The sequence below is a fragment of the Bradyrhizobium embrapense genome, from assembly GCF_001189235.2.
Taxonomy (GTDB): domain Bacteria; phylum Pseudomonadota; class Alphaproteobacteria; order Rhizobiales; family Xanthobacteraceae; genus Bradyrhizobium; species Bradyrhizobium embrapense.
The window spans coordinates 1359365-1416534 of sequence record NZ_LFIP02000002.1 but is presented as its reverse complement, the minus strand read 5'-3'; the positions used below and the strand labels follow the sequence as shown (position 1 = coordinate 1416534).

Here is a 57170-nt window from a genome sequence, read left to right as displayed (position 1 = left end):
GACGCGTGCGCCGAACGGCTGGATCAGGAATTTCAGCAGCCATGCCACCGGGCGGTTCGGCAGATTGGCAAGGATTTCCGCAAAGCGGTTCTCGATGGTCTTGAAGCCGGATGCCATGCACCATTCGAGCGCAGGCAGATCCTCCTTCTGCCGGCCCTCATCCTGCCAGCGTTTCAGCGCGGCGGAGAGCAGATACAGTTCGGAGAGGATGTCGCCGAACCGCGCCGAGAGCATCTCCTTGCGCTTCAACGCGCCGCCGAGCGTGAGCAGCGCCATGTCGGCGCACAGCGCGAATGCCGACGAATAGCGCGAGAGCTGGCGATAGAACTCCGTTGCATCGCCGGCATCCGGCGCCGGCGCAAACAAACCGCCGGTCCAGCTGCGGCCCCAGGCGCGGAACATGGTCGCAAAGCTGTGGCCGACATGCTTCCAGAACGCGGTGTCGAACGCAGTGAGCCCCTTGTCGCGATCGGTCTCGCTGAGCGCATTCATCTCCTGCAACAGATAGGGATGCGCACGGATCGCGCCCTGGCCGAACACGATCAGGTTGCGGGTCAGGATGTTGGCGCCCTCGACCGTGATGCCGACCGGCACCGAACGGTAGAGCCCGCCGAGATAATTCTGCGGCCCGTCGATCACGGCCTTGCCGCCATGGATATCCATGGCGTCGTCGATCGCGATCCGCATCCGCTCGGTGGCGTGCAGCTTCATGATGCCGGAGATCACCGCGGGGTGATGCCCCTCGTTCAGCGCGGCGCAAGTCAGGCGCCGCGCGGCGTCGAGCAGATAGGCGGTGCCGGCGATGCGCGCGAGCGGCTCCTCGATGCCCTCGAACTTGGAAATAGAGATCCCGAACTGTTCGCGGATGCGGGCATAGGCGCCGGTGGTGCGCGCGGCATAGGCGGCGCCTGCGGCCGATAGCGAGGGCAGCGAGATGCCGCGGCCGGCGGCGAGCGCCGTCATCAGCATCTTCCAGCCCTGGCCGAGCCGCTCCTTACCGCCGATGATGTAGTCGAGCGGGATGAAGACGTCCTTGCCCCAGTTCGGACCGTTCTGGAACACCTGCATCGCCGGCAGATGGCGGTGGCCGATCGAGACGCCGGGCAGATGGGTCGGGATCAGCGCTACCGTGATGCCGAGCTCATCCTCGTTGCCGACCAAATGATCGGGATCATAGGCCTTGAAGGCTAGGCCGAGCAGCGTCGCGACAGGTCCGAGCGTGATGTAACGCTTGTGCCAGTTGAGCTTGAGCCCGATCACCTCGCGGCCTTCGAAATTGCCCTTGCAGACGATGCCGCTGTCGATCATCGAGGCGGCATCGGAGCCGGCCTCGGGGCTGGTCAGGCCGAAGCAGGGAATGTCCTGGCCGGAGGCGAGGCGCGGCAGCCATTTGTCCTGCTGCTCCCTCGTGCCGAAGCGCATCAGCAGTTCGCCCGGTCCGAGCGAGTTCGGCACCATCACGGTGACGGCCGCGGTCAGCGAGCGCGAGGAGATCTTGCGCACCACTTCGGAATGCGCATAGGGCGTGAAGCCGAGGCCGCCGAACTCCTTCGGGATGATCATGCCGAAGAATTTCTTCGCCTTGATGAAGGCCCACACCTCGGGCGGCAGATCGCGCCATTCCCAATTGATCTTCCACTCGTCGAGCTTCGCGCAGAGCTCGTCGACCGGGCCGTGCAGGAAGGCGTTCTCCTCGTCGGTCAATTTGGCCGGCGCGAATGCCAACAATTTCGACCAGTCCGGATTGCCGGTGAAGAGATCGGCGTCCCACCAGACGTCGCCGGCCTCCAGCGCCTCGCGCTCGGTGTCCGACATGGTCGGCAGCACGCCACGCGCCCAGGAGAAGATCGGTTTTGTCACATAGTCGCGGCGGAAGCTCATGGTGGGACCCTCATGCAACGGCAGCGTGGATGGGTGATCTTACCGAAAAGTGCCGTTCACCGGTGAACACTTCGCTGTTCAAATAAAGCGAAATTGACGCGGCCGAGCCGCCGTTTGTTAACGGCAGGCAGCGCGTCCGGTTCCGAAAGCTGAGCTGCGACAATCAGGTAGCGGGGATTGCGCCGGCGGCTCGTGCCGGCGCCGCCTTTCACGGCTAGGCCGGTCCCGCACCCTGGGTCGCTGTATAGACCGCGTAGAGCGACTGGCTTGCGGCCATGAACAGGCGGTTGCGCTTGGGGCCGCCGAAGGTGATGTTGCCGCAGACCTCGGGCAGCCGGATGCGGCCGAGCAGCTTGCCTTCCGGCGACCAGCACGTCACGCCGTTGTAGCCGACCGCGCGGCCGGCATTGCTCGAGCACCAGACGTTGCCATTGACGTCGCAGCGGATGCCGTCCGGCCCGCACTTCACGCCGTCGATCGTGAAATCGCTGAACCGCTTGCCGTTGGAGACCTTGTTGTCGGCGCCGACATCGAACACGAACACGTCACCCTTGCCGCCGGGGCCGGTATCGCCCGGTCCCTTGCCGGTCGAGACGACGTAGAGCTTCTTGTAATCGGGCGAGAAGCAGATGCCGTTCGGATCCGGCACCTGGTCCTCGGTCACGACGACATCGACACGGCCGGAGGGATCGATGCGATAGCAATTGGTCGGCAGCTCCCGCTTGGCGGCGACGAAGCCCGCCGGCTGGCCGATCCGCGGATTGAGCTTGCCGGCGGCGTTGCTCGCTCCACCGGCCGCGTCCGGCTCGCCCTCATAGAGCTGGCCGCCATAGGGCGGATCGGTGAACCAGTAGCTGCCGTCGGGATGCGCGACGACGTCGTTCGGCGAGTTCAGCCGCTTGCCTTGATAATTATCGGCGAGCACGGTCGCGGTGCCGTCATTCTCGTAGCGCGTCACCCGGCGGGTGAGGTGTTCGCAGGACAGCTGGCGGCCCTGGAAGTCGAACGAATTGCCGTTCGAGTAGTTCGATGGCATGCGGAAGACGCTGATATGGCCGTCATCCTCCGACCAGCGCATCTGCCGGTTGTTCGGGATGTCGCTCCACAGGAGATAGCGGCCCTGCGAGCTCCAGGCCGGGCCTTCCGCCCAGAGCAGGCCGGTATAGAGCCGCTTGATCGAGGTGTTGGGCTGGGCCAGATCGTTGAAGGACGGATCGACCGCGATGACGTCGGGGTCCCAGAAATAGGTGGTCGGCGCCCCGCGCGGACTGAAGTCGCGCGGCGGGCTGGTGATCGTGGTCGGCGGCCCGACCGGCGCCGGCGCGTTCTGGGCCAGCGCCTTGCCGGCTCCCGCGGCGGTCGCGGCCGCGGCAACCGCCAGTCCCTGGACAAGTGTTCGTCGTGAAACGTCCGGATCGCGCCGCTCTTCTGTTGGATTGCTCCGCTCTTGGCGTGTCATCGCATCCTCCCACTGTTGGCCGGCCGTTGATCCGGCCTGGCGCGCGGGAGGTTAGACTGCTCGCTCGGAGGTTGCGAGTGACGGTTTTTCATCACTCCGCGCGGGAATTTCACATTGTCGTGGTTCCGCTTCCGTCATTGCGAGGAGCAAAGCGATGAAGCAATCCATCTATCCTACGTGTGGAGGGATGGATTGCTTCGCGGAGCCTGTCATCGGGCGCGCGTTCGCGCGACCCGTTGGCTCGCAATGCCGGCTACACGGACCGCTTCAATCCGGCCGGATCATCTCGAACATGTTTTCCGGCTTGATCTCGAAATAGTCCCCTCTCCGGCCGGCGCGGACGATCGGGTGGGCGAGACCGGTCTGGTAAACGCCGTCCTTGATGAAGGCCTTGTCGATATGGACGGCGACCACCTCGCCGAGCGTCAGCCAGGCCTCGGCCTTCCTGCCGTCGGCGCCCTGCAGCTGGATGATCTGGCTCACCTTGCATTCGAACGACACCGGGCTTTCGGCGACCCGCGGCACGTTGACGAGTTTGCCGGCGATCGGTGTCACGCCGGCGAGCTTGAACTCGTCGACATCGCGCGCGACATGCGCCGCGGTCGCGTTCATGTGCTTCGCCAGATCCATCGTCGCCAGATTCCAGACGAACTCGCCGGTCTCCTGGATGTTGGCGACGCTGTCCTTCCAGTTGGTGGAGGAGAAGCCGATGATCGGCGGGGTGTAGCAGAAGGCGTTGAAGAAGCTGTAGGGCGCGAGGTTGACGTTGCCGCCCTTGTCGCGCGAGGAGATCCAGCCGATCGGCCGCGGCGCCACGATGGCGTTGAACGGGTCGTGCTTCAGGCCGTGGCCGTTCTTCGGCTCGTAGAAATGCAGGTCTTTTTCGGTCACGGAGCGCCCCTCTTGCCGTAGCCCGGATGGAGCGCAGCGCAATCCGGGACAGTGTCACAAGCGGAAATGACCCCGGATTGCGCTGCGCTCCATCCGGGCTACAAACTCGCTTTGCCTGCTATACGGAAAGAGTCAACTGACGAAAGCGTCAGTGCCGGCGCTCAATGGGCGCGCGCGCGCGGCGACAGGCCGGCGATCACGAAATCGATCATCTGGTCGATGGTCGGGCCCGGCTTGGTGGCGCATTGGGCGATCATTTGCGGGTGGAAGAACCGCATCATCGCCGTGCCAGCGCACAGCGCGGCGACCTCGAGGTCCTGGACTTCGAATTCGCCGGAGGCCACACCCTGCGCGATCACCGCGCCGATGGTCTGGCCGATCAGCTCCATATGGGCGACACAGACCTCCCAGTCCTCCTGCATCGCGATCTCGACCATCTCGTGCAGCTTGGAATCGCCGACATAGCGCTCGGTGTTCATCCGATTGATGGTCGTCATCATCTGGCGCAAGCGGGTCGCCGCCGGCCCCTCCGATCGGGCGATGCGCTGCGCCTCGATCTCGACCTCGCCCATCAGGCTGCGCGCCACGCCCTCGTGGATCGACTTCTTCGAATCGAAGAAGCGGTACACGTTGGCGGGGCTCATCCGCAGCTCTTTGGCGATGTCGGCGACCGTGGTCTTCTGGTAGCCGATCTGTCGGAACAAGCGCTCGGCCACCACGAGGATGCGCTCGCGGGTGTCGGTTTCGCTATGTTCCGTGATCAGTGTCATGTTGGCCTGCTCAATGTTCAATTATTCAGCGGCTTCAGCAAGCGGAAATGCGCGTTGCGCATCGCCGGCATGCTGCGGCGCAGTATTGATTTGCTCGGCGCCGCTCTCCTCGAGGGTCTTGCGGAACCAGAGGGCGTAAAGGCCCGGCAGATACAGCAAGGTCAGGAAAGTCGCAACAAACAAACCACCCATAATGGTGATCGCCATCGGGCCCCAGAACGCCGAGCGCGACAGCGGGATCATGGCCAGGATCGCGGCGAGCGCGGTCAGCACCACCGGCCGGGCGCGCCGGACGGTGGCCTCGACGATCGCCTCGCGCCGGGTCAGGCCGGACGCCACGTCGCTCTCGATCTGATCGACCAGGATCACCGTGTTGCGCATGATCATGCCGGCGAGCGCGATCAGGCCGAGCAGCGCCACGAAGCCGAACGGCTGGTTGGCGACGTTGAGCCCGAGCGAGGCACCGACGATGCCGAGCGGCGCGGTCAGGAACACCAGGGTCAGGCGCGAGAAGCTCTGCAGCTGGATCATCAGCAGCGTCAGCATCACCATCACCATCACAGGGAAGAGGATGAAGATCGACGCATTGCCCTTGGCCGATTCCTCGAACGCCCCGCCCGGCTCGATCCGGTAGGCCGGCTCGAGATGGGCCTGGATGTCCTTCAGCTTCGGCGCGATCTGGTTGGTGACATCGGGCGCCTGCACGCCGTCGACGACGTCGGAGCGCACGGTGATAGCCATGTCGCGGTTGCGCCGCCACAGGATCGGCTCCTCATGGGCATACTCGATCTTGGCGATCTGCTGGAGGGGCACCGCCACGCCGTTGCGCGTGGTGATGGTGAGATCGCCGACCCGGCTGAGATCGAGCCGCTCGGACGGCACCGCGCGGGCGACGACGCCAACCTTCTCGATGCCGTCACGGATCGTGGTGACCGGCGCGCCCGAGATCAGCATCGCCAGCGCCTGCGAGACGTCCTGCGGGGTCAGGCCGAGCGCGCGCGCCCGGTCCTGGTCGACCGCGAGCTTCAGGTAAGGCGACTGCTCGTTCCAGTCGAGCTGGACGTCCTTGACGTTCTTGTTCTGGCGCATGACGTCGCGGACCTGATAGGCGATGTCGCGCACCTTGTTGGCATCGGGCCCGATCACGCGGAACTGGACCGGGAAGCCGACCGGCGGACCGAAATTGAAGCGGTCGACCCGGACCCGCGCCTCGTTCAGCGCGCCGTCGGCGGCGGCCTGCTCGATCTTGGCCTTGACGCGCTCGCGCGCCTCGACGTTCTTGGCGAGGATCACGATCTCGGCGAACGCCTCGTTCGGCAGCTGCGGGTTGAGGCCGAGCCAGAAGCGCGGCGAGCCCTGCCCGACATAGGCGGTGTAGGTCTGGATGTCCTCGTCGTCCTTCAACAGCCCTTCGGCCTGCTTCACCGCCTTTTCGGTCACGTTGAAGGCCGTGCCCTCCGGCAGACGGAGCTGCAGGAACAGCTCGGGCCGCTCGGACAGCGGGAAGAACTGCTGCTGGACGTGACCGAAGCCCACGATCGCGGCGACGAACACGCCGACGGTCGCCGCCACCACCTTGATGCGGTGATCGACACACCACTGCACGACGCTGCGCAAGGCCCGATACATCCGCGTCTCGTAGATTGCGTGCGGATCGTGGTTCTGGTGCACCTTGATGTTCGGCAGCAGCTTGACGCCGATATAGGGCGTGAAGATCACCGCGACGAACCAGGAGGCGACCAGCGCGATCGCCACGATCCAGAAGATGCCGCCGGCATATTCGCCGACCGCCGAATTGGCAAAGCCGATGGGGAGGAAGCCAGCGGCCGTGACCAGCGTCCCCGTGAGCATCGGAAACGCAGTAGATTCCCAGGCAAAGGACGCCGCCTTCATGCGGTCCCAGCCCTGTTCCATCTTCACCACCATCATCTCGACTGCGATGATGGCGTCGTCGACCAGCAGGCCGAGCGCAATGATCAGCGCGCCGAGCGTGATGCGGTGCAGATCGAGCGACATCGCGTTCATCACGATGAAGACGATGCCGAGCACCAGCGGCACCGACAGCGCCACCACGATGCCGGTGCGCCAGCCGAGTGCGACAAAGGAGACGAACAGCACGATCGCGAGCGCCTCGACGAAGGAGTGCACGAACTCGCCCACGGCGTGCTCGACCACCTTGGGCTGGTCGGCGATCTGCTTGACGTCGATGCCCTGCGGCACCGCCTTCATGAATTCGGCGGTCGCCTGCTGGACCTCCTTGCCGAGCTCGAGGATGTTGGCGCCCTTGGCGGTGACGACGCCGATGCCGAGCGCGGGCTTGCCTTCCTGACGCACCTTGAAGCTCGGCGGATCGACATAGCCGTGGCTGACGGTTGCGATATCGCCGAGCCGGAACACTCGGCCGTTGCTTTCGACCGGCGTTTCGGCAACCGCCTTGACGCCGTCAAGCGCGCCGGTGACGCGCAGCGGCACGCGCTGCGATGACGTCTCGACCGTCCCGGCTGGCGTGACATTGTTCTGCTTGGCGAGCGAATCGAACAGCGCTTGCGGTGTGATGCCGAGCGTTGCCAGCTTGGCATGCGAGAACTCGACGAAGATGCGCTCGTCCTGGATGCCGTAAAGATCGATCTTGGTGACCCCGGGCACCTTCAGCAGGCGCTGGCGAAAACCTTCCGCGACTTTCTTGAGCTGCGCGTAATCGGCGCCGTCGCCGGTCATCATATAGAGGATCGAATCGACGTCGGAGAATTCGTCGTTGACCACAGGACCGAGGATGCCGGAGGGCAGCTCGCCCTGCACGTCGACCAGTTTCTTGCGGATCAGATAGAAGAGATAGGGCACGTCCTTCGGCGAGGTCGAATCCTTGAAGGAGACCTGCATCGCCGTGAAGCCCGGCTTGGAATAGGTCTGCACCTTGTCGAAGAACGGCAGCTCCTGCAGCTTCTTCTCGATGGGATCGGCGACCTGCATCTGCATTTCCTGCGAGGTCGCGCCCGGCCACATCACCGAGACGTTCACCACCTTGACGGTGAAGAACGGGTCCTCGGCGCGGCCGAGCTTCTCGTAGGAGAAGAAGCCGGCGGCGCCGAGGATGATCATCAGGAACAGCACCAGCGTCGGATGGCTGACCGCCCAGGCCGAAAGGTTGAAGCGCTTCATCGAACTCTCCAGGTCCAAATCGTCTCGACTTCAATCGTCATTGCGAGCGAAGCGAAGCAATCCACACTTGTTTTGCGGCGAGATGGATTGCTTCGCTTCGCTCGCAATGACGGACGGTTAATCAGAACGACAGCGACGACACGACCCGGACCTTCTGGCTCGGATCGAGTTTCTGCACGCCGAGGGCGACCACCTTGGCGCCATCGTCGACGCCGCCGGAGATGACGACGTTGTTGCTCTCATAGGCCTTCACCTTGACCGGCTTCAACGCGATGTCGCCCTTGTCGTCGACGATGTAGAGCGAGGGATCGCCGCCCTGGCTGTACAGCGCCGACAGCGGCAGTTTCGCCACGCGCTCGGTCGCCTTGTCGGCCAGGGTCAGCGTTGCGGTCATGCCGAGCGAGACGGCCTCGTCGGCGTCGGGCAGCGAGAATTTTGCGAGATAGGTGCGGGTGGCGGGATCGGCCTGCGGCGCAACCTCGCGCAGCTTCGCGGCATAGGTTTTCTTGGCATCCGACCACAGCGTCACCGTGGCAACGCCCGACCTGGCACGAGCAAGAAGCGTCTCGGGGATCGCGACGACAGCTTCCTTCTCGCCAAGTCGGGCGACACGGATCGAGGCCTGGCCCGCGGCAACCACCTGGCCGGGCTCGATCATGGTCGCTGTGACGACACCCCTCGTGTCGGCCACCAGCGTTGCATAAGAGAGCGAATTCCTGGTCAGTTCGACCGAGCGCTCGGCGCGGTTCAGCCGCGCGCGCGCCTCGTCGCCGGCCGCCTTGGCGGAATCGAGCGCCGCGTCGGTGGTCCAGCCCTTGGCCTTCAGATCCTTGGCGCGCTGCTCGGCAGCCGCGGCCTGCGCCAGCACGCCGGTGGCGGCGCGGAACTCGGCCTCGGCCTGCTCGGCCTGCAGCTTCAGATCGACCTCGTCGAGGGTGGCCAAGGGCTGGTCGACGTCGACTGTCTGTCCGACCTCGACCAGCCGCTTGGCCACCTTGCCGGCGACCCGAAAGCCCATATCGGCTTCGATACGGGGCCTGATGGTGCCGACAAAGCTGCGCTCAGGTGTTTCGGCTTCGTAATGGACGGTCGCCACCAGAACGGGGCGTCCGGGATCGGCGTTTTCGGCTGCTTTTTCATTGCAGCCGGTCAGCGCGAATACCGCGAAAGCCAGCGTTGCTCCGGTCAAGAGCCTGTAATAGCTCGACAAAACGGAACGAACGAACATCTGAAATCTCCATCAGGCTGACGATTGATGAAGAGTATCGATTTATCACTGATGAATGTCAATATTCGTCAGTAGTAACCAATTCGTGAGAACGGCTGCATTTGGGGAGCTGGCGAGCGGAATTCGCGATGCGCAACGGGTCGCGCGAATGCGCCCCCGTGGCTTCGCGCAATCCGGGACTGTGCATGGGGTTGTTTTTGATTTTTTTGTCTAGTGCGTAGCCGTAGCCCGGATGAAGCGCAGCGAAATCCGGGGCTCATGCCAGTGGCGAGAGCGTCCCGGATCAAGCTTCGCTTCATCCGGGCTACGCAGCTGTCACGACGCCAGCTACTTCGCGCCCGCGAACTCGGTCTTGGTTTCGTGGCTGCCGAGGAACACCAGGAGGCCGGCCGCGAGCGGCAGCAGCGACAGCACCAAAAGGCCGGTCGACGTGCTGCCGGTCGCCTCCTTCACCCAGCCGWTCAGATAGGGCCCGCCGAAACCGGCGAGGTTGCCGATCGAGTTGATCAGCGCGATCGCGCCGGCGGCGGCAGTGCCTGACAGCCAGGCGGTCGGCAGCGTCCAGAACACCGCGAAGGTGCAGAACACGCCGATCGCGGCAACGGTCAGCACGACCATCGTCGTGGTCGGATCGGTGATGTAGCTCGAGACCGCGAGCGCCAGCGCCGTGAGCAGAAGCGGCGCGCCGACATGAAACACGCGCTCCCGCGTGGCGTCGGAACGGCGCGCCCACAGGATCATCGCGACGGTGCCGACGGCATAGGGGATCGCGGTGACGAAGCCGGTCTGCGCGTTGGTCAGACCGAACGCCTTGACGATCTGCGGCAGCCAGAACTGCATGCCGTAGAGGGAGGCGACGAAGCCGAAATAAATCGCGCTGAGCGCCAGCACTTTCGGCGAAGACAGCGCCTCGAACAGCGTGAAGTGCTTGGCCGCCTGCTTGGCCGCGACCTCGGCATCGAGCCTCGCCTTCAGCCACGCCTTCTGCTCGGCCGAGAGCCAATCGGCCTTCTCCGGCCGGTCGGTGAGATAGAACCAGGTGACGATGCCGAGCAGCACCGAGGGGACGCCCTCGATGATGAACAGCCACTGCCAGCCCTTCAGCCCCATCACGCCGTCCAGCCCGAGCAGAAGGCCTGAAATAGGCGCGCCGATCGCCGTCGAGACCGGAACGGCGATCGCGAAGGCGGCGAGGAAGCGCGCGCGATACTCGGCTGGATACCAGTAGGTGAGATAGAGAATGATGCCGGGGAAGAAGCCGGCCTCGGCGACGCCGAGGAAGAAGCGCAGCGCGTAGAAGCTGTGTTCGTCATAGACCGCCGCCATCAGGGCCGAGAGAATTCCCCAGCTCACCATGATGCGGGCGATCCACTTGCTGGCGCCGAACTTCTCGAGCGCCAGGTTGCTCGGCACCTCGAACAGGAAATAGCCGATGAAGAAGATGCCGGCGCCAAACGAGAACACAAGCGGCGAGAACTTCAGCTCCGTGTTCATGGTGAGCGCGGCGAAGCTGAGATTGACGCGGTCGAGATAGGAGAAGAAATAGGCCAGGATCAGGAACGGGATCAGCCGCCAGGAAATCGCGCGGATCGTGGACGTCTCGATCTCGCTGCGGGCGCCGCGCTCGGGCGCAACGGTTGCGATCTGGCTCATCAGTTCCCCCCAAAGCTATTGCTTGCCTCGAGGATTATTGGGTGGCCCCGCATAGGGCAATGGTAAAAACTCACAGCGCACAGCACAAACCGGAGCCGGGGCGTTCTCCATTCGTCATTGCGAGCCAACGGGTCGCAATGACGAATGGAGAAAGCCAATCCTACTCCGCCAGTTGGAAGCGTTCGAAGCGGTCGAGTTCCTCCTCGATCCTGCGCTTCAGCTCCTTGCGCCCCGCCTGCTTCTTGCGATTGCCGACCCAGCTCCATTTCTGCATCAGCAGCTTCCGTTTCTGCCGGTCGGTCTTCAGGTCGATGGCGGCAACGATATCGTCACCGACCAGCACCGGCAACGCGAAATAGCCGAACTGGCGCTTCTCCTTCGGCACATAGGCCTCGAACCGATGGCCGTAGCCGAAAAACAGCTCGGTGCGCTTGCGCTGGATGACCAGGGGGTCGAACGGCGACAGGATATGAACCAAAGCTGGATCGCCCTCACCGGTCTCCTCCAGCACCTCGGGCCGCGCCCAATGCTCCTGCTTGCCGGCGCCATCGAGCGCGATCCGCACCAGCTCCTTGCGTCGCACCCTCGCCTCGATCAGGCCGCGCACCGCCTTCTTGCTCGGCGCGTCGAGATGGCAGATCGAGTCCAGGCTGACGATACCCTGCGAGCGCAGCGCGCGGTCGAGCAGATAGGCTGTTCTGGCCGAGGCCGGTGCGGGCTTCGGCGGCCTGTCCCAGCCGAAATGCCGGGTCATCAGCTCGTAGGTTTTCAGCATGCCGGCGCGCTCGCTGATCGTGACCACACCGCCATAGAAGGCGAGTTGCAGCGCCCGCTTGGAAGGTTTGCGGCTCTGCCAGAGATGCTCCTTCTCGGTCAGCACATCGTCGTCGATATCGCGGATGGTCAGCGGACCGGCCCGCAGCAGCCGCATGATCTTGCGCGTATCCGATGGCGTCACCGACGAGAACCATTTATGGCCCTCGCGCTTGTGCGCCCTCATCGCCGGCAGGAAGATGTTGATGTCCTTGGACGGCACGTAGGACAGCGCGTGCGTCCAGTACTCGAACACGCTCTTGTCCTGGCTCTGCGCCTGCTTGAGGTCGGCGCGGCGATAGTCCGGAATCCGGGTGAACAGGATGTGGTGGTGGCAGCGCTCGATCACGTTGATGGTGTCGATCTGTACGTAGCCGAGATGATCGACGGCGGCCGCCACGGCTGATGCCCCGTCCCCGAACGGTGCCGTTGTATCGAGCCGTTGCGCACGCAGCCAGATATGGCGGGCGGCGGTATTGGCCAGGGAAAAGGGTTCGGCGGCGCGGGGCATTGCCCGAGCAATGTAGTGAGATTCGCACGGCTGTGGAGGGTATGGGGTTCCACCCAGGTCCCGAATCATCCGTGATCTGGATCACATTCCGGATTTTGAACCCGTCCTAGGTTCCCGGCATCAAAACGATAGCAGCCGGATTGGCTGGCCCGACATTTAAGGACGAAAACCATGACCCGCTCGTTTTCCCTGTCTCTCTTGACGATCGGCGCTGCGCTGTCGATGACGGCGGGCGTCGCACTGGCCGGCAGCGACACCGTTCCGGCCGCCCAGATCCTCAATGCGTTGAAGCCGAAGTCAGCCACCCGCGGCCTCTCCGCCGGCACACAGGTCGACCCGGCCGCCTCGGCCAAGGAAGCAAGCTTCCTCAACACCGTTCGCAACCGGCAGACCCGCTCGCTGTCGCTGGGCGAACGCCAGGAGATCGCCGACATCGCCGCCAACAAGCCGAAGATCGATCTGGAGATCCACTTCGACTACAACTCGGCCGAGATCGCCAAGGGCTCGACCCAGGCGGTGCAGGAGCTCGGCAAGGCGCTGTCGGATGCCAGCATGAAGGGCTCGACCTTCGTCGTCGCCGGCCACACCGATGCGATCGGCAGCGAGGCCTATAACCAGGATCTTTCCGAGCGCCGCGCCGACACCATCAAAACCTATCTGGTCGAGCATTACGGCCTGAACGGCTCCGATCTCGTGACCGTCGGCTACGGCAAGACCCGGCCGAAGGACCCGAACGCGCCGATGGACCCGACCAACCGCCGCGTGCAGGTCGTCAACATGGATACCAAGACAGCGCAGCAGTAACCTCCCGTGGCCTGGAGCTTCGGTTCCGATCGCAACAAAATCGAGGCTCCGCCTTTTTTCAGAGAGATTCAAATCCAGTTCTGGAACAGCATCAGCCGATTGAAGGTCGCCATCGACGTCCCGACGGCGGCAACCGTGATCGGCAGCATCGCGATGAAGCCCGCGCATCCGACCGCCACGAAGGTCCACAACAGCCAGCGCGGCGCACCCTGCCGCGTCAAGGCGTAGACCAGCACGAAGCTCGCGGTGGTCGCGGCCGGCAGGTAGTAATAAATGAAGCCGAGCGTGCGCGGCAGCAGCGCCCAGGCGAGATACGGGCCGAGATAGAACGCCAGCACGAGAAACGCCTCGCGGCTGCGGGTCACGATCCAGTCGCGCAGCGCGATGATCAGCGCGATCAGCGCCGGCCACAATACCAGCGGATTGCCGAGAAACACGATCGCGGCGAAGGCGTCATCGCCGGTCTTCTCGAACAGGTACCAGACCGGACGCACCAGGAACGGCCAGGACGGCCATGCGCTCATATAGGTGTGGCCGGCGATCGCGGTCGTGGTGTTGTCGGCAAAGATGCGGCGCTGCGCCTCGATGAGATCGGTGAAGGAGAAGCCGTACAGCGGCACGAAGCTCGCGAGATAGATGGCCGACGGGAGCAGCACGAAACATCCGATGAAGTGGGGAAGACGGAAGTCCGGCCATAGGTCCGGCCGATACCAGTCCTCCGCATTGGCGTCGGCAAAGCGCGCGCGCCAGCCCTGCATCAGACGGATCACCGCAACGATCGCGATGCAGGTCGCGAGCACGAACAGCCCGCTCCATTTGCAGGCACAGGCAAACCCGGCGAAAACCCCTGACAGTGCGAAGGCAAGTCGCGGCCGCTTCTGTCCGAAGCCGTGGATGAAGGCCGCGATCGCAAACAGACAGAAGGCGAGCGCGAAAATATCCAGCATCGCGATCCGCGATTGCACGAACAGCATCTGGTTGCAGAAGGCGAGCAGCACGGCCGCGACGGCACGTTCCTGCGAGGCGAACAGCGCAAGCGCGCCGAGATAGACGGCGACCAGCGCGAGCGCGCCGAACAGCGCCGCGGGATAGCGCCATCCGAGCGGCTCATCACCGAATGCCTTGATCGACAGCGCGATGATCTCCTTGGCGAGCGGCGGATGCATCGGGTTGAGGATCGGCCCCTCGATCACCGGCAACAGCATCTGGCGCGCTGCCGGCACGTAATGCACCTCATCGAAATAGAGCTTGTTGGGTGTGGTGATCCCGAGCAGCAGAACGACATGGGCGACGATGAAGATGATGGCCGCGACGATCGCCGTGCATGTGGCGGGACGCCGCAGAACAGAAGGAGATTTTGATGCGATGATCAAAGGACGAGCACCCTGCGAGGGGAGCCGGTGTGAGCGAAGTGTGAGCTACGACGGCCGCGAGTGTGATGTGTGTGACGAGTGTGATCAGATCTCACGTTGATGTCCGCAGCCGCGCGCATTCTTGAATCCATCGCCCCCAACCATCTGGCGCAACTCGACACGGCTTGTGACAATTATACAATATCAGCCGCGTCCGCGATCCGGTACGATGAGAAGGTAGGTCGATCGGTATTGCAAATGAATTCGCGCCACAGCTTTTTCTCCGTGCTTGCACTCGGTCTCGCGATCGCACTGACGGCTCATCCCGTTCGGGCGCAAACGCGCGTCGGCGAAGCGGCGATGGTGAAGAACGAGGTCGTCCGCGTCGCGGCCGCGACCACACCGATCAATGTCGGCGACGCACTACTGCGCGACGAGACGGTGCGCACCGGCCTCGAGAGCGCAGCGCGGCTGGTGATGGCCGACAGCACCAACCTGTCGCTCGGACCGAATGCTTCGCTCAAGCTCGATCGCACCGTGTTCGACGACGAGCATCATTATCGCGATGTTGCTATCCGCCTGACCTCGGGAGCGTTCCGCTTCGTCACCGGCCATTCGGAGAAGGCCGCTTACACGATCACCACGCCGCTTGCGACCATCGGCGTTCGCGGCACGGTGCTCGACATCCTGTCGCAACGCGGCAAGACCACCGTGGTATTGCAGGAAGGCGCATCGACGGTGTGCACGTCAAATCGGCAATGCATCGACCTGACGCAGCCCGGCGACACCGCGATCATCACCTCGAGCGGCGGCCGCACCACGATCCAGAAGACCAACAACCCGCCCTGGACCTTCGCCGCGACCTGCACCCAGGCCGCAGGCCTGTGCACCGTCACCCAGTTCGCAGACGCGTCACCGCTGACGCCGCCGGTCGACGACCCGACCGGCATGTTGTGCGGGCGGTGAGCATGCTGCGGCATATTCATCATTTGGTCCTGTCGGCGGCGCTGACAATGGCGCTGTCGCTCGCGATGCTCCATGCACTGGCTGCGCCCGCCGAGGCGCAGTCTCCGACGCCGAACTGCACTTCGAATCTCGATAACAACCTGTCGATATCGCCGAACTGCACGTCGACCCCTACGCCTACGCCGACACCGACACCCACTGCCACACCGTCGCCGACGCCGACGCCGACCCCTACGCCCACGCCGACACCAACGCCCAGCCCATCGCCGACGCCGATCACCGGCGCGCCGTCGAGTGGCAGTTCGATCAACAACCTCGCCGACCAGCGCTTCAACCAGATGATCACCAACCGCGTGCTCGGATCGGTGCTGCTCGGCGTCAACGAGCAGGTCAATTGCGACGACTGCATCAGCGCGTTCGGCTCGGCCGGCTCGTTCTCGGCCGGCATCCACGGCCGCAAGACCATCACGCCGAATCTGTCGCTGCTCGCCGGCATCGCCTACACCCAATATGGCGAAGGCGGCTACAACGTCACCAGCGCGCCGATCGGCGCCTTCGCGCTGCGCTACGACTTCGTCGACTGGGGCTCGTCGCGCCCGTTCTTCGACATCGGCACCATTCTCTCGCCGTCGGAGAAAGTGCGCTACACCCGCAGCTACGCGACCAGCCTCGGCCCGGTGTCGGTCACCGGCGAGACCTCGAGCGAGAATTACGGCGTGTACGGGCGCGCGGGCTGGATCAGCCGGCTCTCGGCGCGCGACGAGGTCGCGGCTTCGATCGAGGTCTGGCAGCTGTGGCAGCGGGTCAAGGGCTACAGCGATCCTGCCGTTGCCTTCAATCCGTTCGACGCCACCATCGCCGACGGCACCGATCGCACGAGCCTGGTCAAGATCGGCGGCCAATGGACACATCTGTTCGGATCGAGCATCGAAACCAACATCAATGGCGGCTGGGTGCAATCCTTCGCTACCCATTCCGGCATCGTCGCCACCGTCACCGGCGATGGCACCATCGTGCCGACGATCGGCAACCAGGGCTGGTTCGAGTATGGCGGCCGCGTCGGCTTCCGCATCACCAAGGGCTGGATCGCCGACCTGTTCGTGAACGGCACCGCCGGGCCGCAACCGGTCGGCAACACGCTTCACGGCGGCGTGGGCTTGCGGATCAGTTATTAGGACGGGGCCGCCGCTGGTCCGGACCCGCACCGTCGAGCAATCGGATCAGCGAGGCCGACCTACGTTCAATCGTTGTCCCAATAGCCGTCCGAGTAGCCTTCCCGGTACCCCGATCGATAGCCGTAGTAACCGCCCGGATATTCGTCGCCGTATTCGTAGACGTGACGATGGTAGTGCACGACGGGGGGCGGCGAATAATAGTCCCTCTCGTAGACATAGGCCGGAGCCGCACCGGCAGCCATGGTGGAGCCCAACAGGGCGCCGAGGGCCAGGCCGCCGACGATCCCGACGGCAACCGCATCTCCCCGCCGGCCGCGTGCCGTGGCTTCGCTCGACGCAAGACATCCCACAGCGACCACCGCCATGGCGGCAAAAACCGCTACTCGTTTCATTGACGCATATCCTATTCGCGTTCGATAACCGCGCCCGCCCCTCGGCAGCGATCGACAAAGCCCCTCTAGAACGTGACGAGCTCCTTGAGCTCGCTCCTGACGTATCGCGGCACTACACGTCGGGCCACGAAATCATTCCAATCCTTGAACTTCGACTTTGCTCTCGCCTCCGTGATCGCAGTGACGCCGCGCACGCTGAGGTGCGGAAGCTTCACCAGTTCGCTGACAGGCGCGGTGTTGAGGTTGATCTTGTCGGCGCGACTGATCGGCGCGCGTGTTGCGGGGGCCTGGTGAGTTGAGCCGGTCATCGATGGAGATGTCTGCGCGACCGCGGTGGCGCCGATGATGCCGCAAACGCCGAGGCTGATGCAAACCAACCTGATAAGCATGGACCGCTATCCTTCGTGATATGACGCCCTTGACCCCGCCGCCGATAAAGCGGCGGCCGATTACCGCAAGATTACGCGCGCGATCGGTACGGCCGCGTTGCGGATGAGCTTGATCAGCGCATCAAGACGAAGAGCTTTGCTGCTCCATGATGCACCAGCATGTTGGCTCCCGGATCGTTCGTCTGCGGCGCATTTCCCGGCGGCTGATTTTCCGGCACCGCGACATCCGGCTCAGCGCGAGGCGGCGAATCCGCTTGCGGAGAGACATGTCCTCCGCCCTGACCGGCATCGTTGACGAGACTTGACGGCGCATCGTCCGGCTCACGACGGGGCGCGACCAGGAAAGCAACGAGGTTCCGCTTGACGCCCGGAATTCCAAACAGGCTCGATTGAACGGAAAATTCGCGTTTGACATAATCTCCGGCGTGGGCCGCCATTCGCCCGGTCCATTCAAGGCAATCGTCCTGGTCGTCAAAACAGAGCGCCGCCCAGCCGCGCTCCGGTGTTACCTCGCGTGGCAATGCCAATGAATATTGGTAGGCGAAAGGGTCGCCATAATGCGGGTGATCGGAGCTGTAGAAGGCCACCGCGACCCCAAGGCTATCGTTGCCGCCGACGATCGACAGCGGCGTACCCATCTGCTCGTGCCACAGCTGGGTGAGTTTGTCTGCAGCCTGGTGATAGACGTTTCGCCCTTCATCGTAGCCGTAGCTGTTGCGGTAGAGCGCATGGGCCGGGGCTGCCAGCACGGTGGCGACGATTGCTATTCCGGCAACCAGCAGCGCGGCATTGACCGTATAGAACCGCTCGATCGGGTAACGCGTGCTGCACACGACGGGCACAACAAGCAGGAACAATCCCTGAAGCGCCCAGAGCGACGGCAAGTCGGTGCCGAGCAAGATGGACGTGATGAAAGGAAGAGCGATCGTGCCGATCGCGACATGGCCGAGCAGCTTCAGGTTGGGATTTGCCGCCGCGAGATCCCGGGGAAGGCGCTTGATGCGATACCCTGTTATCATCATCCACGTTACGGCCGAGACACTCGTCGCCGCAGCAAGACCCAACAGGAAATTGACGGCATCCCGCAGCGACGAAGGGAAACCGGCGCCCACATGCGTCGCGGCATAGTGGACGGGTTCCGCGCCCGTCGTGGCCAGCCAGTGCAGATGCGGAGACAGCGCAATCAGCCCGACAGCTGTGGAGATCCAGGGCGAGCTGGACGCGAAATAGGCTCGTCGCAAGGGATGGATGATTGCGGCCAACGCGAAGCTGGCGATCAGAAAGATGGAATAGTACTTGCCCAGCATTGCAAGCGCTGCCGCGACACCCGCGGCAATCGCCCAGAGCGGCGCCCTCGTTTCAAAGGCACGCAGGAAGCAGTAGGTTGCAAGCGGCCAGACCGCGAGCAACACGGCGTTGGCGTTGAAGCGCTGCGCGTGAAACTGGTATGCCGGGGTCAGCATCAGCAGGAACAGCACGATCAGGCGCTTGTGCCCGGTCACAAACCTTCTTGCGATGCGATCGACGAACCACAGGGCCAACGCCGCATTCGTCATCGCCATCAGCTGCAGCGACCAGTCGGAGAGTGGAAAGACCAAGGTCCACGCGCCGGTCGTCCACCCCATCAATGGCGGGTGCTTGGGATAGCCCCATGCGAAGTGCCTCCCATAGGTCCAGGTCTCCAGCAGGTCCGGATGCAGACCGGCGCCGTGATAGGCGACTGACAGATACACCGTCCAGATGCCGACGAAGCAAACCAGCAGCAACGGCACCGACCATCCCGCCTCGACTCCATCCAGCCATCGATTGAACGGACGACGCCAAGACGCCGGGCTGCGATCCGACCGCTTGGCCATCGCTGAGAACGCAAAATCGACCGGCATATGTTCGGAAGCCTGGGGACGGAGATCGGAAAGCGCGATGCGAGCCGCGTTGTCCGACATGCTTTTCACAGCGACCATTACGATAGCCTGACGCAGGTCCGTTTCACGGCTCCGTCGACGTATCCTCGCAAGCGCCGACGCGCCGTCATTCGCCGGTCATGTTGATCGACGCCCCTGGCGCTGAAATCGCTGAGCGGGAATGCCATGCGAAAGCTCGCTCACGGTCATGACGCCGATCGGCTCCGAAGCGCTGGTGTGCGTGGCGTTCGCGCCGGTTACGGCGCGGCAGTAACGCCGGGGCTCATTGGCGGCTCGGCGATCGCCGCTGCCTTCGAGCACGGCTGATCGAACCACAAGGAAAAGGCCAATCACGTCAATGTATTCGCGTGGACACCGCAGTTTTCCTACCGGCCGTAATCTTATTGTAATCCGTCTGTAATGGTAGAAACAATGGCTTACAATTGGGAGAACGCGGTGCGAGTTCTGGTCGTGGAGGATGATCCTCAGCTTGGGCCATGGCTGCGGGATACGTTGGCCACGGCCTTCGGCGCATCCGACATGGTCACGACGCTCGAGGAGGGGCGCGCCGCAGTCGCCGTGCGTAGCTTCGAACTCGTGGTGATCGACCGTGGACTGCCGGATGGCGACGGTCTGGCGTTGCTGCGCGACCTGAAGCAGCAGAAGCCGAGCCCCGCGACGATCGTGCTGACGGCGCTCGATGACCCCCTTGATATTGCTCGCGCCCTCGACGACGGGGCGGACGACTACGTGGCCAAGCCATTCGAACCGATTGAGCTGATTGCGCGAGCCAAGGCGGTGCTGCGACGTCTGTTTCTGGATAGAGGGGCGATCGTGCGCATCGGCAATCTGAGCTACGACGTGCTCAATCGCGAAGTCTGCGTCGATCACGCCCCCATTGTTGTCCCGCGGCGTGAGCTGGCGATTCTGGAAGCGATGGTCCGGCGCATCGGGCGCGTCGTCCTGCGCGAGACCCTTGAAGTTGCCGCTTACAGCTTTGATGACGAGATTCAATCGAACGCGATCGAGGCACACGTTTCGCGGCTGCGCCGGCGCCTCCGCGCGGCCAACTGCAAGGTCGTCATCAAACCGGTCCGTGGCCTCGGATATCTGTTGAGCGGCGAATGATGATCTTGAAGTGGCAAAGGCTCAAGCGCGTCCATCGCTCGATCGCGGTGCTGTCCGCGACGCTGATCGGCGCCGTGACGACCATCATGCTGCTCTGCGCGGCAGCGCTGCTGATCCGATTTGGCGGCGACGATGACGGCACCTGGGCCGCCGCCGACGTCGCCGATGCCTTGAAGGAAGCCGTCATCCGCAACGAGACCGGGCAACTGGCGCTCAAGCGGACCTCGAGGCTGGACGAGATCATCCGCGAATTCCCGACATTCTGGTATGTCGTGTCCGACAAGAGTGGAGAGGTCAGCTACGGCCCGGTCCCGAAATGGCGTCCGCAAAAGACCCAGACGTCGCGTGACGGGACGAGCTTCCTCGCCTACGCGTTTGACGGCGAGACCACCAATCTGAAGAAGATGGCGGCTGTCAGAAATACGCCTGTGGGCGAGGTGTGGATCGAAACCGGTGGCGTGGCCTATACGGCAGCGCAACTGACGACCGGCATGCTGACCGATGCGACGATCGTCGCGCTTCCCATCATCCTCGTCCTGGCGGCGACGGCGTTTACCGCGATGGTCTTCGTGCCGACGTTGATTGCACGTCCCGTCCGGGCCGTCGCTGCGGCCGCCGAGATGATCGATGGGGTTTCGGATGGTCGCCGACTGCCGGAACAGGATGCGCCGGCCGAGCTCCTGCCTCTCGTCGCGGCCTTCAACCGCGCGCTATCCCGAATAGACGTTGCTTCAAAAGCGCAGCGAAATTTCCTGTCGAACGCGGCACACGAGTTGCGTACGCCCTTGACCAATGCGCGCACCATCCTCGAGCAGGTCGAAGACGGTCCGCTGCGTGCCAGGCTGATCGCCGAGAACCAGAAGCTGTCGTCGATCGTCACCATGCTGCTCCAGCTGGCGCGCATCTCCGCGGAGCCTGCCGAGCTGATCGAAACGGACCTTGCGGCGCTTGCGCGCAGGGTTGCGGCCGAACACGTGCCGATGGCATTGAAGAACGGCAGCGATGTCGAGTTTACCGAGCCTCGTCACCCGGTCTGGGTGCGTGGCTCGGAAGCCGCGATCGCCGTCGCGCTCTCGAACCTGATCCGAAACGCCGTGACCCATGGCGGCGCGGGCGGCTCCGTCCTGATCGAAGTCGGAGCGCCAGCGCGGTTGAGCGTCATTGACCACGGATCGGGACTGCAACTCGGTCAGCCCGAATTGCTGCTGGAGCCTTTCAAGCGCGGAAGCACCCGCGCGGAAGGAACGGGACTGGGGCTTTCGATCGTGTCCCAGGTGATGACCACACACGGTGGCACCGTTGCCCTCTGCGAGACGCCCGGCGGCGGCACCACGGTCGAACTGAACTTTCCGGTCCCTGGCTGCCGGCAAGGCGACCTGCCTCCAGCCAGAAATGCCGTCCAAGCCATGACCGAAGTCCGGCCGGACGGCATTTCCATCGCCTGAAGTGCTGTCTCAACGCATCGTGCGGCGGCTCAGGCAGTGGCCGCGGCAGCCTGCGCCTTCGCAGCGGCCTCGAGGTCCATCCACATCACTTCCCAGATGTGCCCATCCGGATCCTCGAAGCTGCGGCCATACATGAAGCCGAAATCCTGCTTCGGCGACGGATCGGCCGTGCCGCCCGCCCCCTTCGCCTTGGTCACGTAGCCGTCGACGGCGTCGCGGTTGTCGGCGGAGAGGCAGACCAGCACTTCGCTCGTGGTCTTGGCGTCGGCGATTGTCTTCGACGTGAACTGCCTGAACTTGTCGTGAGTCAGCAGCATGACGAAGATGGTGTCGGAGATCACCATGCAGGACGCAGTCTCGTCGGAGAATTGCGGATTCCTGGTCGCGCCGATCGCCTCATAGAACGCGGTGGCATGGGCGAGATTGCTGACCGGCAGGTTGACGAAGATCATCTTGGGATTGGCCACGCGAAGAACTCCTGTTGGCGGGTTGTGCCCCGAGGACGAACCGAATAGCCGGATCCCGACATCGCCGCGCAGATTTTTATTGCGGCGTCCTGCCGCAGGCTTCAGGTCACGATCGGCGTTGGCATGGTCAGAAACGCCCGCGTCACATGCCAGAACAGCTCGCGATTGGTCGCCAGCGCGACCGAATGGGCGGTGCCGGGCAGGATGATGAACTGCCGGTCGCCATTCGGCAGCTTGTTGAAGAACTCCTCGAGATCGGGGACTGCTGCGATCCCGTCATATTCACCGCGGACCAGCAGCACCGGCGCCAGCACCTTCTCCGGATGCACCACCGGCAGATTGGCGGTCATGTCGAGATAGGTGCCGGTCGGGACCTGGTCGCCGAACTGCATCTCGACGTCGGCCAACGCTTCCATCACGGCGGGGTCGGACGTGCCCGGCCGGTCGCGGGTCGCGATCGAGCGGATCATGTCGCGGTCGCGTTTGCGCATGTTGTGGCTGCGATAATACGCCAGTTGCTCGGCGCGCTTCGCCAGTGTCGGCGAGCCCTCGCCCTTGTACGTGAAGGCGGCGAACACCAGGCGATCGATCCGCTCGGGCGCGGCCATCGCGAAGGCGCCCGCGCGCAGCGCGCCGGAGGATTCTCCGACGAAGTGATATCTGGCCTGCCCGGTCTCGCGCGCGATCACCTCCACCGCCGCCTTCAGGTCCTCGACCCCGCTCGCGATATCGGCATTACCAGAGGTGCGGCCCGACTTGCCGTAGTTCTCGTGGTCCATGGTCCAGCAATCGAAGCCGTAGCGCGCAAAGACGTTGAGCAGCGAATACTCGCCCTTGCCGGGCACGGTGAGGTCGAATGCCCTCGATGTCACCGACGAGCCGTGGACGAAGAACACCACGGGCCGCGCCGGCTCGCCCGGTTTGGGCGCGCCGATCCGCTTGCGAAACATCCACAGCGGAATGTCACCCTTCTTCGCCCAGTATTCGTTGCTCCATATTTCTCCCTCGGCTGGAACTGCGTTCGCGGCCTGCGCCGGTGCTGCGCCGAGCACACCGGCTGCCGTCGCAACGCCGATGCCGGTGATGATGGTGCGCCGCGAATGATCTGCTGGCATCATGGTTCGCTCCCTTCCGGATTTCTTCGTCCGACCCGGTGCGATCGAGCATAGCAGCGCGCAGGACCGGTTGTGCGAAGCCGGCATATCGCGGCCACAGCTGCGACGCACGATTTTGTGAACACGGTTTCAGGCAATCGGCGCGGACGACGGACGGACTTGGTCCTAGTCTCCGCCGCGGTTCGACCGGAAAAATCCGGCGAGAGCGGGAGCGAAGAATGAGCAGCAATCTCACCGACGAAGAACTTGCCGCCTTGATGCCCTCCGAACTGTGCCAGTACCAGACGCCGATCCCGACCCAGCTCGTCTCCAGCGACGAATTCTATCCCGACCCGCAGAACGAACGTCAGCGCGAGGTCGAGGCACGCCTGCTGGCGATGGCCGACGATCTCGGCGGCAAGCAGGGCCTCGATCGCCGAAAATTCTTCCAGACCGCGGCCGGCATGGCCGCCTCGTTCGTCGCAATGAACCAGGTCTACGGAAATCTGTTCGACGTCACGCCGGCGGAAGCCGCAACGCCGGCAATGGCGCAAGAACGCGCCAACGGCCTGAAAGACCAGTTCATCATGGATATGCACACGCATTTCCTGCGCGACGACACCCGCATCATGGGTTTTGTGGAAATGCGCAAGGCGGTCGGCAAGGCCGGCTGGAACAAGGAGCTCAACGATCACGAGCAGACCATCGAGGATCTGAAGTTCAACAACTACAAGAAGGAGATGTTTCTCGATTCCGACACCAAGATCGCGCTGATCTCCTCGGCGCCGTCGGACATCGAGCAGGACTGGTTCCTGACCAACGAGCAGATGGCGGCCGCGCGCAAGCAGATCAACGACGAGGCCGGCTCGCGCCGCGTGTTCTGTCACGCGATCTTCACGCCGGGCCAGCCGGGCTGGCTCGACAAGCTCGACGCCGCGTTGGCGCTCGGGCCGGAGTCCTGCAAGGGCTACACGATCGGCGACAACACCCACAAGGAAATCAGCCGCTACCCCTGGCGGCTGGATGACGAGAAGGTCGCCTACAAGGGCTATGAGAAGATGGTCAAGGCGGGCATCAAGAATGTCTGCGTCCACAAGGGACTGTTTCCGCCCGGTATCGAGAAGCAATATCCGAACCTGCGCGGCTTCGCCGACGTTGCCGATGTCGGCCAGGCGGCCAAGGACTGGCCGCAGCTCAACTTCGTGATCTACCACTCGGCCTACCGCCATGTCGGCGGCGATCCCAAGGTCGCGCTGGCCGAATTCGAACGCACCGGCCGCATCGCCTGGACTTCCGACCTCGCCGACATCCCGGCGCAGTACGGCGTCAGCAACGTCTACGGCGACGTCGGGCAACTGTTCGCGACCACGCTGGTCGCCGAACCCAATGTCTGCGCCGCGCTGATGGGCACCCTGATCAAGGGCCTCGGCGTCGACCACGTCTGCTGGGGCACCGACGCGTTGTGGACCGGCGCGCCGCAATGGCAGATCGAGGGCCTGCGGCGGCTGGAGATCCCCGAGATGATGCAGAAGAAATTCGGCTACGCGCCGCTCGGGCCTGCCGACGGACCGGTCAAGACGGCGATCTTCGGCGACAACAATGCCCGCCTCTACAACATCCAGCCGAAGCGCGCGATGCGCGACATCAAGGGCGACCGCTTCGCAATGATGAAGGCGCGGTATGAGAAGGCCGGCGTCGAGCCGTCGAACACGCGCTACGGCTATGTGGTGCCGACCGGCGCGATCGATCACCGGGTGTTTGCGTAGGGTCTCACCACCAGCCACTCCGGGGCGACGCGCAGCGTCGAGCCCGGAATCCATTTCGCCGCAGGCCGTGTGGTGGAATGGATTCCGGGCTCTCGCTTCGCGAGCCCCGGAATGACTGCGTCACTTCCCCGTAAACCTCGGCTTGCGCTTCTCGCTGAAGGCCTTTACGCCCTCCTTGAGATCCTCGCTGTCCTTGACTTCATCGAGCAACCGCCGCACGTCGGCTACGGTTTCCAACGGTCCCTTCGGCATCGCTTCGCGGGCGAGCTTCTTCAACGCGCGAACCACCAGCGGTGCATTGCCGGCGATCTTCGCGGCCATCTCCTGCGCCAGCGCGAGGTGCTGACCCTTCGGTGCGACCTTGTTGACGAAGCCGATCTGGAAGGCGCGCTCCGCCGACATTTCCTCGCCGACCAGCAGAAACTCCATCGCGATCTTGTGCGGCATCCGCGCCATCACCGACGAGACACCGCCCGCGGTGGTGCCGATCTTTCCCTCCGGATAGATGAAGCGCGTTGTCTCGGACGCGACGCACAGATCGGCCATCTGCACCAGAACGAAGGCGCCGCCCACGACCCAGCCAGAGGTCGCTGCTATCACCGGCTTGTCGAGCTCGACGCCGAGGCCGGGCACCGCGTGCCACATGTTGACGGGAAGGTCGGCCACGTCGGCGCCGACCGAGAAATACTTCTCCTCCGCGGAGGCAAGTACCGCGACACGATCCTCGCTGTCGCGGAAGCGCAGCCAGGCATCACGCAACTCCGTGCACAACGCGTTGTTGAGCGCATTGTGCTTCTCGCTTCGGTTCATCGTGATGGTCGCGACGTGGTCGGCGCTCTCGTAGCGAACGAGCGTCATGCTGACCTCCTCCCTGCATTGTCATTCCGGGCCGACGCGCAGCGTCGAACCCGGAGTCCATTCATCCGTCAACGCTGCGGCTCGATAGATTCCGGGCTCTCGCTTCGCGAGCCCTCAGGTGCGCAATTGCGCACCGGGGAATGACCAGACTCCATCATTTCTTCTCGTCGGGATGCCGGTGCACCGGATCGACCCAGAGCACGTTCTCCGGCTTCTCGACCGGCTCGATATCGAGATTGATCGCGACCGCCTCGCCGTCGGAGCGCACCAGCACGCATTCCAGCACCTCGTCGGGACTGGCGTTGATCTCCTGATGCGGCACATAAGGCGGCACGAAGATGAAATCGCCGGGACCAGCTTCGGCGGTGAATTGCAGCTTCTCGCCCCAACGCATCCGCGCCTTGCCCTTCACGACATAGATGATGCTTTCGAGATGACCGTGATGATGCGCGCCGGTCTTGGCGTCCGGCTTGATGCTGACGGTGCCTGCCCACAATTTCTGCGCGCCGACCCGGGCGAAGTTAATCGCGGCCTTGCGGTCCATGCCGGCGGTCGACGGCACATTCGGATCGAGCTGGTTACCCGGAATCACCCGGACGCCGTCGTGCTTCCAGCGCTCGTCGTCGTGATGATGATGGTCGTGGGAATGGGTGTGATCGTGGGAACCGCTCATCGTACTTGCTTTCGTTGGTCGAGTTTGCGTGCGTGGAACGCTACCGAAAAGCATGCGCGCAGGCGAGCGGAAAATCGGAACGTTGCCAAATCGGAACATCGCCATGTGCCGGCGCGTTGTCTCAGCATATTCCGAAGGAGTAATTTCATGAGTGGCACAACCGACAAGATCCAGGGCACCGCCAACGAGGCGATCGGCAGGTTCAAGCGGCATCTTGGCAAGGTCACCGGCTCTCCAGCGATGCAGGGCAGAGGCGCGATTCTGCAGGCCAAGGGCAAGGGACAGAAGGCACTCGGCGGCATCAAGAGGATCGTCGGCAGGGTGACCGCAGCGGCTCGCTGGCCTCGCTGAACGAGAGATGACTTGGCCGCCCATCGAGCCGGCCGCTCGATCATGAGCGATGCCGGTCAGCCGCGCGGACGCGGATGTGCCAGCACATCCGGATGTGCCAGCACATCCGGATTGACAACATTGGTCGGCGTACCGACCGCGTAAGCCAAAATCTGATCGAAGATATCGGTGAACTGGATCTCGTATTCGTCGCGCGAGACGTAGCCGAGATGCGGCGTGCAGACCACATTGTCCATGTTGAGCAACGGGTCCGTGGTGTCGCGCAGCGGCTCCTTCTCGTAGACGTCGATCGCGGCCATGCCGGGCCGGCCGACGTTGAGCGCGTTGACCAGCGCGCCCGGCTCGATCAGCGGCGCACGGCTGGTATTGACGATCAGCGCGGTCGGCTTCATCCGCGCGAGATCCTCCGCCTTGACGATGCCGCGCGTCGCGTCGACTAGCCGCATATGCAGCGACAGCACGTCGCAGCGCGCAAAGAAGTCCGCCTTGCTAGCGGCGGTCTCGTAGCCGTCAGCGCGTGCCTTCGCCAGCGCCGGCTCGCGCGCCCAGACCAGCACGTTCATGCCGAACGCCCTGCCGTAGCCCGCGACCACGGCGCCGATACGGCCGTAGCCGTAGATGCCGAGCGTCTTGCCGCGCAACGTATGGCCGACGCCGCTCTGCCATTTGCCCGCCTTCAACGCCGCCATCTGTTGCGGGATCGCGCGCATCGCGGCGAGGATCAGGCCCCAGGTGAACTCGGCGGTGGCGTAGGACGGCGTATCCGCGTGCTGACTCGACGACACGATGATCCCGAGCCGCGTGCAGGCATCGATGTCGATATGCGGATAGACGCTGCGCTGGCTGATCAGCTTCAACTTCGGCAGCCGTTCCAGCAGCGGGGTGCGGATCTGGGTGCGCTCGCGGATCAGCACCAGCGCCTCGGTGTCGCGCAGCCGTTCGGCGAGCGCATCGACGTCCTGGACATGGTCATTCCAGATCGTGACGTCGTAGCCGTCGAGCTTGCGGAAGCAATCGAGGGTGCGCAGCGTGTCGAAATAATCGTCGAGGATCGAGATCTTCATCGCTGCGCCCCTCTTGTCGTGGGCCGACTAACTGACGGCCAGTGGCTTACTTTACACCCAGCAGCTCGACATCGAACATCAGCGTGGCGTTCGGCGGGATCACGCCGCCGGCGCCGCGCGCGCCATAGCCGAGGTTCGGCGGGATGATCAGCGTGCGCTTGCCGCCGACCTTCATGGTGGCGACGCCCTCGTCCCACCCCTTGATCACGCGACCCTGGCCGATCGGAAACTCGAACGGCTCATTGCGGTCGACGGAGGAGTCGAATTTCTTGCCCTTCTGGCCGTTCTCGTAGAGCCAGCCGGTGTAGTGCATGACGCAGGTCTGGCCGGTCTTCGGCGAGGCGCCGGTGCCGACCTGGCTGTCGATGATCTGGAGGCCTGAAGCTGTGGTCATGGGCTTTCCTGCAGTTTGAGCCATTGCCGTCTCGCCGGCAACGGACGTGGAGACTGCCGCCGCAAGGCCGGCAAACGCAGTCTTGATGATCGCTCGTCGTGAAGATTGCATCCTGGACGTCCTTCCCTGATTGATATCGATCGCGATCAGTAGCCGAGCGCGCAGCCGTCCTTGCGCGGATCGGAGCCGCCGGTCAGCGTGCCCTTGTCCCAATCGATCCAGATCCCCTGCCCGCCGCCGAGCGGCGCGACCACGCTGGTGGTCTTGTGGCCGATCTTCTTCAGGCCCTCGACGATCTCCGCCGGCACGGAGTCCTCGAGCTGGTAGACGCCCTCGTAATGCAGGCCGCGCGGCATGTCGATCGCTTCCTGGATATCGCAACCATAGTCGAGCATGTTGGTCAGCACGTGAGTCTGGCCGACCGGCTGATACTGCCCGCCCATCACGCCATACGGCATCACGGCACGGCCGTTCCGGGTGGCCAGCGCCGGGATGATGGTGTGCAGCGGGCGCTTGCCCGGCGCGATGCAGTTCGGATGGCCGGGCTGGATGCGGAAGCCGCCGGCGCGGTTCTGCAGCAATACGCCGGTCTTGTTGGAGACGATCGCCGAGCCGAACGAGTGCGCGATCGAGTTGATGAAGGAGCAGACGTTGCGGTCCTTGTCGACCACCGTGATGTAGACGGTCGAGGGGTTCATCGGCGGGGCGACGTTCGGCAGTTCGAGCAGCCGGTCCGTCCGGATGTTCCTGATGTGCTCGTCGGCGAACTCCTTGGAGAGGATGCCGGCGACGTCGACATGGGCGTGCTGGGGATCGGCGATATGCTGCTCGCGCATCATATAGGCGATGCGCGCCGCCTCGGCCTCGAGGTGGAAGCGCTCGACGCTGAGCGGCTTGAACTTGGTCAGGTCGAAGCGCGAGAGGATGTTGAGCATCACCAGCATGGTGATGCCGGGGCCGTTCGGCGGGCACTGCCAGACGTCGTAGCCCTTGTACATCGTGCCGATCGGCGCAGTCGTCTCGGTCGAGTGCGCGGCAAAGTCCTCCAGCGTGTGCAGGCCGCCGATGCCGCGCAGCGTGTCGACCATGTCGGCGGCGATCTCGCCGCTATAGAAGGCATCGCGGCCCTTTTGCGCGATGGCGCGCAGCGTCTTGCCGAGCTCGGGCTGGCGGATCACGTCGCCGGCAACCGCAGGCTTGCCGTGCGGCAGCAGATAGCGCTCGGTGTTGGTGCCATTCTTCAGCTTCTCGAAACCGTTCTTCCAGTCGAAGGCGATGCGCGGCGCGACCACGTAACCCTCTTCGGCGGCCCTGATTGCCGGCTGCAGCAGCCGGTCGAAGCCGAACTTGCCGTGATCCCGGAGGATCACGTCCCAGGCATCGACCGCGCCGGGGACGCTGACGGCATGCGCCGAGGTGAGCGGCACCGAATGGATCTTGCGTTCGAGATACCACTCGGCGGTGGCTGCCATCGGCGCCCGGCCACTGCCGTTATATGCCGTGATCTTGCCCTCGCCCTTCGGCTGGATCAGCGCGAAGCAGTCGCCGCCTATGCCGGTCGATTGTGGCTCGATGACGCCGAGCAGCGCGCAGGCCGCAACCGCAGCGTCGGCGGCCGTCCCGCCCTCGCGCATCACCTCGATGGCGACCAGGGCTGCCTCCGGATGCGACGTCGCGACCATCGCGTTCTGGGCGTGGACCGTGGAACGGCCGGCGAAGTGGAAATTCCTCATAACGGAGAGCTCGCTTGATCGTGATGGTCTGATGCTGCTGCGTGCGTGGACGCGACGTACATGGCATATTCATCCCCGGCAGGGCAATGCATGGTATGCCAGAGGAATTATCCCGATAATGCATGGCTTTGCGGGGTTTCGCCGATCTGCCCGGCCTGATAAACCCCGGCCATGCCCCTCAAGGTCGCCGCCTTCTACCAGTTCGCCGCACTGCCCGACTTCCGCGCATTGCGCGAGCCACTGCGCACGCTCTGCGCCAACCTTGATCTCAAGGGCAGCGTGCTGCTCGCGCATGAGGGCATCAACGGCACCATCGCCGGCAGCGACGAAGCCGTCGATGGCTTCGTCGCTGAGCTCAGGCACGGATCGCTGTTCGGCGGCCGCCTCGACAATCTCGAGCTGAAATTCTCCGAAGCCGCGCAGATGCCGTTTCAGCGGCTCAAGGTGCGGCTGAAGAAGGAGATCGTGACGCTCGGCGACACCACGGTCGATCCGACGCGGCAGGTCGGGACCTATGTCGACGCCGCGGACTGGAACGAACTCATCGCCTCGCCCGACATCATGGTGCTCGACACCCGCAACGCGTTCGAGGTCGCGATGGGCAGTTTCGAAGGCGCGGTCGATCCCAAGATCGCGAGCTTCGGGCAATTCAAGGAATTTGCCGCACGGCAGCTCGATCCCGCGAAGCACCGCCGGATTGCGATGTTCTGCACCGGCGGCATCCGCTGCGAGAAGGCCAGCGCCTATCTGCTCGCGCAAGGCTTCAGCGAGGTCTATCACCTCAAGGGCGGCATCCTGAAATATCTCGAGGAAACCCCGCGGCAGGATAGCCGCTGGCGCGGCGACTGCTTTGTGTTCGACGAACGGGTCGCGCTCGGTCACGGCCTGCGTGAACGTGGCCGCGAGGACGCCGTGCATGAATGACGCGGCAAAGCTGAGCGAGCGGATCGATGCGCTGGAGGTCCGCCTGACCTACCAGGACGAGGCCATCGAGACGCTGAACCAGACCATCACGGCGCAATGGAAGCAGATCGACGCACTGACGCGGCAGCTCGCCGAGCTGCGCGACCGGCTTCAGGAAGCCGAACGCCAGGCGCCGGGCCCCGCCAACGAGCGCCCACCGCACTACTGATCGGTGCCGCCCGGCGCGGCACCGGATTACATGTTGCTCACCTGGCGCATCGGCTTCGCGCCGCTGAAGAACAGGCTGGACAGGCGCTGCACCATCGCCGTCGCGCGGCTTCCCTCGAGGCCCGGGCGAACACACAGCAGGCGCTTCTGCATCGGAAGCTCCGGAAGATAGTAGTCCTTCGCCGAAATCAGCGAGGACGGGATCATCCGCTCGGGGCACGCCGTCAGGCCGTATCCGGCCCGTGCTGCGTCAAGTCGCAATTGGTAGTTCGGGCTCCTGAACACGATCTTGTAAGAGATGTTGTGCTTGGCGAGCGTCCGGATCATCCAGTCGTCACCCGGCCACGCCAGTATCGGAATCGGGGCGCCCGGCCGCAGCACAAAATCGCGTGATCGTACCCACACCGAGCGCTCGTCGGCCTCGGCGGCGATCGTCACTTCATCTTCGTTCTCCAGCGAAGGGTTGCTGTAGACGAAGGCGATGTCGATGTAGCCGTCGATCAATCCCCTGATGACGATCGGCGACATGTCGGCGTGAACCAGCACGTCAGCGAGTGCGTCGGCCGGATGCAACTTGAGGAACTCCTCGGCCAGCAAGGCGCTTATTCCGAGCCGCAACGGCTGCGGTCCTTCATGATTGCCGCCGAGCCGAAGCAGTTGATCGTTCGCTTCGAGGATTCGCCTTGCCTGCTGCACGGCAACCTTGCCGAGTTCGGTCGTGGTGGTGCCGTTGGCAGTCCTGACGAAGAGCGCCCCGCCGACCAGGCTCTGCAGTCGCTTCACCTGCGAACTGATCGCCGGCTGACTGAGGCCGAGGCGCTCGCCGGCCTTCGATAGACTTCCGGTCTCTGCGATCGCAACGACCGTGCGAACGATCTCCGTAGGAATATTCAAATGCTGACGTGGCCTGTGCATCGCGAGCCCTCCAGTTTCAGCACGGGGCGCAACTACGTTCTCCATTATGCGATTCAGCTATACTAACATTTGGTTGCACTTTCCTTTAGGTTCAATTTGCCGCGATAGTGCAATAACTGCTCGGTATATGTATTGTTACGTGCATTTCCGCGTAGTGCTACGGTATCAGACGACTGCATCTGCATACGCGCGCAGCACTTCAACACCGTCAGACCCCGGGTTTCTGCGGACACGTCATCAAAGATTCTGATCGCCCCATAACGCATCGAGCACCCAATCAGTTTGAACGCTCCTATTCATCTGAATTGACGTCACTGATTCGCGGAAGCGTTTTCATAGTTTTCCTTAATCAAAGCCTCGCAACGTGGCGCCCTGGCCTGCGTTTCGAGGTGTGCAATGACCCGGTTCCTTCGCTGTCGAAGCGGCGCTTCTGCTGTTGAATTTGCGCTAATGCTGCCGCTGTTTCTCGCCTTCATTTTCGGCATCATCGTATTCGGTTCCTATCTCGCGATGGTGCATGGCGTCCAGCAACTCGCCGCCGAAGCGGCGCGGTCGTCGATCGCCGGAATGACCGACACTGAACGCAACAGCCTCGCGACGAGCTACGTCACCGCCAACGCATCGACCTACCCGCTGCTGGTGGCCAGCAATCTCACCGTCAGTGCCGCGCCGTCCCCCGCGAATGCCAACGTCTACGTCGTGACGGTCAACTACAACGCGGCCGGCAACTTCATCTACAAGCTGCCTTTCGTCCCCGCTCCGGCGAGCACCATCGTCCGTTCCGCGGCGATTCAGTACGGGGGATTCTAGCATGAGCGGCATCCTCATGCTGGTGCGGCGCTTCGGCGCCGACGAACGAGGGAACTTCGCGATGATCTCGGCCGGCCTGATGACGCTCCTGATCGGGTGCGCCGGCCTTGCCATCGATCTCGGCACGATCTTCGCCGACCGGCGCAAGACCCAGAGCACCGCGGACCTCGCCGCGATCGTCGCCGCCGCCAACCTGAGCAACCCGGTCAACGCTGCCACCGCGACGGTGACGCAGAACAACTATCCGGCCAGCGCGCTGGTCAAGGTCGAGACAGGGACCTACACCGCAGACAAGACCATCGCGCCGCAATCCCGTTTCGTGACCCCCGCGGTGGGCATTCCGAACGCTGCGCGCGTCACGCTGACGACCAAGACCCCGCTCTATTTCGCACGTTACATCACAGGCGCGAGCAGCTTCAACATCACGACCACCGCCACCGCGACGTCGACCGAAATGGCCACGTTCGCGATCGGATCGCGCCTGCTCTCGGTCAACGGCGGGGCGCTCAACGCGCTGCTCGGCGCCATGCTCGGCACCACGCTGTCGCTCTCGGTGATGGACTATAATGCGCTGATCAGCGCCAAGATCGACGCGCTGGACTTCCTGTCGGCGCTCGCAACCCGGGTCAACCTGACCGGCGTCACCTATAGCGACCTCCTGAGCAGCAACATCAAGGTCGGCGACATCATGGCGGCGGCGTTGAACACACAGCAGATCACCAACGGCGCGAACGCAGCAACGACCGCGCTGTCGACGATCTCCCAGGCTCTCACCGGCTCCTCAGCCAAGATTTCGCCGGGCACCCTGATCGATCTCGGCCCGTTCGCCAACCTGACGGTAGGGCAGAAACCCAAGGTCGGCGCCAGCGTCTCGGTGTTCGACCTCATCAACACGGTGGCGCAGATCGCCAATGGCAGCAATCAGATCGCCACCTCGATCAATCTCGGCCTGCCCGGCATCGCCAACGTGTCCGTGATCGCAACGATCGGCGAGCGTCCGGTCGGCTCGAGCTGGATCGCGATGGGCACCCAGGGTGTGAGCGTCCACACCGCGCAGACCAGGATCCTGGCGACGATCAACGTGCTCGGCTCCGGCAGCGTTTCCGCGATCAACCTCCCGGTCTATGTCGAGGTCGCCTCGGGCACCGCGACGCTCAACGCGGTGTCGTGCGGCCATCCGAACATCAACACCTCGCAGGTCACGATCGGCGTGACGCCGGGGATCGTCGATGCCTGGATCGGCAACGTCACGGTTGCCGACATGACCAACTTCACGACCAAGCCCAATCCACCGCCGGCGATGCTGGTCAATCTCGGCCTCATCACCGTCACCGGCCTTGCCCATGCCGGCATGGGCAACACCACGCCGACCAACGTCAATTTCAGCTACAGCGACATCCAGTCGGGCACGAAGAAGACGGTGACGACGACGAACTTCCTCACCTCGCTCACGTCAACCCTGCTCGGCGACCTCTCGCTCACCATCAATGTCGGCCCGCTCGGGCTTCCGATTCCAGGACTGGGCGCGCTCGTCATGGGTATCCTCAATGCCGTGACGAGCCCGATCGATCAGGTGCTGGCGACGCTGCTCTCGACGCTCGGCATCGGGCTCGGCCAGGTCGACGTCTGGGTGCTGGGCATTCGTTGCGACGGCGCGGTGCTGGTGAACTAGGGCATTCTCCGGGGAACGATCGCGAGCGGGCATCACATCGGGATAGGAGACTGCCGTGAGCGCAACAATAAAAAGATACAAGATCGACAGCCAGCGAACCGTCCTGATGAAGCGCGGAACGATCTTCTTCCGCAACACCAGCGTCGGATGCCTTGTGCTCAACATCTCGACCGGCGGCGCGGGGCTGGCGGTGGAAAGCGACGTCGCGCTTCCGTTCGCGTTCGATCTCAAGATCGAGAGCGAACCGATCCGGCGGCACTGCATTCAGGTCTGGCGGCTGGAGCGCCGGCTCGGCGTGACCTTCGAATTCGACCGGGTGCAGCGGCCAGAAGGCGGCCCGGTCTAGCCTTCCGTCACGATATCCGGGCGGCTTCGCTGATCGAGGCCGCCCGCAAGCGTGTCAAGCGTGCAGCGTCAGCCACAAGCTCACGGCAATTGCAGCCACGACGATCCCGCTCCATACCACCGGCGCGGCGCGCTTCGAGCTACCGCTGCGCGGCGAGTCGTTCTTCGCATGATTGAACTCATTTCGCATCGTGGTTAGCAACCGCTGGGAAATACCAGCTAATTGTCCCGATTGCCGTCGTGCTTCGTCGGTGCGGGCTGCGTGACGCTGACCGGGTCGGAGGCTGGGAAGGTATCCTCCAGTCCTTCCTTCAGCCGGGAGTGCGCCTTGCGGTCGGCAGCCTGCGCCTCGTGCGGCTTCTCGGCATGCTTGTCATGCGCGGCTGGATCGAATTTTTCGGCCATGTCGTCCCTCCATCTCCTGGACAACGCGCCCACGCAAAGGAGGGTTCCAGAACCGCCTTGGCGCATTGCGCCGCAGCGTGTATCAGGGGCCAAATCTTGACCGTGACCAGGAACTTTCGCGTGCCCCAGGACCCCATCAAGCAGCCGCTCATCGACCTCCTGTCGGGCCACCGCCAGGCCGTGCCGCCGCTCTGGATGATGCGGCAGGCCGGCCGCTATCTGCCGGAATATCGCGAACTGCGCGCCAAGGCCGGCGGCTTCCTCGACCTCTGCTTCACGCCCGAATTCGCCACCGAGATCACGCTGCAGCCGATCCGCCGGTTCAACTTCGACGCCGCGATCATCTTCTCCGACATCCTGGTGATCCCCTACGCGCTCGGCCGTTCGGTGCGCTTCGAGGCCGGCGAAGGGCCGCGGCTCGATCCGCTGGCAACGCCCGGCGAGATCGCGACGCTGGAGACAAAGGCCAATTTCGACCAGCTCGAGCCGGTCTTTGAAACCGTGCGCCGCGTCCGGCGCGAGCTTGCGCCCGAGATCGCGCTGATCGGCTTCTGCGGCGCGCCGTGGACGGTTGCGACCTACATGGTGGCCGGACAGGGCACGCCGGACCAGGCGCCGGCGCGGATGCTCGCCTACCGCCATCCGGACGCGTTCGCTGGGATCATCGACGTCCTGGTCGAGAATTCGATCCATTATCTCGTCGGCCAGCTCAAGGCCGGCGCCGACTGCCTGCAGATCTTCGACACCTGGGCCGGCGTGCTGCCGCCCCGCGAGTTCGCCCGCTGGTCGATCGAGCCGACGAAGCGCATCGTTGCGGGGGTGCGCGAGCAGGTCCCCGGTGCCCGGATCATCGGCTTTCCGCGCGGCGCGGCCGGTATGCTGCCGGCCTATGTCGAGCAGACCGGCGTCGATGCCGTGTCGATCGATTGGGCCACCGAGCCGTCGATGATCCGCGAGCGGGTGCAGAGCCGCGTCGCCGTGCAGGGCAATCTCGATCCGCTGGCCCTGATTGCCGGCGGCGCCGCGCTCGACCGCGCGGTGGACGATGTGCTGGAGAATTTCGGCCGCGGCCGGCTGATCTTCAACCTCGGCCACGGCATCCTGCAGGAGACGCCGATCGCCCATGTCGAGCAGATGGTCGCACGGGTGCGCGCGTATAAGGGCTGAGGCCTGCTACCTTGCATCCTCCAGGATCATGTCCGACGCCTTCTCGGCGATCATGATCGTCGGCGCGTTGGTGTTGCCCGACATCAGGTCCGGCATCACGGACGCATCGACCACGCGCAGCCGCTCGACACCGCGCACCTTGAGCCTGTTGTCGACGACCGCGAGCGCATCGTTGCCCATCCGGCAGGTCGAGGTCGGATGATAGACCGTGCTGCCGGTGCGGCGGCAGAAATCGAGCAGGTCGTCGTCGCTGACCACCTTGGCGCCGGGATCGACCTCGCCGACCGAGTATGACTTCAGCGCCGGCGCGGCCAGGATCTTGCGCAGGATGCGGATGCCGTCGATGAAGGCGCGGCGATCGGTTTCGGTCGCCAGATAGTTGATGCGGATTTCCGGCGGCACGCTGGGGTCCGCGCTGCGGATCTTCAGCGAGCCGCGGCTCTCCGGACGCAGCTGGCAGACGGACGCGGTGAAGCCCGAGAATGGATGCAGCTTCTCGCCCATCTTGTCGGTCGAGAAGGGCAGGAAGTGGATCTGGATGTCGGGTGATGCCAGCCGCGGGCTGGTCTTGAAGAACGCCCCCGAGGTGCCGGCCGCAATCGTGAGTGGCCCCTTGCGCAGCGCCGCGTAGCGCAGACCCGCCATGACGCGGCGCACCGGATGGTTGACGACGTCGTTCAGCGTGACGGTCTGGGCGCAGCGCGTGACGATGCGCACCTGCATATGATCCTGCAAATCGTTGCCGACGCCGGGCGCATCGAGCAGAACCTCGATGCCATGCTGCTTCAGCAGATCGGCGGGGCCGACGCCGGAAAGCTGCAGCAATTGCGGCGAATTGTACGCGCCGCTCGACACCAGCACCTCCTTGCGCGCCTTGGCCGTGCGCAACTGCCCGTTCTGCCGGTACGCGACGCCGCTGGCGCGCTTGCCGTCGAACAGGATGCGCTGCGCCAGCGCCGAGGTCTCGACATGCAGATTGCCGCGCGTCAGCGCCGGCCGCAGATAGCACCGCGCCGTCGAAGCGCGCCGGCCGCGCCGCGTCGTGGTCTGGAAGAAGCCCGCGCCCTCCTGGGTCGCGCCGTTGAAATCCGGATTGGTCGGGATGCCGACCTCGGCCGCGGCATGCACGAAGGCTTCCGACAGCGGATCGCGATGCCGCCAGTCCGATACCGGCAGCGGACCGCCGGTGCCGTGGTATTTGTCGCCGCCGCGCTGCTGATCCTCGGCCTTCCTGAAATAGGGCAAGACGTCGTCATAACCCCAGCCGGCATTGCCGCGCTGCCGCCAGCGGTCATAATCCTCGTGCTGACCACGCACATAGAGCAGGCCGTTGATCGAGCTGGAGCCGCCGAGCACTTTTCCGCGCGGCTGGAACACCTGCCGTCCGTTCAGGCCGGGCTCAGGCTCGGTCTGGTACATCCAGTTGACGGATTTTTCCTTGAACAGCTTGCCGTAGCCGAGCGGGACATGGATCCAGATGTTGGTGTCCTTCGGCCCGGCTTCGAGCAGCAGCACCGAATGCTTGCCGTCGCCGCTGAGGCGGTTGGCGAGCACGCAGCCGGCCGAGCCCGCGCCGACGATGACGTAATCATACTCGGCGGCGTCGTTGGTCGACGCGCCATGATTGTTGTTGTTCATTGGTTTCCCCCGGCCATGCGGCGCGGCCGGCAGGGTTGCGCCCCTGCCCAGCATTGGGAACAGACCTAGCGAGCGTGGCAGATACGGTCAAGAAAGTTAGGGCGATCCGGAGCGGTACCGCCGGACCTTCGAGCGCGGGATCGGCGCGCCGCAGACCATCAACGCGACGGGCGCGTTCAGCTCTCGGTTTTCTGCCGCCGCGTAGCGGTGCGCTGCTGGGTCCGGCGCGGCGGCCTGGTCGTTGCCTGATCCACGCGGGAGCCGGACGGCAGGCCGTATTTCGCCGACGCCGCCTCCAGCGAGGTCTCCTCATCGGGCACATGGAGGGTGGAGAGAAAATCCGCACCGGCCCGCATCACGTGCTCGGCGGCAAGCGTGGCGGCGGCGCGCTCGTCGCCGGCGATGATGGCGCGCAGGATCGCGGCGTGTTCGTCCCAGGTGCGCGCCTGGCGCACCGGATCGGTCGGCGAGAACAGCATCGCCGTGCGTTCGCGCAGCCGCTTGAGCAGATCGGCGAGCACGCGGTTGCGGCCGGCCTCCGCTAGTTCATGGTGGAATTGCTGATTGAGATCCGGCAACAGCTCGTAGCGCCGTGCCGCGACCGCCTCGTTGCCCTGCTTCAGCACCGCCGCGATCCGCTTGATGATGCTCTCTTCGCGGCGGCGCGCGGCGAGGCGCGCGTTTTGTCCCTCGAGCAGCGCGCGCACCTCGATCGTCTCGCGCGCTTCCTCGTCGCTCATCGTGATGACGGAGGCACCGCGCCGCGCGGTCACCTCGACGAGCCCCTCCGATTCCAGCACCCGGATCGCCTCGCGCACGGGATTGCGGGAAACGCCGAGCTCGTCGGCGAGGCGGCCCTCGACCAGCCGCTCGCCGGGCTTCAGCCGCCGGCTCAGGATCGCCTGCCGCAGCTCCTCGATGACCTTGCCGTGGAGGGAGAGGTAGTCGTCGCCGAGACGTTTGGAGCTTCCGAGCTTGCCTGCCATGAACCGACCTGTCCGGCCGCGCTTCGCTCAATGCATGGACACCGGAGGTCCAGCGAGCTGCCAGAGTCCTGGCCGAATGACCGCTGCCCGGTATTTAGACCGCCGGCGGCATGCCATCAAGCTGCGCTCATTCGCCGTCAACAGCTACGGGTCGCGCCGCCGGCACGGCGGCTTTCGGCACCCACGACACGCTCACGCTGCCGGTGAGAAAGGTCTGGCACGCCATGCGGTAGCCGGCGGCGAACTGCTCCTCGGTGAGGTGCTTGCGCTCCTTCGGCTTGATCGCATCGGTGTTCTCGATGCCCTTCTCGATCAGGCATTTGCAGGTTCCGCACAGGCCACCGCCGCACTTGAACGGAATGCCGCCCTGCTCGCGCAGCGACACGCGCAGCAGATTGCTGTTCTCGGCGGCAGTGACGGTTTTCCCGCCATTGGTCAGAAACGTGACTTCGATCATCCTGCGATCCGCTCAGCGCTTGCGCAGCTTGGTGTCCATGTGACCGAACGTGACGAGATGCTCGAGCTCGTTCAGCGCCCGCTCGGGCGTCTCGAACTTCTCGAGGAATTTCGAGGGCACCTCGTTCACGACCTGTGGCGACCAGGCCTCGTCGATCACCCTGACCTTGGTCTCCTCGAGCAGTTCGGCAATCACGAACGTCGCTTTCCTGATGCCGTAGAACAGGTAGTCATAGGCCGCGAGCGGCCGTAGGCCCCCGGCGATCTCGGTACGAAACTGCCCCGGCTTGCTCGTCAGTATCACGTACATCGGTCACGTCCTCCCAACGGCGGCGCCGGCCGGCGCGACGACGTCGGCCAGCGGGGCTGCCTCCTGCGACAGTTCAATGTCATGCGTGAGCCAGAGCTGGCAGGCGAGGCGATATCCCTGCTCGATCCTGGCACCGAGGCGCTTCTTTTCCTTCCAGTTCGGCTCCGGCAAATGCTCGCCGCCCTTGATGACCAACGACGCGCACTTCCCGCACTTCCCCATCCCGCAGCCGTAAAGGAAGTTGGGATAGGGAAACTGGCGGATGCCGGCGCGGACGACGAGATTGGTGTTGTCCTTGACCTCGCCGACAAAGGTCTCGCCGTTGCGGTGAAAGATGACGTTGGGCATCGCGCCGCTGCTCCCTGCGGCTCAGGCCTGCAACAGCACGCGCTCTTCGGCGGAGACGCCGCTGGCAAGATCGAGCTCCGCCAGCGGAATGTCGCTTGCGACATAGTCGTGGTACAGCGCAGTGGTGTAGAGCAGCCGCATCTGCGCGCCGATCTCGCAGATCTTGAGGCAACGCTGCTGCAGCTCGACCGTATTGGCGTGCTCGAGCACGATCTGGTAGCCGCGCTCGCCGTGAATCTCGTCCGACACGATGTGAAGGTCGAAGAACTCGACTTCCTCGTCGGTGAATTTGTACTTTTCGCGCAGGGTCGGCGTCTGCTTGCGATAGATTGAAGGCACCTGCGACTCCAGGCCGACCACGAGGCCGGCCACCGCGACGATCGGGTCCTCGCGCATCGCGACCGAATAACACCAGCTCTGCAGCCCGCGCGTCGTCGGCGTCATGTTGTCGGGGTTCTTGACGCGTGCCGCGGTGGTGCCGCAGGCCTCGGCAAAACGGATCAGCAGGTCGGTGTGGCGGTCGCCGCCGATCTCCTCCTCATACATGTTGGCGAGCAGGAAGTCCTTGGCTTCCTGATACTGCTCCGGCATCCGCGCATAGATGTAGCCGAGGTAGTCGGCGAACGGACCGACATAGTGGTAGTGGTTCTCGGCCCAGCGCGCGAGATGCGCGCGGCTGAGCTTGCCGCTGGCCCAGGCGACGCTGAACGGGGCCTTGTTGGCGCTCTTTCCCTTGATGGCATTTTCGAGGGCCGCTCGAAATTCCACGTGATCCATCAGCTTCTGCATCGTGGTGCTCCTGTGCCGTGAAGAAATCGCCGTCCACCAACGGGCCATTGGGCGCATTCTGATCGGCTATTCCGGTATACTGTATACTAAACTAACGACTGTCAACACCGAAACCCGGGTTCTCCTCCGTTCATCCCACCTGGCGGCAGCCGTACTTTATCGCCTCAATTTAGGGCATATTCCGCACAAAATATGATCGGAAGTGCTTTCACCCCTCTGCGAGGCACAGAGCGATGGCTCGCAATTTGCGCTTGCTATCGCGGCATACAGTATACATTATTCGCCGCATCAGAGGGGGAAGCAACAACCATGCAGCACGCTCCGATCGTTGCGGCACATTGGGTCTATCTGCTCGGCGTCGCCGTCATCGTTCTCACCATGGTCTGGCGCGCCAACGTCGTGGTGCCGTCGGTGATCGCGACGCTGCTGGTGGCGTTTGCCTGGACGCACAGCCCGGTCGCAGCGCTAGCCAGCGTGTTCAATGCGAGCTTCACGGCCGCCAAGGAGCTGTTCAACATCTTCCTGGTGATCGCGTTGATGACGGCGCTTTTAAACGCGCTCAAGGTGCTGCGCTCGGACATCCGCATGGTCGAGCCGTTCCGCGCCGTGATGAAGACCGGACACACCGCCTATTTCGTGCTTGCCGCCATCACCTATGTGATCTCGCTGTTCTTCTGGCCGACGCCGGCCGTGCCGCTGGTCTCCGCGGTGCTGCTGCCCGCAGCGATTGCGGCCGGCCTGTCGCCGCTCGGCGGCGCCATCGCGATCGCGATCGCCGGACAAGGCATGGCGCTGTCGTCGGACTATGTGATCGGCGTCGCGCCCGGAATCAGCGCCAAGGCGGCCGGCGCCGCGGTCAGCGCCGCTACCGTCGCGGACCGCGCACTGGTGCTGTCCCTCATCACCGGCGGCATCGCGTTGACCCTCGCCTATCTTTCGATCCGCAAGTCGATCGCCAAGGCCGACGAGATGCTGCTGGAGCGCTGGCAGGCGCAGTCGAGCAACGGAGAATTGGCGCGGCTGGAGCAGGAGGGCACGTTCGACAAGGCGGAGATCGCGCGCGGCACCGCCGGCTGCCAGCCGCCGCTTGCGACCCAGGCGCAGATCGACAAGGCGCTCGCCGGGGTGCCGACGCGCCGCGAAGGCTGGTCGAAATTCTTTGCGGTCGCGACCCCGCTCGCCTTTCTCTGCGTCATCGCGGTGATGGTGCTGGCCAAGCTCGGCATCGGCCACGACCTCAAGGGCGGCGATGCTGCGGCCCTCGTCGGCGGCGTCGCCGCGATCCTGATGATCTGCGCATCCTTCATCACCGATGATCTGCGCAAATTCCTCGACACCAGCGCCGACCACGTCACCGAAGGCTTCGTCTTCGCATTCAAGGCAATGGGATCCGTGCTGCCGATCGCGGGCTTCTTCTTTCTCGGAGCCGAGCCCGGCCTGTCCGCGCCGATCCTCGGCGTGCCCGCGGCGCAGGCGCCGAGCCTGCTGTTCGAACTGATCCAGACCGCACAGGCTTGGATACCGGGCAACGAGTTCTTCGTCGCCTTCGGCATCCTGATATCAGGCATGATCACCGGCATCGACGGCTCGGGCTTTGCCGGCCTGCCGCTGACCGGCTCATTGTCGGGTGCGCTGGCCCCGTCGGTCGGGATGCAGCCCGCGACGCTCGCCGCGATCGGGCAGATGGGCGCGGTGTGGACCGGCGGCGGCACCCTGGTGGCCTGGTCGTCGCTGATCGCAGTAGCCGGCTTCGCGCGCGTTCCCGTGTTCCAGATCGTGCGGACCGCGATGGTCCCCGTGTTGACCGGGCTCGCGGTCTCGACCGTCTGCGCGGTCCTGATCTGGCATTGAGGAGAATCTTGTGACGATAGCTGAAACGACGATACGCAACGCGCACCCTTCAGCGGAGGGCGGCGCCGGGATCGAGCAATTTCCGAACCTGATCGCCGGCGAGCGGATCGCGAGCGCCTCCGGCAGATCGTTCGCGAACATCAATCCCGCCGACACCAGCGACCTGGTCGGACGTTTCCAGGACTCGACCGCCGCCGATGCGCAGGCGGCCGTCGATGCCGCGGCCGCCGCTTTCGCGGGGTGGCGGCGGACGCCGATCACGAAACGCGCCGCCATCCTGAACCGGGCCGCCGATCATCTCGAGGCGCGCGCCGATCAGATCGCCCGCGAGATGACGCGGGAAATGGGCAAATCGCTCGGTCTCGCGCGCGACGAGGTGCTGCGCTCGGCCCAGACCCTGCGATTCTATGCCGTCGAGGGACAGTCGCTGACCGGCGAGGTGTTTCCGAACGACGATCAGGACATGACGGTCTACACCTTGCGCGAGCCGCTCGGCGTCGTATCGGTGATCACGCCCTGGAATTTTCCGATCTCGATCCCGGCGCGCAAGATCGCACCGGCCCTCATCACCGGCAACACGGTGGTGTTCAAGCCGTCGTCCGATGCACCGCTCAGCGGCTATCGCCTGGCGGAGGCGCTGATCGCCGCGGGCCTGCCGAGCGGCGTGCTCAACTTCATTACCGGCAAGGCCGGCGAGATCGGGCCTGCGATCACCGAGCCGCCGGTCATTCGCGCGATCTCCTTCACCGGCTCGACGTCGGCCGGCGAGCAGATTTGCCGCGCGGTCAGCTTCACGACCCGCACGCAGATGGAGCTCGGCGGCAAGAACCCGCTGATTGTGATGGACGACGCCGACCTCGATCTGGCGGTCGATCTGACCGTCAAGGGCGGCCTGTCGCTGGCCGGCCAGGCCTGCACCGGCACCAGCCGCGTGCTGGTCATGAAGCAGGTGCGCGCCGAGTTCACCGCGAAGCTGCTCGCCAAAGTGAAGGCGATCAAGATCGGCAGCGGCCTCACCGGCGGAATAGAGATGGGACCGCTGGCGACGGCGAGGCAGCTCGACACCGTGCTGCGCTACGTTGCGATCGGGAAGAAGGAGGCCACGCATCTGTACGGCGGCGACCGGCTCACCGGAGCTCCCTATGACGGCGGATACTTCGTCTCCCCTGCGATCTTCACCGACGTGACCCAGGACATGACGATCGCACGCGAGGAAATCTTCGGCCCGGTGATCGCGATCATCGAGGTCGACAGCTACACTGATGCGATCGCCATGGCCAATGCCAGCGAATATGGATTGTCGGCCGCGATCGTGACCCGCAACCCGCGCGCGATGCATGATTTCGCCAGCGACATCCAGTCCGGCACGGTGAAGATCAACCGCACCACGACGGGCAATCTGATCAACGCGCCGTTCGGCGGATTGAAGCGATCGAGCACCTCGACCTTCCGCGAGTCCGGCCGCACCGGCCTCGAATTCTACACCCAGATCAAGACCGTCTATCGCGGCACCTGAGCCGCGATCGACCACCTACTCCAATTCCGAAAGATCGCGATGAGACAGTCATTCAAACTCGAACTTGCCGAAGCCCGCCACATGATCGCGGCCGCGATCCGCAAATCCGCCGAGATGGGCGTTGCGGAAACGGTCTGCGTGACCGACGAGGGCGGCTATCCGCTGGCGCTGGAGCGGATGGACGGCGCGCGGATCACGGGCCCGCAGATCGCCTGGAACAAGGCGTTCACGGCGGCCGGACACAAGCGCTCCACCCATCTGTTCAACCAGCCGCCGAACGGACCTGCCCTGCCCGGCAACGAGGCGTTCGGCATCCAGTGGAGTTTCGACGGAAAATTCGCCGTGTTCGTCGGGGGCTTTCCGATCGTGGTCGACGACGAGGTCGTCGGCGGCATCGGGCTGAGCGGCGGCAACGGCGAGCAGGACACCCAATGCGGCGTCGCTGCCCTACAGGCCTTGCAGGAGCTGCTGCAGGGCCATCGCGTGCTGGTCGCGGCCGACATCAAGAAGTGACGGGCGCCGCCGGGAACGACGAACGTCTGGCGTGATCTCGGTACCCTCGCCTGATGCGCCAATAGAACGCATCGTCCTCCTCCGCGGTCGGGGGATCGGGCAGATCGCGTTTTCGTGGAATTGCCGACTTGCCGTGAGATCAGGGACAGACGACGTAGCTGGCCCGCGCGATCCGGAACCCGGGATCGTGATCGGTGGTCGGCGAGCTCTGTGCAGCTTCTGGTTCTGCCGGTCGCGGAACCCGACTCATCGCCGAAAACCGGCGGGCGATCGAGCAGCGTGGCGCTGGGTCATATCTGCCGGTCCGTGACACCCGTCACGGCCCGCCGTGACGCCACATCACGCATTTCTTCGATTTGTGCGCGATGCCTGCCGGTGGAACAAGATCGTGAGCCAGACATGGCACGGTCCGTTCCAATAATTCACAGTTTGTCAAAGGTTTGCAGAGAATTCTTGGTCCCTGCGCATGGTCAAACCACGCAAGCGACGTGGTGACGCGCAGGCAATGTAGTGAGATGCGTATCGATCTCAGATCATATTTCGCGGCCTTGTTCGCGGGTGACCTCGCGGCATTCGGCGCATCACCGACAGACGAAGCGCTTGCCGGCCACATCCGCGCCGAGCAGGTTTCGCTCGTGCTGGGCTATTCCTTCGGCATGATGCTGGCCAACGCCTGCAACGCGCTGGTGCTGGCGGCTGCGCTGTGGCAGTCGCCGGATCGGGCCTTCGCGCTGGTATGGGCCGCCGCCGTGAGCGGCGCGGCACTGTTCTTCGGCCTGCAGGCGCGCGCCTCGCGCCGCATCGCCAAGCCGCAATTCGTGTCGCGCGGGACTATGTACCGGCTGGTGCGCAATGCATTTGCGCTCGGCGCCGCCTGGGGCGTCGTCCCGGTCGCCTTCTTTGCGAACGCATCGAGCGGCGCGCAACTCGTGATCACGTGCCTTTGCGCCGGCATGCTGGCCGGCGCCGCCTTCGCCTTCTCGACCATCCCGATCGCCGTGATCGCCTTCACCGCGCCGATCTTCGTCGGCACCGCGATCTGCCTCGGCAGGGACGGCGACTTCATCTACCTGCTGATGGCCATCCTCGTCCTGGTCTACGGCTCGGTGCTGCTGCGCGGCGTGTTCGTCAATGCGTTCGAGTTCAGGCGGCGGATCATCGCCCAGCACGAGGCCGAACGGACGGTGCGGCAGGATCCCTTGACGCATCTGCCGAACCGCGTCGCCTTCAACGAGGCGCTCAATGCTGCGCTGAGCCGGCTGGAGCGCTCGGGCGAGGAATTCGCGGTGCTGCTGCTCGATCTCGATCGTTTCAAGGAGATCAACGACAGGTACGGCCATCCGGCCGGCGACGAATTCCTGGTGCAGGTCGCGGCGCGGTTGCAGCGCTGCACGCGCGCGGCCGAGCATGTCGCGCGGATCGGCGGCGACGAGTTCGCGCTGATCATGTCCAATTTGACCCGGCCCGACGATGCGCTCGCGATCGCCGAGCGGTTCGTCGCGGCCCTCGCCGATCCGTTCCCGATCGACGGGTACGAGATCACCAGCGCCATCAGCGTCGGCATCGTGCTCGCGCCGCGGGACGGCAACACGTCCCACGAGCTGCTCAAGCATGTCGACATTGCGCTGTTCCGGGCGAAGAAATCCGGCCCCGGCATGATCTGCTTCTTCGAGGCCTCCGACAACCAGTCGGCGCGCGAACGCCGCACCCTGCAGCGCGACCTGGAACAGGCCATCGAGGAAGACCAGCTGTTTCTGGTCTACCAGCCTTTCCTCGACATCCGCCAAGGCCGCGTCACCGGCTTCGAGGCATTGCTGCGCTGGCAGCATCCGACCCGCGGCCTGATCCCGCCCAGCGTCTTCATTCCGATCGCCGAGGAGAGCGGACTGATCCACCAGCTCGGCGAGTGGGTGATCCGCCGCGCCTGCGCAATGCTGTCGCGCTGGCCTGACGACATCAGGATCGCGGTGAACTTTTCCGCGGTCCAGTTCCAGAATGTCGGCATCCTGCAGACCATCGTGGAGGCGCTTTCCGAAGCCAACGTCGCGCCGAGCCGGCTGGAGATCGAGATCACCGAATCGATGCTGATCTCGAAATACGGATCGGCGCCCGCGATCCTGAACGGGTTGCTCGAGCTTGGGCTGACTGTCGCGCTCGACGATTTCGGCACCGGCTTCTCGTCGCTGACCTATCTGCGCAAGCTTCCGTTCAGCCGCATCAAGATCGATCAATCCTTCATCCGGGACATGCTGACCCAGCCGGATTGCGCCGCGATCGTCAAATCGGTGATCGGCCTCGCGAAGGACCTGCAGATCGGCGTCGTGGCCGAAGGTGTCGAGACCGCCGATCAGCTCGAATATCTGCGCCAGACCAGCTGCGACGAGGTGCAGGGTTATTTGATCGGCCGGCCGATGTCGGGCAGCGAGATCTCCGCGCTGCTCGATCGCAATCCGCAGCACTCGGTGCACGCGGCCTAAACCGGATCTAGCGCCGCGTCCGAGCGCATCGGTCGGATTGTGTCACTTTTTCTGCTGATCCCGGGAGCCTGTGAGAAAACTCCGCCGTCATTGCGAGCGAAGCGAAGCAATCCAGCTGTCCGCAAACGCGGCTGGATGGATTGCTTCGTCGCCGTCGCTCCTCGCAATGACAGTGGAGAGTCGCTCCGCAGTAAGGTTAGAGCGCATCGGCGCGATGCAGGGTATCCACCGTGATGGTGCCGCGGGCACGCGAGACACACGCGCAGATCTTGCGGCTCTCCTGCTTCTGATGGTCGCTGAAGAAGACGTCGCGATGGTCGATCTCGCCGTCGACGGCGACCACATCGATCGCGCAGACGCCGCATTCGCCGCGCCGGCAGTCGCTCATCACCTCATGGCCGGCTTCGCTCAGCACGTCCAGCATCGAGCGGTCGCGCGGGATCACGAACTCGGTGCCCTCACCCCTGAGCCGCACGCGGAACGCCTCGGTCGGCAGCAGCCCGCTCGATCCGAAGGTCTCGTAACGCAGATCGGTCGGCGGGCGGCCGGACGCTTCCCACGCCCGCCGCGCCGCATCCAGCATCCGCATCGGACCGCAGAACAACGTCATCGTGTCCTGCGGCAGGCCGGCGAAGACACCGGCGAGGTCGAGCCGCCTGCCTTCATCGCCGGCATGGACGACGAGACGTTCGCCGAGCAGGCGCTCGAGCGTATCGAGGTAGGCCGCATCGCTGCGCGCGCGCACGGCATAGTGCAAGGTCACGCCGGCATCGCGGCGGACCAGCGCCTGTGCGGCGCCGACGATCGGCGTGATGCCGATGCCGCCCGCGATCAGGCAGAAATGCCTCCGCGTCCAGTCGAGCTGCACCAGCGAGACGGGCTGCGTGATATTGAGCCGAGCCCCCGGCACGAGCGACCACATGTAGCGCGAGCCGCCGCGGGACTCCGCTGCGTGACGCACCGCGATCCGAAAACCCTGCGGATCGACTTCGCCGACCAGCGAATAGGACCGGGTCTGCGGCTGGCCGTCGATGGTGACGCCGACGTCGATGTGGCTGCCGACGGGATATGGCGCGCCGGTGAAATTATCCGGCCGCAGCAGGAATTCGCGGATGCCGGGCACAAGGTCGCGCACAGCAAGCAGCGTGGCTGACGTCCAGGTGTCAATGAATCGCATCGCGCGCTCCGTTCAGCCTGATGTGACCAGCGCCAGCGCCGGCAGCAGATCAAGGCGCGTGCGGTTGCGCAGCGCCAGCCGCAGATTGCGGGCCGCAAGCCTTGCATGCTCGCGCATGATCGCTTCGGCACGCGCGCCCTCGCGGTTCTCGATGGCGTCGACCACCACGCGATGATGGTCCTGCGCGATCAGCAGGATCTGGCGCGCCTCGGGTAGGGCCGATTGCGCCATCACGAAACCGCTCGGCGAGGCGAACGGCAGCGCCGAGGCGCGGTCGATCTGCCGGACCAGCGGCGAACTGCGCGACAGCTCGGTGAGCAGCGCGTGGAAGCGCGCATTGAGCGCGACATAGGACGAGAACGCTTCGACCGAGATCGGGTCCTGCCGCACGAGGCCGTCGATCTCGTCGAGGCATTGCTTCAGCGGCTCGAGATCGCGCGACGACACGCCGCGCTCGGCAGCAAAGCGCGCGGCAAGCCCTTCCAGCGTACCGCGCAGCTCGATCGAATCGAGAATGTCGCGCTCGGAAAATGCCTTGACCATGAAGCCGCCGGACGGGATCGCCTCCAGCAGGCCCTCCTCCTCCAGCCGGACCAGCGCCATCCGCACCGGCGTGCGCGACACTCCGGTGATCTCGACCGCCTGCAATTCCGAGATCCGCTCGCCCGGCCGCAGCCGGCCCGAAAGAACCAGGTCGCGCAGCGCGAGCTGCGCCCGCACCGTCTGCGACACTGAGCGATCGGTTTCGCGCTCCGCCATGGCTTGCCTACTCCGCCGCCTGCAGCTGCGGCGGCGGATTTTCCTTCGCCACCATGCGGTCGATGACGCGCCGGGCCCACATCGCGCCGGCATCGATGTTGAGGTTGTAGAACACGCGGTCCGGATTCTCGTCCATCGCGCGCTGTTGCGCTTCCAGGATGATCTCGTCCTCATGGAAGATGCCGGCGACGCCGTCGCGGATTTCGCTGGTGAGGCGCTGCTCGGTGATGCGGTGATTGCGGACGAAGGCCCAGAAGTAATGACAGGTCTTCTCGGTCTCCGGCGTGATGGTGTTGAGCACATAGCCGTTGACGCCCTGCGAACGATCGCCCTCCGGGGCGCCCGATCCGGCCGGCGCGACGCCGACGTCGATATTGACGGTGCACGGCGCCTCGAAGCGGATGATCTGCCAGCGATCGACCGGGCCCGGCTTCTGCAGCTGCTTGGCCCAGAACGGCGGCGCCTCGATGCCCTTCATCCAGCGCGTGACGGTCACGGTCTTCTCGCCATGGGTGACGTCGAACGGCGCTTCGGCGACCGCATCATTGCCGATGCTCGAGCCGTGCACGAAGGTCTCGTGGGTCAGGTCCATCAGATTGTCGACGACGAGCCGGTAGTCGCATTTGACGTGAATGGTCTTGCCGTCGCCAGCCCAGGCAGGATCGTGGTTCCAGTGCATGTCGGGCACCAGCGCCGGATCGGCCAGCACAGGATCGCCCATCCAGAGCCAGATGAAGCGATGGCGCTCGACGACCGGATAGGCGCGCACGCAGGCCGACGGATTGATCGTCTCCTGCGAGGGCATGAAGGTGCAGCGGCCCTGCGCGTTGTATTTCAGGCCGTGATACCCGCAGACCACGGTGTCGCCGTCGAGCCGGCCCTTGGACAGCGGCACGAGGCGATGCCAGCAGGCATCCTCCAGCGCCACCACCTCGCCGTCGCCCTTGCGGTACATCACGACATGCCTGCCGCAGATCGTCCGCGGCAGCAGCGCGTGCTTGATCTCGGCGTCCCAGCCGGCCGCGTACCACGCGTTCATCGGAAAGGGTTTTGGCATCGGTTCTCCCTCCGGAGTCTACCTAGATACTGACTGTATACATAATATGGCTATCCATAGCAAATTAAAGTACTATAATACTGTTTATTGTCCTTTACGTATACATGTATCGGAAAACACGAGCTCTTGGCGGCCCGCGTTCCGCCGCGCCAATAGCGCATCGCCCGACGCTTTCGCGCCGGAAACAAAGAGATTCACTGAGGATTTGATGGGTTCGATGAACCGGCCGCGCCGGCCTGCGGCTTACGAGTTCGACGCCGCGCGGGTCGAGGCCGACTTGACGTCCTTGATGCTGACCACGACGGCGATGCGCTTGATCATGCCGCTGCGGTAGGCCTGCAGGAACTTGTCGTAGTGCTTGACCGAGATGCAGCCGTTGGAGTCGCCGTTCGGTCCGAGCATGTAGCTGTGCACGAGCAGGCCGACACGCCCGAACGTATCGCTGCCATCGACCGGGGTCATGCGCAGCGCGGGCACACCGTGGAACAGCTTCTCGCGCGGCTTCATCTCGTAGATGCCGGGCGGTGTCGCACCGGCGTTGCGGGCGGTCACATGCGACGGATCGTCGAGCAGATTGCCGAGCCCCGAATGCGCCTCGAACTTGGTGCCGTCGGGCATGTAGACGATGCGGCCGGTGATGTCGTAGACCGCCGTGGTGCTGTCGTAACCGAGCGCACCGAGATCGGGGCTCGGGCCGGACAACAAGCCGTCATTCGGATCGATCGAGGCCAGGTGCAGCTTGCCCGGCATCATATCTGCGATCTTCTGCAGGAACGTCCGGTTGTCGCCCTGCTGCACCGGCGCCTGCGGCGGCAGCGGCTGATCGTTGCGCGCAAGCAGATTGGCTTCGGCCGGCCGCGATCGCGGCATCGGCACGGCGGGTGCCGCTGTCGTGGTCGTGGCCGCGACGGATGCCGTCGCCGGCTGGCTGGCGGGCTGTTCGGTCTGGGTCTCACGGAGCTGGCCGGCCAGCGCGTCCTCGATCTGACCGAACTCGGAATCGAAATCGCCGCGGCTCGAACGGAACCCGCGGCGCAGGGGATAATAGAGCGAAGCCGTATTGATCGTGGAGCGCGAGCCGAAGCGGTCGTCGAAATTCAGCGAGGCGGTGGTATTGGCGAGTGCCGGTCCATGCAGCCAAGCGGTAGGGTCGATGCCGACCACCCAGGCGGCAAGGCCAGACGACAGGACGAGCGCGCTCACGGCGAACGCCGTGCTGCCCACCAGAGACACGCCGCGGTTCGACTTACGCGCGGCAGCTTTCGTCGTTCGTTGACCCATCATCCCCAAGTTCGGTGCTCTGGGGCCTGTTACCCGGCCCACGTGGGATTCACCGATCACTCATCATATCAGGGAATTAGAGTAAGGCATAATCGAGACGAAGCGGGCAACGACAGGTTTTTTAAACGTTTTTCGGGTGGAAAGTGCCGGAGAATCAGCCCCGAGCGAGCTGGAATGGTCGAAAAAGTCCCGATTCGGGACAATTTCGGCGACCTCAGGCGATCTTTTCTTCCCGGAGGGTGAGCACCGGGACCGGCTTGCCGATCGCGTAACCCTGGGCGTAGTCGACCCCGATCAGGCGCAACTCGTCCAGGATCGCGAGGCTCTCGACGAATTCGGCGACCACCTGCTTCTGCATGATCTTCGCGGTCTTGGTGATCATCTCGACCATCGCGCGATCGACCTTGCTGTTCAGGATCTCCTTCACGAACGAGCCGTCGATCTTGATGATGTCGACCGGCAGGTGCTTCAGATACGCGATCGAGGACATGCCGGTGCCGAAATCGTCGAGCGAGAAGCTGCAGCCGATCTCGCGCAGCCGCGCGATGAATGCCTGCGCCTCGTCGAGATTCGAGATCGCGCTGGTTTCGGTGATCTCGAAACACACCAGTGCCGGCGAAAAATCATGCTGCGCAAACAGCCTGGCGACGAAGTCGACGAAGTCGCCGTCGCCGATCGTGGCGCCGGAGAGGTTGATGGCGTAGCTCGCCACCTTGCGCGGGTGGTGCTTGCGCTCGGCGATGATCTCGAAGGCGCGGCGCACCACCCAGCGGTCGATCAGCGGCATCAGCCCGTAGCGTTCGGCCGCGGGCAGGAAGCTGCCGGGCGGCACCAGCGCGCCGCTCTCGTCGCGCAGCCGCAGCAGCAATTCGCGCCGCTCGCTGCCCTTCAGCGCAGCGTTGATCGGACGGATCTCCTGCTCGTAGAGGCAGAAGCGCCCCTCGTCCAATCCCTTGCGGATGCGGTTCACCCAGCTCATCTCGGCGACGCGCACCGCCATGCCGGTGTCGGTGGGACGGTGCTCCTGGACGCGGTTGCGTCCCTTGTCCTTGGCGAGGAAGCAGGCGACGTCGGCAAGCCGCAGCGCGTCCTGCACGCCGGCGCTGTCGCAAAGCGCGACCAGGCCGATGCTCGCGCTGATCCGGAAGCTCGAGCCTTCGTGGACGAAGCTCGACTGCTCGACCACCGCCCTGATCCGCTCCGCGACATCGGCCGCAGCGTCGTGCGTGACGGAGCCGTCGTCGCGCAGCAGAATGCCGAACTCGTCGCCGCCGAGACGCGCAACCAGCCCGCTGTCGCCGACCTCGGCGGCCAGCATCTTCGCCACCTGCTTCAACAGCCGGTCACCCGCCATGTGGCCGCAGGTGTCGTTGACGATCTTGAACTGGTCGAGGTCGATCAGCATCAGATCGGCGCCCACGACAGGCGAACCCGACATCGTCTTGTGCAGCTCGAACTCGAATTGCCGCCGGTTCGCAAGGCCGGTGAGCGCGTCATGAGATGCAGCCCACGCCAGTTCCTCGACCAGCCGCCGCTCGGCGGTCATGTCGTGAATGATCATGACGCGGCCGGCCGGTTCGCCGGCATGCACGATCGGGGTCTCGACCACCGAGACCGGCACGCTGGAATGGTCCGGCCGCATCAGCAGCCGCTGCTGGGGCCGGCTCTCGTCGTCGGCATCGGTGCTCTGGAACGATCCCCGCACCGGCTGCTCGGCAATGTTGAACAGCGATGACAGCTGCCATCCGGTCACGTCCTGCCCCGGCGCGATCAGCCGCTCTGCGGCGCCGTTCATGTAGCCGACCCGATCGTCCTGCGTGGTCACGATGACAGCGTCGCCGATCGAGGCCAGCGTGAGCTGGGCCCGCTCCTTCTCGACGGCGAGCGCGGTCTCGGCAAGCCAGCGTCGCCACAGCATCCGCCGCGTGTGGAACAGCACGATGCCGGCAAGGCAAGCCGCGATCACGAGATTGACCAGCAGCAGCAGCGCGGAGACCTGACGCGACGCCTTCCCCAACTGGTCGGAGAAATCGACGGCGAGCGTGCTCAGCGCGGCGTCGACCGCACCGATCCGCTCGGCCCAGTGCTTGATGGTCGCAGCCGAGGGATCATGCAGTGCGACGTCGTTAGCAGCCTCGTTCCTGATTTCGATCAGTTGATCCAGCAACGCATCCGAGTTGCGCCAGGCCGTCACCGCGCCGGCCACGTGATGCATCGTGCGGAAATATTTGAACAGCCAGATCAGGCCGCCGATATCGTCATCATGATTGCCGGCTTTGGCGAAGCCGCTCCTCGCCACGGCGTCGTTGTTGCCGGGCGCTTCCAGCGCGCGCCGCGCCGTGCGATCGGCCAGCGGCACCGCGATCGCGTCATCGAACTTCTGCAGATAAAGCGGCGCGCCGGTGCTGACATAGGTCTGAAGGTAATAGATGGCGTCCTTCTGGCCCTTCGACCACATGCTCTCGCCGGCTACGTAGGCGCGCACCGCGGACATCACCTGCAGGCTGCCGGCCGACAGACCGCCCAGCAACAGCACGATGGCGAGCAGAGGCCCAACCACCCGCCACAGTGACCAGCTTCGAAACGAAAAGAACATGCCCAATGCGCCCGACCCTGAAATGCCGGATAAGCCTAGGAATGCCGGCTTAACCTCACGTTGCAAAACGCGATGAGTTTGAAACGACTTGGCTGTACCGCAATTGCGTCAAACTTTACCCATCGTGTCGGCCGGGGCCAAAGCATGAGCGAGACTAGGTTGAATTGTAGCGGCATCGGAGGTCCACCTCTCCCTTGGGAGAGGTCCGCGCGCAGCGCCGGGTGAGGGGTTACGGTCCCTCGTTGGAGTTACGGCCCCTCACCCGATTTGCTGCGCAAATCGACCTCTCCCCGCCGGGGAGAGGTAAACCGAACCCGAGGCCAAACCGATTCAAGCTAACGTCATCCCGCTCTAGTACTCAGGGACGCAATGTCGGCGACGTGTTCGGGGCCGGCGCCTGCTCCATGTCGGCCTCTTCGGGCAGCTTGTCGGCATGGACGGCAAGCGGCGTGCCGATCCAGAGCGGATCATCGCGATGATCGCGGCGCGGATTGGTGGTGTTGGGATGGACCAGGATGCTCAGGCTGCCGTGGTTCAGCATCAGCCACGGCACCAGGGTGGCAAACAGCTCGGCCGCAAACGCCACCTGATACATCGCCTGATCGTGCGGACCGACCTTGACGTCGTGCCAGCGCCCGAGCGTGACCAGGAAACGCTCGCCGATCCAGTTGCGCAGCCGTTCGGCCTCGCCCCGGCTGGTCGCGGGATCGTAATAGACGTGGGCGTGATAGCTCGCGATCTCGCCGATCGCCCGTGGCCCGTCCGTCATCTCGCCTCTCCTTCCGCGGCCGGTCACCTGCGCCGCAGCACACTGAACTGGAACGACTGCGTTGCGCCCCAGGGCGTGACGTGCCGGTGCGCCTCATGCGCGATCAATTCGAATGCCGGACCGATGGTCCGGCTGAGTGTTTCCGGATCATAGCGCTGCACCGGCAGGCCGCTGCATTTTTCCGGACCGTCCAGCGCGAAGGTGCCGATCACGGCGTGGCCGCCTGCCTTGACGCCGCGATGCAGCCTTTCGAGATAGGCCGCGCGGTCGCCCTCCGCGACGAGGAAATGAAACGCCGCACGATCGTGCCAGATGTCGAAAGCCTGCTGCGGCTGCCAGGCCGCCGCATCGTCGGCAACCCAGCGCACCGCCGCGCCGGCCGCGCCGATCCGTTGCCGCGCGCTCGCCAGCGCAGCTTCCGAGAGATCGAGCACGGTCAGATCATGAAAGTCCCTCGCCAGCAGCGCATCGACGAGGCGCGAGGCCCCGCCGCCGATGTCGATGATCGACGCGTCGCGGCGAGGTGCGATCTGTTCGATCAGACGCAGCGATGGTTGCGGATCGGCCTGCGACCAGCTCACCTGCTGCTCGCCCTTGGTCAGATAGACGGCCTGCCAATGCGATTGTCGATCAGAAGCGGTCATGGCGATACGTCCTGTAAGCGACAACAAGTTGCGTTGCGCGCCATTAACCATCAGCTAGGCGCGGCGGTCTCCCGCGTCAACCGGCAACGGCGGACACGCACGGCGGCGTCGCAGCAAATGCCGCATTTGCATCTCCGCATTTTCCATCTAACCTGATGGCCGGGTTGAGATCGGGGCGTCCGGGGATGGCCAATTTCGGCTGGACACGCGGCAACAAGCCTGCACAGACGGAGGACGCCGCCAGCGACTTGCGCGGCCTCACCGATCCCTCGGCGTTCCTCGCCGCGCTCGACAAGGTGGTGCCGCGCTATCTCGATCTCTCCGACAACGGCGTGCTGGTCTATCCGGCCTGCAAGCGCAAGCCCGGCGACCTGCTCGGCGATGCCAGGGCGATCTGGGAGCACACGCGGCTCGAAGCGATGCGCTATCTCCCGATGGTGCCACGGAAGGACACCGCGCTGCTGGCCGATCCATCGCGCCAGGCCGAGATGATCGACGCCTTCCTGCGCCAGCGCGCGCACGACAACACCGTCGTCGATTTCACGGGCACCGCGATCGAGGACTACGGGATTGCGATCTACGCGGCACTGAACTGGCTGAACCATTGCGGCACCATCGTCGGTGCCGATCCGCAAAAATTCTCCGGCACGCTGCGAAGTTTCCGCAAGGTCATGGTCGTCGCCCGGCAGTGGTGGGCGCTCGACGGTGCGGCGGAGCGCTGCCGGCAGCTGCTGGAGGCGCGCGAACGGCCGCCGCTGGTGTTTTTCCTGCTGTGGGCCGAATGCACCAATCTCGCCCGGGAGATCGCGATCGCGGCGGCAGGTAGCGCAGCGACGGAAGACCTTGTCGCGCGGATGCGCGCGGCCGACGATCCGGAACAGTTGACGTAACGCGCGAAACGGACGCGCTGGCCGCAGGCTAGGGTGAGCAGTCCTAGATCATGTCTGCATTCGAGACGTAAAAAAGCGGACTCGCGGTCCGACCACAGGAAAGTCGCCTTTTGACCCGCAGCGGACATTCGCCTCCCTGTGCCTCACGTCGCTGAGAGTTGCCACCTGACCCAATTCGCTTGAAAGCTGAATGATGTTACGCTGACCCGAAAGCCGGGAGGAGTAATATGAAGCTAAACAAGGGCGGCCTCAAACTTTGTGCTGCCTACATTGTTTTCGTAATCTTGATATTGACCTTGGCCTATTTAACGTCTGATCCAAAGGGGCGCGTTCTCTTGGCGTCTCTCGCGT

At 64.4% G+C, this 57170-nt stretch carries 53 protein-coding genes (2 of these 53 running past the window's edge); 19 read left to right on the top strand and 34 right to left on the bottom strand.

The window, feature by feature from the left end; translation table 11 throughout:
• The 8 genes from AKN83_RS14055 to AKN83_RS14020 all read right to left on the bottom strand — a co-directional run.
• Positions 1–1881, bottom strand: partial view of an acyl-CoA dehydrogenase gene (locus AKN83_RS14055; protein WP_050400658.1) — the 5' portion only. Its footprint begins 387 nt before the window's first position; 1881 of the gene's 2268 nt are visible here — the first part of the coding sequence; the start codon lies at positions 1879–1881; the stop codon falls past the left edge of the window.
• A 214-nt stretch (positions 1882–2095) separates the two neighbouring features.
• Positions 2096–3340 carry an SMP-30/gluconolactonase/LRE family protein gene (locus AKN83_RS14050; RefSeq protein WP_050400659.1) on the bottom strand — a complete coding sequence of 415 codons (1245 nt, stop codon included), beginning with the start codon at positions 3338–3340 and terminating at the stop codon, positions 2096–2098.
• Between the two features lie 267 nt (positions 3341–3607).
• Positions 3608–4231 carry a flavin reductase family protein gene (locus AKN83_RS14045; RefSeq protein WP_050400660.1) on the bottom strand — a complete coding sequence of 208 codons (624 nt, stop codon included), beginning with the start codon at positions 4229–4231 and terminating at the stop codon, positions 3608–3610.
• Positions 4232–4392: 161 nt separating this feature from the next.
• The gene (locus tag AKN83_RS14040; protein WP_050400663.1) at positions 4393–5001 is read right to left on the bottom strand and encodes a TetR/AcrR family transcriptional regulator; all 609 of its coding nucleotides are present in this window, start codon (positions 4999–5001) and stop codon (positions 4393–4395) included.
• A gap of 21 nt (positions 5002–5022) precedes the next feature.
• Entirely contained in the window at positions 5023–8160 is a 3138-nt protein-coding gene (locus AKN83_RS14035; protein ID WP_050400664.1) for an efflux RND transporter permease subunit, read from the bottom strand.
• A 121-nt stretch (positions 8161–8281) separates the two neighbouring features.
• Positions 8282–9388 (bottom strand): efflux RND transporter periplasmic adaptor subunit, encoded by a 1107-nt coding sequence (locus tag AKN83_RS14030; RefSeq protein WP_050400661.1) that lies wholly within the window; start codon positions 9386–9388, stop codon positions 8282–8284.
• 327 nt (positions 9389–9715) lie between these two features.
• Positions 9716–11041, bottom strand: a complete 1326-nt coding sequence (locus tag AKN83_RS14025) for an MFS transporter (RefSeq protein WP_063695324.1) — start codon at positions 11039–11041, stop codon at positions 9716–9718.
• Positions 11042–11201: 160 nt separating this feature from the next.
• A complete protein-coding gene (locus AKN83_RS14020; protein ID WP_050401712.1) occupies positions 11202–12365 on the bottom strand; it encodes a winged helix-turn-helix domain-containing protein in 1164 nt (387 codons plus the stop codon).
• 171 nt (positions 12366–12536) lie between these two features.
• Between AKN83_RS14020 and AKN83_RS14015 the strand changes: the two genes are divergently transcribed.
• Complete coding sequence (locus AKN83_RS14015; protein ID WP_050401711.1) at positions 12537–13169, top strand: OmpA family protein; 633 nt, start codon at positions 12537–12539, stop codon at positions 13167–13169.
• Positions 13170–13237: 68 nt separating this feature from the next.
• Here AKN83_RS14015 and AKN83_RS14010 read toward each other — a convergent pair whose 3' ends face one another.
• Complete coding sequence (locus AKN83_RS14010) at positions 13238–14542, bottom strand: phospholipid carrier-dependent glycosyltransferase (RefSeq protein ID WP_050401710.1); 1305 nt, start codon at positions 14540–14542, stop codon at positions 13238–13240.
• Between the two features lie 237 nt (positions 14543–14779).
• On the opposite strand from AKN83_RS14010, the gene AKN83_RS14005 reads away from it, so the two are divergent.
• Both AKN83_RS14005 and AKN83_RS14000 read left to right on the top strand, forming a co-directional pair.
• A complete protein-coding gene (locus tag AKN83_RS14005) occupies positions 14780–15487 on the top strand; it encodes a FecR family protein (protein WP_050401709.1) in 708 nt (235 codons plus the stop codon).
• Positions 15488–15534: 47 nt separating this feature from the next.
• Positions 15535–16662, top strand: coding sequence for a hypothetical protein (locus tag AKN83_RS14000; RefSeq protein WP_430641542.1), 1128 nt, complete (start codon positions 15535–15537; stop codon positions 16660–16662).
• A 65-nt stretch (positions 16663–16727) separates the two neighbouring features.
• Here the strand turns inward: AKN83_RS14000 and AKN83_RS13995 are convergent, their stop codons facing one another.
• From AKN83_RS13995 to AKN83_RS13985, 3 genes are all read right to left on the bottom strand, one after another.
• On the bottom strand, positions 16728–17054 hold the full coding sequence (locus AKN83_RS13995; RefSeq protein WP_050401707.1) for a hypothetical protein: 327 nt from the start codon (positions 17052–17054) through the stop codon (positions 16728–16730).
• A 65-nt stretch (positions 17055–17119) separates the two neighbouring features.
• Positions 17120–17443, bottom strand: coding sequence for a ComEA family DNA-binding protein (locus tag AKN83_RS13990; protein WP_050401706.1), 324 nt, complete (start codon positions 17441–17443; stop codon positions 17120–17122).
• A 113-nt stretch (positions 17444–17556) separates the two neighbouring features.
• Positions 17557–19326 carry a glycosyltransferase family 39 protein gene (locus tag AKN83_RS13985; protein WP_083992060.1) on the bottom strand — a complete coding sequence of 590 codons (1770 nt, stop codon included), beginning with the start codon at positions 19324–19326 and terminating at the stop codon, positions 17557–17559.
• Between the two features lie 474 nt (positions 19327–19800).
• Between AKN83_RS13985 and AKN83_RS13980 the strand changes: the two genes are divergently transcribed.
• Together AKN83_RS13980 and AKN83_RS13975 are read left to right on the top strand one after the other, a co-directional pair.
• Positions 19801–20472: a response regulator gene (locus AKN83_RS13980; RefSeq protein WP_050401724.1), complete on the top strand. Its 672-nt coding sequence runs from the start codon at positions 19801–19803 to the stop codon at positions 20470–20472.
• The gene (locus tag AKN83_RS13975) at positions 20472–21917 is read left to right on the top strand and encodes a sensor histidine kinase (protein WP_050401723.1); all 1446 of its coding nucleotides are present in this window, start codon (positions 20472–20474) and stop codon (positions 21915–21917) included. The genes AKN83_RS13980 and AKN83_RS13975 overlap by 1 nt, the downstream gene beginning before the upstream one ends.
• Positions 21918–21946: 29 nt before the next feature.
• Here the strand turns inward: AKN83_RS13975 and AKN83_RS13970 are convergent, their stop codons facing one another.
• Positions 21947–22369 carry a VOC family protein gene (locus AKN83_RS13970; RefSeq protein ID WP_050401722.1) on the bottom strand — a complete coding sequence of 141 codons (423 nt, stop codon included), beginning with the start codon at positions 22367–22369 and terminating at the stop codon, positions 21947–21949.
• Between the two features lie 116 nt (positions 22370–22485).
• Positions 22486–23502, bottom strand: a complete 1017-nt coding sequence (locus tag AKN83_RS13965; RefSeq protein WP_050401705.1) for an alpha/beta hydrolase — start codon at positions 23500–23502, stop codon at positions 22486–22488.
• A gap of 215 nt (positions 23503–23717) precedes the next feature.
• Here AKN83_RS13965 and AKN83_RS13960 point away from each other — a divergent pair, with 215 nt between their 5' ends.
• Positions 23718–25244, top strand: a complete 1527-nt coding sequence (locus AKN83_RS13960) for an amidohydrolase family protein (RefSeq protein WP_050401704.1) — start codon at positions 23718–23720, stop codon at positions 25242–25244.
• Between the two features lie 120 nt (positions 25245–25364).
• Here the strand turns inward: AKN83_RS13960 and AKN83_RS13955 are convergent, their stop codons facing one another.
• A complete protein-coding gene (locus AKN83_RS13955; RefSeq protein ID WP_050401703.1) occupies positions 25365–26102 on the bottom strand; it encodes an enoyl-CoA hydratase/isomerase family protein in 738 nt (245 codons plus the stop codon).
• A 154-nt stretch (positions 26103–26256) separates the two neighbouring features.
• Complete coding sequence (locus AKN83_RS13950) at positions 26257–26775, bottom strand: cupin domain-containing protein (protein WP_016846211.1); 519 nt, start codon at positions 26773–26775, stop codon at positions 26257–26259.
• Between the two features lie 147 nt (positions 26776–26922).
• Between AKN83_RS13950 and AKN83_RS13945 the strand changes: the two genes are divergently transcribed.
• A complete protein-coding gene (locus AKN83_RS13945) occupies positions 26923–27126 on the top strand; it encodes a CsbD family protein (protein WP_050401702.1) in 204 nt (67 codons plus the stop codon).
• Between the two features lie 56 nt (positions 27127–27182).
• Here the strand turns inward: AKN83_RS13945 and AKN83_RS13940 are convergent, their stop codons facing one another.
• Genes AKN83_RS13940 through ggt form a run of 3 tightly spaced genes read right to left on the bottom strand, consistent with a single transcriptional unit; the run spans position 27183 to position 30317 of the window.
• Positions 27183–28190 carry a D-2-hydroxyacid dehydrogenase family protein gene (locus AKN83_RS13940; protein WP_050401701.1) on the bottom strand — a complete coding sequence of 336 codons (1008 nt, stop codon included), beginning with the start codon at positions 28188–28190 and terminating at the stop codon, positions 27183–27185.
• Positions 28191–28236: 46 nt separating this feature from the next.
• A complete protein-coding gene (locus AKN83_RS13935) occupies positions 28237–28695 on the bottom strand; it encodes an FKBP-type peptidyl-prolyl cis-trans isomerase (RefSeq protein WP_083992030.1) in 459 nt (152 codons plus the stop codon).
• Positions 28696–28730: 35 nt separating this feature from the next.
• Positions 28731–30317: a gamma-glutamyltransferase gene (gene ggt / locus AKN83_RS13930; protein ID WP_050401699.1), complete on the bottom strand. Its 1587-nt coding sequence runs from the start codon at positions 30315–30317 to the stop codon at positions 28731–28733.
• Between the two features lie 171 nt (positions 30318–30488).
• Between ggt and trhO the strand changes: the two genes are divergently transcribed.
• Together trhO and AKN83_RS13920 are read left to right on the top strand one after the other, a co-directional pair.
• Entirely contained in the window at positions 30489–31241 is a 753-nt protein-coding gene (gene trhO / locus AKN83_RS13925; RefSeq protein WP_050401698.1) for an oxygen-dependent tRNA uridine(34) hydroxylase TrhO, read from the top strand.
• Complete coding sequence (locus AKN83_RS13920) at positions 31234–31449, top strand: SlyX family protein (RefSeq protein ID WP_050401697.1); 216 nt, start codon at positions 31234–31236, stop codon at positions 31447–31449. The genes trhO and AKN83_RS13920 overlap by 8 nt, the downstream gene beginning before the upstream one ends.
• A 26-nt stretch (positions 31450–31475) precedes the next feature.
• Here the strand turns inward: AKN83_RS13920 and AKN83_RS13915 are convergent, their stop codons facing one another.
• Entirely contained in the window at positions 31476–32363 is an 888-nt protein-coding gene (locus AKN83_RS13915) for a LysR family transcriptional regulator (protein ID WP_244521973.1), read from the bottom strand.
• Positions 32364–32759: 396 nt separating this feature from the next.
• On the opposite strand from AKN83_RS13915, the gene AKN83_RS13910 reads away from it, so the two are divergent.
• Genes AKN83_RS13910 through AKN83_RS13900 form a run of 3 tightly spaced genes read left to right on the top strand, consistent with a single transcriptional unit; the run spans position 32760 to position 35191 of the window.
• Positions 32760–33173: a TadE/TadG family type IV pilus assembly protein gene (locus AKN83_RS13910; protein WP_050401695.1), complete on the top strand. Its 414-nt coding sequence runs from the start codon at positions 32760–32762 to the stop codon at positions 33171–33173.
• 1 nt (position 33174) lies between these two features.
• Positions 33175–34845, top strand: a complete 1671-nt coding sequence (locus AKN83_RS13905) for a pilus assembly protein TadG-related protein (protein WP_050401694.1) — start codon at positions 33175–33177, stop codon at positions 34843–34845.
• A gap of 55 nt (positions 34846–34900) precedes the next feature.
• On the top strand, positions 34901–35191 hold the full coding sequence (locus tag AKN83_RS13900) for a hypothetical protein (protein WP_244521972.1): 291 nt from the start codon (positions 34901–34903) through the stop codon (positions 35189–35191).
• A gap of 218 nt (positions 35192–35409) precedes the next feature.
• Here the strand turns inward: AKN83_RS13900 and AKN83_RS13895 are convergent, their stop codons facing one another.
• Positions 35410–35595, bottom strand: a complete 186-nt coding sequence (locus tag AKN83_RS13895) for a hypothetical protein (protein WP_050401692.1) — start codon at positions 35593–35595, stop codon at positions 35410–35412.
• Positions 35596–35715: 120 nt separating this feature from the next.
• On the opposite strand from AKN83_RS13895, the gene hemE reads away from it, so the two are divergent.
• Positions 35716–36762, top strand: a complete 1047-nt coding sequence (hemE, locus tag AKN83_RS13890) for a uroporphyrinogen decarboxylase (RefSeq protein WP_050401721.1) — start codon at positions 35716–35718, stop codon at positions 36760–36762.
• 6 nt (positions 36763–36768) lie between these two features.
• Here hemE and AKN83_RS13885 read toward each other — a convergent pair whose 3' ends face one another.
• The 6 genes from AKN83_RS13885 to AKN83_RS13860 form a co-directional block, all read right to left on the bottom strand.
• A complete protein-coding gene (locus AKN83_RS13885) occupies positions 36769–38400 on the bottom strand; it encodes a GMC family oxidoreductase (protein WP_050401691.1) in 1632 nt (543 codons plus the stop codon).
• Positions 38401–38576: 176 nt separating this feature from the next.
• Entirely contained in the window at positions 38577–39386 is an 810-nt protein-coding gene (locus tag AKN83_RS13880; protein ID WP_063695321.1) for a GntR family transcriptional regulator, read from the bottom strand.
• 127 nt (positions 39387–39513) lie between these two features.
• Entirely contained in the window at positions 39514–39843 is a 330-nt protein-coding gene (locus AKN83_RS13875; RefSeq protein ID WP_050401690.1) for a 2Fe-2S iron-sulfur cluster-binding protein, read from the bottom strand.
• Positions 39844–39855: 12 nt separating this feature from the next.
• A complete protein-coding gene (locus AKN83_RS13870) occupies positions 39856–40152 on the bottom strand; it encodes a hypothetical protein (RefSeq protein ID WP_050401689.1) in 297 nt (98 codons plus the stop codon).
• 3 nt (positions 40153–40155) lie between these two features.
• Positions 40156–40500 carry a 2Fe-2S iron-sulfur cluster-binding protein gene (locus AKN83_RS13865; protein ID WP_050401688.1) on the bottom strand — a complete coding sequence of 115 codons (345 nt, stop codon included), beginning with the start codon at positions 40498–40500 and terminating at the stop codon, positions 40156–40158.
• Positions 40501–40521: 21 nt separating this feature from the next.
• A complete protein-coding gene (locus AKN83_RS13860) occupies positions 40522–41289 on the bottom strand; it encodes an iron-containing redox enzyme family protein (protein WP_050401687.1) in 768 nt (255 codons plus the stop codon).
• Between the two features lie 309 nt (positions 41290–41598).
• On the opposite strand from AKN83_RS13860, the gene AKN83_RS13855 reads away from it, so the two are divergent.
• From AKN83_RS13855 to AKN83_RS13840, 4 genes are all read left to right on the top strand, one after another.
• Positions 41599–43140, top strand: coding sequence for a hypothetical protein (locus AKN83_RS13855; protein WP_050401686.1), 1542 nt, complete (start codon positions 41599–41601; stop codon positions 43138–43140).
• A gap of 10 nt (positions 43141–43150) precedes the next feature.
• Positions 43151–44656: an aldehyde dehydrogenase family protein gene (locus AKN83_RS13850; protein WP_206600785.1), complete on the top strand. Its 1506-nt coding sequence runs from the start codon at positions 43151–43153 to the stop codon at positions 44654–44656.
• 39 nt (positions 44657–44695) lie between these two features.
• Entirely contained in the window at positions 44696–45169 is a 474-nt protein-coding gene (locus tag AKN83_RS13845) for a GlcG/HbpS family heme-binding protein (RefSeq protein ID WP_050401685.1), read from the top strand.
• A 515-nt stretch (positions 45170–45684) separates the two neighbouring features.
• Positions 45685–47646: a putative bifunctional diguanylate cyclase/phosphodiesterase gene (locus tag AKN83_RS13840; protein WP_050401684.1), complete on the top strand. Its 1962-nt coding sequence runs from the start codon at positions 45685–45687 to the stop codon at positions 47644–47646.
• A 196-nt stretch (positions 47647–47842) separates the two neighbouring features.
• On the opposite strand, the gene AKN83_RS13835 is transcribed toward AKN83_RS13840, so the two are convergent.
• From AKN83_RS13835 to AKN83_RS13805, 7 genes are all read right to left on the bottom strand, one after another.
• Positions 47843–48823 (bottom strand): PDR/VanB family oxidoreductase, encoded by a 981-nt coding sequence (locus tag AKN83_RS13835; protein WP_050401683.1) that lies wholly within the window; start codon positions 48821–48823, stop codon positions 47843–47845.
• A 12-nt stretch (positions 48824–48835) separates the two neighbouring features.
• Positions 48836–49582: a GntR family transcriptional regulator gene (locus tag AKN83_RS13830; RefSeq protein ID WP_050401682.1), complete on the bottom strand. Its 747-nt coding sequence runs from the start codon at positions 49580–49582 to the stop codon at positions 48836–48838.
• 7 nt (positions 49583–49589) lie between these two features.
• Positions 49590–50639, bottom strand: a complete 1050-nt coding sequence (locus AKN83_RS13825) for an aromatic ring-hydroxylating dioxygenase subunit alpha (protein ID WP_063695320.1) — start codon at positions 50637–50639, stop codon at positions 49590–49592.
• Positions 50640–50882: 243 nt separating this feature from the next.
• A complete protein-coding gene (locus AKN83_RS13820) occupies positions 50883–51842 on the bottom strand; it encodes a DUF2778 domain-containing protein (protein WP_244521971.1) in 960 nt (319 codons plus the stop codon).
• 292 nt (positions 51843–52134) lie between these two features.
• Complete coding sequence (locus tag AKN83_RS13815) at positions 52135–54516, bottom strand: putative bifunctional diguanylate cyclase/phosphodiesterase (RefSeq protein ID WP_050401680.1); 2382 nt, start codon at positions 54514–54516, stop codon at positions 52135–52137.
• 358 nt (positions 54517–54874) lie between these two features.
• A complete protein-coding gene (locus tag AKN83_RS13810) occupies positions 54875–55285 on the bottom strand; it encodes a DOPA 4,5-dioxygenase family protein (RefSeq protein WP_050401679.1) in 411 nt (136 codons plus the stop codon).
• Between the two features lie 23 nt (positions 55286–55308).
• Positions 55309–55929 (bottom strand): class I SAM-dependent methyltransferase, encoded by a 621-nt coding sequence (locus AKN83_RS13805; protein WP_050401678.1) that lies wholly within the window; start codon positions 55927–55929, stop codon positions 55309–55311.
• A gap of 185 nt (positions 55930–56114) precedes the next feature.
• On the opposite strand from AKN83_RS13805, the gene AKN83_RS13800 reads away from it, so the two are divergent.
• Together AKN83_RS13800 and AKN83_RS13795 are read left to right on the top strand one after the other, a co-directional pair.
• Positions 56115–56819, top strand: coding sequence for a hypothetical protein (locus AKN83_RS13800; protein WP_050401677.1), 705 nt, complete (start codon positions 56115–56117; stop codon positions 56817–56819).
• 227 nt (positions 56820–57046) lie between these two features.
• Positions 57047–57170 carry the 5' end (the start) of a hypothetical protein gene (locus AKN83_RS13795; RefSeq protein WP_050401676.1) on the top strand. 206 nt of this gene lie beyond the right edge of the window, so the window shows 124 of its 330 coding nt (coding positions 1–124); the start codon lies at positions 57047–57049; its stop codon lies beyond the right edge, outside the window.

Coding starts and splice junctions, on each gene's coding strand:
- AKN83_RS14050 (WP_050400659.1), bottom strand. CDS start 3,340: ATGACACGCCAAGAGCGGAGCAATCCAACAGAAGAGCGGCGCGATCCG.
- AKN83_RS14040 (WP_050400663.1), bottom strand. CDS start 5,001: ATGACACTGATCACGGAACATAGCGAAACCGACACCCGCGAGCGCATC.
- AKN83_RS14035 (WP_050400664.1), bottom strand. CDS start 8,160: ATGAAGCGCTTCAACCTTTCGGCCTGGGCGGTCAGCCATCCGACGCTG.
- AKN83_RS14030 (WP_050400661.1), bottom strand. CDS start 9,388: ATGTTCGTTCGTTCCGTTTTGTCGAGCTATTACAGGCTCTTGACCGGA.
- AKN83_RS14020 (WP_050401712.1), bottom strand. CDS start 12,365: ATGCCCCGCGCCGCCGAACCCTTTTCCCTGGCCAATACCGCCGCCCGC.
- AKN83_RS14015 (WP_050401711.1), top strand. CDS start 12,537: ATGACCCGCTCGTTTTCCCTGTCTCTCTTGACGATCGGCGCTGCGCTG.
- AKN83_RS14005 (WP_050401709.1), top strand. CDS start 14,780: ATGAATTCGCGCCACAGCTTTTTCTCCGTGCTTGCACTCGGTCTCGCG.
- AKN83_RS14000 (WP_430641542.1), top strand. CDS start 15,535: ATGGCGCTGTCGCTCGCGATGCTCCATGCACTGGCTGCGCCCGCCGAG.
- AKN83_RS13995 (WP_050401707.1), bottom strand. CDS start 17,054: ATGAAACGAGTAGCGGTTTTTGCCGCCATGGCGGTGGTCGCTGTGGGA.
- AKN83_RS13990 (WP_050401706.1), bottom strand. CDS start 17,443: ATGCTTATCAGGTTGGTTTGCATCAGCCTCGGCGTTTGCGGCATCATC.
- AKN83_RS13985 (WP_083992060.1), bottom strand. CDS start 19,326: ATGCCGGTCGATTTTGCGTTCTCAGCGATGGCCAAGCGGTCGGATCGC.
- AKN83_RS13975 (WP_050401723.1), top strand. CDS start 20,472: ATGATCTTGAAGTGGCAAAGGCTCAAGCGCGTCCATCGCTCGATCGCG.
- AKN83_RS13970 (WP_050401722.1), bottom strand. CDS start 22,369: ATGATCTTCGTCAACCTGCCGGTCAGCAATCTCGCCCATGCCACCGCG.
- AKN83_RS13965 (WP_050401705.1), bottom strand. CDS start 23,502: ATGATGCCAGCAGATCATTCGCGGCGCACCATCATCACCGGCATCGGC.
- AKN83_RS13960 (WP_050401704.1), top strand. CDS start 23,718: ATGAGCAGCAATCTCACCGACGAAGAACTTGCCGCCTTGATGCCCTCC.
- AKN83_RS13955 (WP_050401703.1), bottom strand. CDS start 26,102: ATGACGCTCGTTCGCTACGAGAGCGCCGACCACGTCGCGACCATCACG.
- AKN83_RS13950 (WP_016846211.1), bottom strand. CDS start 26,775: ATGAGCGGTTCCCACGATCACACCCATTCCCACGACCATCATCATCAC.
- AKN83_RS13945 (WP_050401702.1), top strand. CDS start 26,923: ATGAGTGGCACAACCGACAAGATCCAGGGCACCGCCAACGAGGCGATC.
- AKN83_RS13940 (WP_050401701.1), bottom strand. CDS start 28,190: ATGAAGATCTCGATCCTCGACGATTATTTCGACACGCTGCGCACCCTC.
- AKN83_RS13935 (WP_083992030.1), bottom strand. CDS start 28,695: ATGCAATCTTCACGACGAGCGATCATCAAGACTGCGTTTGCCGGCCTT.
- ggt (WP_050401699.1), bottom strand. CDS start 30,317: ATGAGGAATTTCCACTTCGCCGGCCGTTCCACGGTCCACGCCCAGAAC.
- trhO (WP_050401698.1), top strand. CDS start 30,489: ATGCCCCTCAAGGTCGCCGCCTTCTACCAGTTCGCCGCACTGCCCGAC.
- AKN83_RS13920 (WP_050401697.1), top strand. CDS start 31,234: ATGAATGACGCGGCAAAGCTGAGCGAGCGGATCGATGCGCTGGAGGTC.
- AKN83_RS13915 (WP_244521973.1), bottom strand. CDS start 32,363: ATGCACAGGCCACGTCAGCATTTGAATATTCCTACGGAGATCGTTCGC.
- AKN83_RS13910 (WP_050401695.1), top strand. CDS start 32,760: ATGACCCGGTTCCTTCGCTGTCGAAGCGGCGCTTCTGCTGTTGAATTT.
- AKN83_RS13905 (WP_050401694.1), top strand. CDS start 33,175: ATGAGCGGCATCCTCATGCTGGTGCGGCGCTTCGGCGCCGACGAACGA.
- AKN83_RS13895 (WP_050401692.1), bottom strand. CDS start 35,595: ATGGCCGAAAAATTCGATCCAGCCGCGCATGACAAGCATGCCGAGAAG.
- AKN83_RS13885 (WP_050401691.1), bottom strand. CDS start 38,400: ATGAACAACAACAATCATGGCGCGTCGACCAACGACGCCGCCGAGTAT.
- AKN83_RS13880 (WP_063695321.1), bottom strand. CDS start 39,386: ATGGCAGGCAAGCTCGGAAGCTCCAAACGTCTCGGCGACGACTACCTC.
- AKN83_RS13875 (WP_050401690.1), bottom strand. CDS start 39,843: ATGATCGAAGTCACGTTTCTGACCAATGGCGGGAAAACCGTCACTGCC.
- AKN83_RS13870 (WP_050401689.1), bottom strand. CDS start 40,152: ATGTACGTGATACTGACGAGCAAGCCGGGGCAGTTTCGTACCGAGATC.
- AKN83_RS13865 (WP_050401688.1), bottom strand. CDS start 40,500: ATGCCCAACGTCATCTTTCACCGCAACGGCGAGACCTTTGTCGGCGAG.
- AKN83_RS13860 (WP_050401687.1), bottom strand. CDS start 41,289: ATGCAGAAGCTGATGGATCACGTGGAATTTCGAGCGGCCCTCGAAAAT.
- AKN83_RS13855 (WP_050401686.1), top strand. CDS start 41,599: ATGCAGCACGCTCCGATCGTTGCGGCACATTGGGTCTATCTGCTCGGC.
- AKN83_RS13845 (WP_050401685.1), top strand. CDS start 44,696: ATGAGACAGTCATTCAAACTCGAACTTGCCGAAGCCCGCCACATGATC.
- AKN83_RS13840 (WP_050401684.1), top strand. CDS start 45,685: ATGCGTATCGATCTCAGATCATATTTCGCGGCCTTGTTCGCGGGTGAC.
- AKN83_RS13835 (WP_050401683.1), bottom strand. CDS start 48,823: ATGCGATTCATTGACACCTGGACGTCAGCCACGCTGCTTGCTGTGCGC.
- AKN83_RS13830 (WP_050401682.1), bottom strand. CDS start 49,582: ATGGCGGAGCGCGAAACCGATCGCTCAGTGTCGCAGACGGTGCGGGCG.
- AKN83_RS13825 (WP_063695320.1), bottom strand. CDS start 50,639: ATGCCAAAACCCTTTCCGATGAACGCGTGGTACGCGGCCGGCTGGGAC.
- AKN83_RS13815 (WP_050401680.1), bottom strand. CDS start 54,516: ATGTTCTTTTCGTTTCGAAGCTGGTCACTGTGGCGGGTGGTTGGGCCT.
- AKN83_RS13810 (WP_050401679.1), bottom strand. CDS start 55,285: ATGACGGACGGGCCACGGGCGATCGGCGAGATCGCGAGCTATCACGCC.
- AKN83_RS13805 (WP_050401678.1), bottom strand. CDS start 55,929: ATGACCGCTTCTGATCGACAATCGCATTGGCAGGCCGTCTATCTGACC.
- AKN83_RS13800 (WP_050401677.1), top strand. CDS start 56,115: ATGGCCAATTTCGGCTGGACACGCGGCAACAAGCCTGCACAGACGGAG.